We start from the raw sequence: 56224 nt of genomic DNA on the forward strand, positions 1-56224 counted from the left end.
CTGGCGCTCGCGCCGCTGGCCGCGGTGCCGCTCGTGGTCTACCCGTACGGCAAGCGGTTCACCAACTGGCCGCACGCCATCCTCGCGCTGGCCCAGGCGGTCGGCCCGGTCGGCGCGTGGCTGGCGGTCACCGGCACCCTGGACGGCTCCGGCCCGGCCTGGCTGCTCGGCGCGGCGGTCGGGCTGTGGATCGGCGGCTTCGACCTGATCTACGCCTGCCAGGACTCGGAGATCGACCGGGAGATCGGCGTGCACAGCGTCCCGGCCCGGTACGGCCGCCGCTTCGCGCTGCACGCCTCCACCGTCGCGCACGTGGTGACGTTCGCGCTGTTCATCTGGTTCGGCGCGCTCGTCGGCTTCGGCTGGCTCTGGTGGATCGGGCTGGCCCTCACCGCGGTCGCGTTCGGCTACCAGCACCTGGTGGTCAGTCCCACCGACCTGAGCAAGGTCAACCGGGCGTTCTTCACCGCCAACGGGTTCGTCGGCATCGCGTTGTTCGTGTTCGCCCTGCTGGACCTGGTGATCCGGCTCGACCTGCGCCCCTGAGCGGGCCGGGCCCCGTTACGGCGCGGCGGCCACCGGGTAGCGGGCGCTCTCCAACGTCCAGTCGACGGTGCCCCGGACGGCGGCGGCCACCCCGTCGAGGTGGGCGGTGACCGCCTCGTCCAGCGCCGGACCGAACGACGGCACGGCCGCGCGCAACGTCATGAAGCGGCTCATCTCGGCCCGCCAGTGCCCGGCCACCAGGTCGACCGCGGCCGGCACCGGCACGCCCCGCTCGCCGGCCACCGCGAGCACCAGGTTGTGCCCGCCGCCGACGGCCCGGTCGCGTTCCAGCGAGGCGATGTCGTTGAACCAGGAGAGCAGGTCGTTGCCGAGGTCGGCATACCGGCGCAGCACGGGATGGTGGTAGACCGCGTCGGGCAGCGGTCGCCGGGACGCGAACTCGATCAGCGGGTACGACACGTACGCCGCCGAGGTGGCCCGGCGCAGCCGGATGTACTCGGCGACGCCGGGCGGGCGGCCGGTCGAGGTGGCCGCCGCCTCCCGCGAGACGCCGTCGAGATGGTCGGCGACGGCGTCGGCGAACCGCAGCCGCCACCGCGCCGGCATCCGGCGGCGGGGCTCCCGCCACGCCTGCACCAGCAGCCGGCGCAGCGGGCCGGCGAAGCCGGGGTGGCGGGCCCGGGGACCGTCGCGGAGCAGCGCGAGGGTGCCGTCGCGCAGCGCGCGGATCTGCGCCGGGGCCAGCCGGTCCGGGCCGTCGCAGGCGTCGTCGACCAGGAAGAACCAGGTGAACAGCGCGGTCAGCACGCGTAGGTCGGCCTCGCTGGCGTCCGGGTAGAGCCGGCCGGCATACCTGGCGAAGCCGGCCCGGGCGAGCCGCCGCCGGGTGGCCGGGTCGAGTGGCAGGCCGAGCCGGTCCAGCCGGGTGGCCAGCCAGCCCTGCACCTCGTCGGCGTACGGGGAGAGCCGGGGCGGAACGGGGCAGTCGGAGCGCAGCGCCCGTAGCACCGCAGCCGTCATCACCGGGCCTTCCCATGAGAGGTGGATTGCCGGTCAGAGAATCCCATGCCACGGGAAGCCCCGTCGACCCGGTTGACGTTCGGCCTGGCAGGCTTGACGGCATGCGCGAACCATGGGTGGTGGGCGTCTCGGGCGCCTCCGGCACACCGTACGCGGCGGCGGTCGTCCGGGGCCTGCTCGACGCCGGTCAGGCGGTGGACCTGATCGTCTCCCGGGCCGCCCGGCTGACCGTCCTCGACGAGACCGGCCGGCCGTTCCGGGACGCGCACTGGGCCGACGACCTGGCCGGCTGGCTCGACCGGGACCTCGCCGGGGCGGACCTGCGGCACTGGCCCGCCGGCGACCTGGCGGCCGGGCCGAGCAGCGGCTCCTACCGGGTACGCGGCATGGCCGTGGTGCCGGCCAGCACCGCCGCCTGCGCCGGCATCGCGATCGGGCTCTCGAAGGACCTGCTCCAGCGCGCCGCCGAGGTGAATCTGAAGGAACGGCGGCCGGTCGTGGTGGTGCCCCGGGAGACGCCGGTGACCCGCAGCCACCTGGAGCACCTCATCGCGTTGCACGACGCCGGCGCCGTGGTGCTGCCGGCCAGCCCGGGCTTCTACGGCGCCGGGGCGTCGGCCTCCGCCCAGCAGTTGGTCGACTTCGTGGCCGGCAAGGTGCTCGACGCGCTCGGCGTCCCGCACACGTTGTTCCGGCGCTGGTCCGGGGAGTTGGCCGCCGATCGCCGGGACGCGAACCCGGCCTGACCGGTCGGGGCGCGGCCCGCCTCACCGGTCGGACCGCGCCCCGCTCGCTTCAGTACATGCCGGCGTTCGCCGGGCCGGGGCCGGTCGAGGCGGTCGGGCCCATGTTGCGTGGCTTGCCCATGTCCTCCGCCTCGTCCAGCATGCCCTCCCCCTCCAGCAGGGCCCGCACCTCGGATTCCCGAAACCGGCGATGCCCGCCTGGAGTCCGGATGCTGCCGATCCGGCCGGCCGCTGCCCATCTGGTCACGGTCTTCGGGTCAACCCGAAACAGCGCAGCGACCTCACCCGGTGTCAGCAGGCGATCTCCAGTGTCCACAGCCCCCTCCTCGCGTCGACGAAGCCCCCGGCTGAACACACTGCCCCCGGCCGGTGCGAGCCCAGAGCCGTCATGAGGGACGTACGGTAATTACAGCACCAGCGGCCGGGCGTGTCCGCCAAACGCGAAAAACGCACACAGTGAGAAAGTTAGTAAATGGTACTGGCGTAGACCCCCTGTGAGCGGGCGTTTGTGAATGGATAGGGTCACTCTCCGTGGATGCGATCGACCTGAGCCTTGTGGAGCTGCTGCGCGGCAACGCCCGCCTCTCGTACGCCGAACTGGCCCGGCAGGTCGGTCTCTCCGCCCCGGCCGTGCACGAACGGGTCGGCAAGCTGGAATCCGGCGGCGTGATCCGCGCCTATCGGGCCGAGGTCGAGCCGGAGTCCGTCGGGCTCGGGGTCACCGCCCTGATCGGCATCGTGGAAGACTCCGACGCGGACACCGACGACGTGCTTGAGGCGTTCCGCCAGATCCCCGAGATCGAGTCCTGCTACTTCATGGCCGGCGTGGAATCGTTCCTGCTCAAGGCGCGGGTGGGCACCATCGCCGAGCTGGAACAGTTGATCGTCCGGCTGAACCGCACGCCCGGCGTCGCCTCCACCCGCACCGGCATCGCCCTGTCGACCAAGTGGGAGAACCGTCCCCAACCACTCGTGCCCCCCACCCCCTGACCACCGATCGGGGGTCGGGCCCGGCGGCGCGGGGGTGCCTTCGCGTTGCCGAGAAACGTGATGACGTAAACGAGTCACGTGCGCCTGCTTCGCCGTCGGCAGCGCTTCGCCGAACCTGGCGGTTCCGCTGATCCACCTACGCCATCAAGTTTCTAGGCAACGCGAAGCCACCCCTCCGGGGGCCTCCTCGCCGTGCCGGCTCTGGCCCGGTGATCGGTTTGGCCGCGCGTCCGGCCGAGACCGGGCCGGCGGGTCGGGTCGGGGTCCGGGTCGTTACGTCCGTGTCCGGCGGTCCGGTCGGGTCCGGGTCGTTACGTCCGTTTCCGGCGGTCCGGTCGGATCCGGGTTCGGTCAGGTCGGCGTTTGGCGGGTCCGGTCGGGTCCGGGTTCGGTTGGTGCCGAAGGGCGGGTGAGGGGCTGGCCGGCGGGCCGGGCGGGCGGTTAGCGTGCGGCGATGACGACCTCGGAGCAAGGTGCAGCCGTGGTGACCGGGGCGGCCGGCGGGCTCGGCCGCGCGCTCGCCGCCGCGCTGCACGCCGACGGCTGGCGGGTGCTCGTGACAGACGTCGACGGCAGCGCGGCGGCCGTGGTCGCCGGGCCGCTGGGCGGCTGGTCCCGCCCCCTCGACGTACGCGACGAGGATGCCTGCGCGGCGGTCGCCGCCGAGGCGGCCGGCACGCCGGGCGGACTCGGGCTGTGGGTGAACAACGCCGGCATCCTGGTCACCGGCCCCTCCTGGGGGCACGGCGCGCAGGCCCGACGCCGGGTGGTCGAAGTCAACGCGCTCGGCGCGATGAACGGCACCCTGGCCGCGCTCGCCGTCATGCGGGCACAGGGCCACGGGCACGTGCTCAACGTGGTGTCGCTGGCCGGGCTGATCGCGGCGCCCGGGGAGACCGTCTACGCCGCCAGCAAGCACGCCCTGCTGGCGTTCAGCCTCGGCACCCTGAGCGACCTGCGGATGGCGGGCGTCCGGGGCGTACACGTGTCGTGCCTGTGCCCGGACGGGATCTGGACGCCGATGCTGCACGACAAGCTCGACGACCCCGGGGCGCTCGCCTCCTTCACCGGGTCGCTGCTGACGCCGGAGCGGGTGGCCGCCCGGGCGGTACGGCTGGCCCGCCGGCCCCGCCCGGTGGTCAGCCTGCCCCGCTGGCGTGGCGCGCAGGTGCGGCTGCTCGACGCGTACCCCCGGCTCACCCTGGCCCTGACCCCGGTGGTGCGGGCCGCCGGCCGGGCCGGGCAGCGCCGGCAGGCGCGCCGGGTCCGGGCGGATCCGAGCCCACCTCGCTTGTAACGTTGCCGGCGTGACTCATCTCGACCGCTGCGACGAGGCCGGCCGGCGCTGGTTGACCGAGGCCATCGCCACGGTCGAGGCGGACGCCAACCGCTCCGCCGACACCCACCTGCTGCCCTTCCCGCTGCCCCGGGCGTGGGGGATCGACCTCTATCTCAAGGACGAGTCGGTGCACCCGACCGGTTCGCTCAAGCACCGGCTGGCCCGCTCGCTGTTCCTCTACGGGCTGTGCAACGGCTGGATCGGCCGGGACACCACGGTCGTCGAGGCGTCCTCCGGGTCGACCGCGGTCTCCGAGGCATACTTCGCGCGCATGCTCGGGCTGCCGTTCATCGCGGTCATGCCCGCCTCCACCTCCCCGGAGAAGATCGCTCAGATCGAGTTCCAGGGCGGGCGCTGCCACCTGGTCGACGACCCGGCCAAAGTGGTGATCGAGGCGCGTTGGCTGGCCGAGGACACCGGCGGGCACTACATGGACCAGTTCACCTACGCCGAACGGGCCACCGACTGGCGGGGCAACAACAACATCGCCGAGTCGATCTACGCCCAGCTCGCGCTGGAACGGCACCCGATACCGGCCTGGATCGTGGTGGGCGCCGGCACCGGCGGCACCAGCGCCACCATCGGCCGGTACGCCCGCTACCGCCGGCTGCCCACCAAGCTGTGCGTGGTGGACCCGGAGAACTCCGCGTTCTATCCGGCCTGGCAGACCGGCGACTGGTCGCTGCGCACCGGCCGCGGCTCCCGGATCGAGGGCATCGGCCGGCCCGGCGTCGAGCCGTCCTTCCTGCCAAGCGTGGTGGACCGGATGGTCCAGGTGCCGGACGCCGCGTCGCTGGCCGCGATGCGGGCCGGCTCGGCCGTGCTCGGCCGTCGGGTGGGCGGCTCCACCGGCACCAACCTGTGGGGCGCGTTCGGGCTGATCGCGGAGATGCTCGCCGCCGGCCGGACCGGCTCGGTGGTCACGCTGATCTGCGATCCGGGCGACCGCTACGCCGACACCTACTACGACGACGGGTGGGTGGCCGCGCAGGGCCTCGACCTCGCCCCGTACCTGGCCGTCGTCGACCGGTTCCGCACCGACGGCGCCTGGCCGGCCTGACCGGTCAGCGCGGGTCGACCCGCTCCGCCAGCCCCGGGTAGCGCGTCACGAAGCCCTCCGGGTCGACCTCCAGGTCGGTGGTGAAGGTGCCACTGGCGTACCGGACCCGGCCCGGACCGAGCGACGTGTAGACCTGCTCGGCCGGCACCACGGCCAGGCCGGGCAGCAGCACCCAGGCGACCGACACGCTGGTGGCCAGGTCGGCGGGGAGCCGGCCCAGCCCGATCCGGCGAATGGGCAGCGTGTTGGTCAGCGGGGAGCCGCCCAGGTCGACGTCGAGCGCGTCGGCCAGCCGGTCCGGTTCGTCCGTGCCGGGCAGGCCCGCCGGCGGATGCCCGGCCGCGCGCAGCGCCGCGTCCAGGTCACCCTCCTCGCCGGTACGCACGCGCCACCCGTCCCGACCCCGCTCCAGGCGTACGCTCCGCGCCCAGCCGGCGCCGTCCGCGTCGACCTCCAGGCGGTTGGTCGACCAGTCCGGCGCGATCGTCAGGCGGTAACGGCAGGTGTAGGGAATCGGATCCACGGCCAGCGCCACGCCCTGCGCGGTCAGCCCTTGGCGGTCGTCGAGCACCACGTGCTCCGAGCCGGCGGTGTCGGTCCGGGTCCAGAAGAGCGACTTCGGCATGGACCGGACGTTACGCGACCCGGGGCGCACCGGCAGTGGATGCGCGAACGCCGCCGTCGAGCGGATGCTCGACGGCGGCGTTCACGGTGTGCCCAGGATCAGTGGGTACGGGCCGGCGGGCGCCCGCCGAAACCGCGCCGCTCGTCACGCGGCCGGTCGTCCCGAGCCCGCCCGTCGGAGCGGAACCCGCCCCGACGCTCGGCCGGCCGGAAGTCACCCCGGTCGCCGAAGCGCCGCTCGGTGCTGCCGTCCCGGTCGCCGAAGCGCCGCTCGCCCTGCGGGCGGTCGTCGTGGCGGCGCTCGCCGAAGCCACGCCCGCCGGTGGGCCGCGTGTCGTGCCGCCGGTCGTCCCGCCGGTCGTTGCCGAACCGCTCGCCGGCCGGCCGGTCGCCGTATCCGCGCTCGCCGAAGCGCCGGTCGCCGGTGGGTCGGTCGCCGTATCCGCGCCCGCCGGTGGGTCGGTCGCCGTATCCGCGCTCGCCGGTGGGTCGGTCGCCGTATCCGCGCTCGCCGGTGGGCCGGTCGCCGAAGCGCCGCTCGCCGCGGCCGTCCCGGTCGCCGTAGCCGCGTCCGCCGCGGTCGAAGCCGCGCGCGCCCCGGTCGCCGTGACCGCGTCCGCCCCGGTCGTAGCCGCGGCCGTCCCGGTCGCCGTAGCCGCGCCCGCCGCGGCGGGGCTCCGGCTCCTCGCGGACCGGCACACCGCTGGGCTCGCGCGCGCCGGTCAGCTCGGCCAGCGCCTCGTCGCCGGCACGCACCCGAGCCTGGGCCGGGTCGACGCCCGCCTTCTCCAGCATGGCGAGCGTGGTCCGGCGTTGCTTGGGCAGGACCAGAGTCGCCACCGCGCCGGACTCGCCGGCCCGGGCGGTGCGGCCGGCCCGGTGCAGGTAGTCCTTCGGGTCCTTCGGCGGGTCCACGTGCAGCACGAGCGAAACCCCGTCGACGTGGATGCCCCGGGCCGCCACGTCGGTGGCGACAAGCACGTTCATCCGACCCTCGCGAAACTCGGCGAGGGTCTTGGTGCGCATCCGCTGGGTCTTGCCGCCGTGCAGGCCACCGGCCCGTACGCCGACCGCCGTGAGCTGCTCGACCAGCCGGTCGACGCCGAGCTGCGTACGGGCGAAGACCATGGTGCGGCCGTCCCGGGCGGCGATGGACGCGGTGACCGCGAACTTGTCGTGCGGCGGGATCAGCAGCATGTGGTGGTCCATGGTGGACACGGCGGCGGTCGCCGGCGCGGTCGAGTGGGTGACCGGGTCGGTCATGAACCGCTTGACGAGCGTGTCGACGTCGTTGTCCAGAGTGGCCGAGAAGAGCAGGCGCTGGGCGTCCGCGGGCGTCTTCGCCAGCAGCTCGGTGACCTCGGGCAGGAAGCCCATGTCGGCCATCTGGTCGGCCTCGTCCAGCACCGTGACCTCGACGTCGTCGAGCCGGCAGACGCCACGCGCGATCAGGTCGCCGAGCCGCCCCGGCGTGGCCACCACGATCTCCACGCCGCGCCGCAGCGCGTCGATCTGCCGGTCGTACGGCACGCCGCCGACCGCGGTCTTCAGGAAGATGCCGATCGACTTGCCGAGCGGCACCAGCGCGTCGTTGACCTGCATGGCCAGCTCGCGGGTGGGAACGAGGATCAGGGCACGGGGGTGTAGCGAACGGGCCCGGTTGCGCTCGGCGAGCCGGGCGATCACCGGCAGGCCGAAGGCGAGCGTCTTGCCCGAGCCGGTCTGACCCCGGCCGAGCACGTCACGGCCGGCGAGCGCGTCCGGGACGGTGGCCCGCTGGATCTCGAACGGGGTGGTGATGCCCTGGCGGGCGAGCGCCTCGACCAGCCGCCGGGGCAGGCCCAGCGAGGCGAAGTCGGGGGCGTCGGTCGCCGGCTCGATGGCCGGGTCGGTGGACGGGGACGTGCCGGAGGCAGCGAACGTGGTCAAGAAAAGCCTTTCGAGCGAGCGGGGGCGCATCTTCGCGATGGCCCGCCGCAGCACAGTCACGCCGCCGAATCGCCCGCAAGATCGCCCATGGGCGCGCGCAGTCGGCGCGCCAGGTCAGTGATCCCGACAAGTGTACGGCGATCCACCGACACGGCCACCGCAGCGCGCGGCGGTAGTGGGCGGGCTCACCCCGTCAGCCGCCGGTCAGCCCGCTCAATGCGTCGTTGGCCAGGAAGACCACGAGCAGACTGATCGCGATCAACACGGCAAGCGCCACGGCCAGCACAATGATGACCTTGGTGTTGCTGGACCGGGCGGTCGGCGCGTCCTCCGACCAGCCCTGGGCCAGGATGTGCCCGGTCAGCGAACCGGAGTTCTCCGACGGGCTGCCCTGCGGAAAAGAGATCGTGGCGAAGCCGGGACCCTCGGTGCCGCCGTACGCGGTTCCGGCCAGGTCCTGAGCGCCCGACTGCGGGCGTACCGGACGGGCCGCCGAGGCGTCCCGCGCGGGGGCGGCCGGCGGCGGCCAGGTCGGCAGCGCCGGTGCCGGCACCACCGGCGGCGGGGGCGCGGCGGGCGGGGGTGTGGTCGACGTGTACGTGGCGACCCACGCCGGCTGCGCTCCGGACGGCGACCCGGGCGCGTCGGCCATCGCCGGCGGCGGCGGGAACGGCGGCGCGGGCATCGGACCGGGAGGCGGCGGCGCCGGCGGCACCAGCGGCCCCGGTGGCGGTACGGGCGGCCCGGGCACCGGCGGGATCGGCCCGGGCGGATTCGGCGCCGGCGTGGGCGCGGGCGGATTCGGTGCCGGCGTGGGCGCCGGCGGCCCGGGCGGCGGGGGCGTCGGGCGCAGCGGGGGCTCCGGCTCGGAGGGAGCCGGCGACGGGGGCGTGGGCCCCGGGACCGGGGTCGGCTCCGGCTCGGGCTCCGGGCCGCGCGGTGTCGGCGGCTGCGCGGGCTCCGGCGGCTGGGCGGGCTCCGGCGGCTCCGGACTGACCGGGCCGGCCCGGTAGACCTTCGCGGCGGCGGGAGTGGCTGGCACCGAGGCGGCGACCTCCTCGGCGGACACCCGGCTCAGGCCGGGCACCGAGGCGCTGGCCCGGGCCGGCGAGGTCTCCGCCTCCGCGCGCGGCGTGGGTACCCGGACGGAACCGGACACCCGGGACGCCGCCGCGGCGTCGCCACCGGTCGTACCCACCGCGGCGTCGCCACCGGTCGTACCCGCCGCCCGGTCGCCACCCGCCGTGCCCGCCACGGCGTCGCCGGGGGCGGGCGCCGGGCTGGCGGCGTCGCCGGGCCCCGAGGAGTCGGCGTCGCCGAGGGCGGCGGCCGGGTGGTCGGTGTGGCCGGGGGCGGGCGCCGGAGCCTCGGCGGACGACTCCGACGCCGACGCGGCGGGGACCGGTCGTTCCGAGATCCCGGTGGCCTGGCTGGACGCGGGTGCCGGGCTACCGGCGTCACCGTCGTCGGGTGGGGACACGGCGGCGGGGCGCTCGGCCGCCGCGAAGGCGGACCAACTGGTGGGCGGGACGGTCGCACCGGGACGGCGCCGGTCCAGCGGCGGCGCGCTCGCCGCCGGAGCACCGGCCCGGTAGGTGGTGGCGGTGGCCGGCGGACCGGGGTGTTCCCCGCCGGACGGCGGCGGCACCGCCGAGCCGGCCACGCTCACCCGAGCCCGCGCCACGGCCACCGGTGCCGGCTGCTCGTCGGCGTCACCCGCGGGGTCGGCTGCGGGTCCCGGGTGGACCGTCTCCGCCGGAACCTCGTGCTCGCCCATCTCGCCCTCCGCACCCACGCTCGCCCCCGACCGTGCCGCCGGCCGGAAGTGCCTGGATCTCACCGTGCCACATTCCGGCCCGGGAGCACAGCCGGAGCGGACGGTTGGGTCAGCCGGCGCTGCTCGGGCTCGCGGAGTGGCTGCCGGTCGCGCTCCGGGTCGGCTTGGCGGCGCTGCTCGACGGCGCGGCGGCGCTCTCGGTCGGCTTCGCCGCGCTCTCGGTCGGCTTCGCGGCGCTGGTGGTCGGCGCGGCGGCGCTCTCGGTCGGTTTCGCCGAGCTGGTGGTCGGCGCGGCGGTGGCGGTGCGGCTCGGCGTCGGGCTCGGCGTGTCGGACGGGCTGGGCGTCGGGGTCGGCGTGGCGCTCGTCGACGGGGTGGGCGACGGGCTCGACGTGGTCGGCGTCGGCTTCGGGGTGCCCGAGGGCTTCGGCGTCGCGGTCTTCGTCGGCGTCGGCGTCGGCTTGGGCTTCGGCGGGTTGGTCGGCACGGTCGGCGCCGGCACGGGCGTGGCCGGGGCGGGGATGGCACCGACCACCCGGGTCGCGGCGTAGAGCCGAGACCAGCGGACCACGGAGATCTTCACGACGTCGCCGGTCCGTGGCGCCTCGACCATCTTGCCGTTGCCGATGTACATCGCCACGTGGTGGATGCTGGTCCAACTGCTGCTCGACGCGAAGAAGAGCAGGTCGCCCGGGAGCAGCGCGTTGGGGTTGACGGTGCGGGAGCGGGTCGCGAAGTACTGGTCGCGGGAGACCCGCGGCAGGCCCCGGTAGCCGGCCGACCGGTAGGAGGCGAGCATCAGGCCCGAGCAGTCGAACCGGTCCGGGCCTTCCGCCGCCCAGAGGTAGGGATCGCCGAGCTGGGCCAGGGCGTAGCGCACGGCGTCGAGCGCCCGCGGATCGGCGACCAGGCCGTTGATGCTCTGGTTGATGACGTACGGGTTGCCGAGCCGCTGCTCGGCGGCGTCCTCCCGACGCTCGATGTCGAGCAGCTTCGCGGCATTGTCCCGGCGCAGCTTGAGCAGTGCGGCTTCCTGCTTGTGCAGATCCGTCTCGACGCGGGTGAACTCCGCGGTCTTCTCGGTGACCCGCCGCTGCACCGAGGCGTGCGCCTCGCGGGCGACCCGCTCGTCGCTGCTGGCGCGGAGCAGCTCACCGGTCACCGACGTGGTGGCCCGCTCGGCCTTGTCGCCCCGGGTGATTCGTTGCAGGTCGGCGAACTCGCGCAGGCTGGAGCCGAAGTTGCCGGTCGGCAGCGCGGCATCGGCCTTGACCGCGTCGGTGGCGGCGCTCTTGGCGTTCTCCTGGGCTCGGGCGAGCGCGTCCTGGGCCTCCTTGAGCCGGCCGGCGGCGACGACCAGCTCGGCCTGGGCCGCGTCCCGCTCGCCCTTGATCCGGAGGAGGTCGTCGCCGAGCTGCGCGACCCGGCCGTCGACCTGGTTGATCTGCGCGATCAGCGGCCCGTCGGCCGGGTTCCCGACGCCGGCCGTGGCACCCGGCACGGCACCGGGGACGGTGGCGCCGGGGAGGCCCAGGACGGTGCCGGGGCGGCCGGCGACGGCGCCAGGCGCGACGGGCAGTTGCAGGGTGCCGGTGACCTGCGGCCGGGAGCCGGTGCGGGGAACGGTGTCGGGCAGTGGATCGGCCCAGGCGGGAGTGGCGAGCGCCGCGGCCACGACCGCCCCGAGCAGGGCGGACCAGAGCGCCGGTCGGAGCACCGGTGAGATCACCGGGGCCCGTCGCCGTCGCCGTCGGGCCTTGGTGCTGTGGACCATTCCGCTCCCCGTCCGGTCTGGTACGCGCCACGTGTCGTGGGCGTGATGGGACAGAGAGACAAAGGTGGTGTGTTCCGCCCCACCTTTGTCTTACCTCACCGACGCAGCGATGTCGATGTGCGGAGGGTGACGGCCGGTGAACTGCGTCGCTGCGGCCCGACCGCGTCGGCGGTCCGTCCGAGCCGCGACGTACGCTCGATCCGGACCCCAGGTGGAAGGACGTGGCTGTCGGATGGACGCCGGACTCAAGCGCGAGCTCGAAGCGAAGGTCTACGCGGGGGAGCGGCTGACCCGCGAAGACGGCATCGCCCTCTATGACAGCGATGACCTGACCTGGTTGGGCCGGCTGGCCCACCACAGGCGGACCGAGCTGAACGGCGACCGGGTGATGTTCAACGTCAACCGGCACCTCAACCTGACGAACGTCTGCTCCGCGTCGTGCGCCTACTGCTCGTTCCAGCGCAAGCCGGGCGAGAAGGACGCCTACACGATGCGGATCGACGAGGCGGTCCGCAAGGCCAAGGAGATGGAGGACGAGCAGCTCACCGAGCTGCACATCGTCAACGGACTGCATCCGACGCTGCCCTGGCGCTACTACCCGAAGGTGCTGCGCGAGCTGAAGGCCGCGTTGCCGAAGGTCAACCTGAAGGCGTTCACCGCGACCGAGGTGCAGTGGTTCGAGAAGATCAGCGGGCTCACCGCCGACGAGATCCTCGACGAGCTGATGGACGCCGGGCTGGAGTCGCTGACCGGCGGCGGCGCGGAGATCTTCGACTGGGAGGTCCGCCAGCACATCGTCGACCACGCCTGCCACTGGGAGGACTGGTCGCGCATCCACCGGCTGGCCCACTCGAAGGGCATGAAGACGCCGTCGACCATGCTCTACGGCCACATCGAGGAGCCCCGGCACCGCGTCGACCACGTGCTGCGGCTGCGTGAGCTGCAGGACGAGACCGGCGGTTTCCAGGTCTTCATCCCGCTGCGCTACCAGCACGACTTCGTCGACTCGGCGGACGGCAAGGTCCGCAACCGGATCCAGGCGCGCACCACGATGGCTTCGCCGGCCGAGTCGCTCAAGACGTTCGCGGTCTCCCGGCTGCTGTTCGACAACGTCCCGCACGTGAAGTGTTTCTGGGTCATGCACGGGCTCTCGGTGGCTCAGCTCTCGCTGAACTTCGGCGTGGACGACCTGGACGGCTCGGTCGTGGAATACAAGATCACTCACGACGCCGACTCGTACGGCACGCCGAACACCATGCACCGGGACGACCTGCTCCACCTGATCTGGGACGCCGGCTTCCGCCCGGTGGAGCGGAACACCCGCTACGACACCGTCCGCGAGTACGCTGCCGCCCCGTCGATGGCCGAGCGCCGCTCCGAGCCGCAGCAGGTCTGGGCCTGACCCCGGGGATGAGCACCGACGGGCAGCAGCGCGCGTTTCCCCGGCGCGACGCCGAGGGGCGCATCCTCACCCTCGGTGACCTGCTCGGCGTGACGCTCGCCGGCCTGGTGATCGGGGTGCTGGCGCTGCTGCTCTTCGAGTGGGCGTTCGCCGCCGTGGGCGCCGGCGGGTTCGGGCGGACCAACGGCTGGCTGGCCGTGATCCTGCCGCTCTGGTTGTTCTGGGACGACTTCCGGGCCTGGGAGTTCGGGGCCGCCCGGGTGGTGGCCGCGCTGGTCGGGATCGCGGTCGGCGTCCTCGCCGGCCTGCTGGCGGCCGGGCTGGCCGCGGGGCTGCCGGCGCTGTTCACCGGCGCGCTGGCCGCGGCGGTGTTCACCGTGGTCTACGCGGTCATCTGGTTTCATGGCGTGCACTGGCTGGCCCGGCGGACGGGCTGAGGCGCGGAGAGTGGGAATGCTGGCATGAGCGCGGCCGTCAAGTACACGCTGGGCCGGATCGGGCTGTTCGTCGCCGTGCTGGCGGCCCTCTGGTTCGTCGACATGAACGTTTTCCTCCGGCTGATGCTGGCGCTCGTGTTCTCCGCCGCGCTGTCGTTCTTCCTGCTCAAGGGTTGGCGGGACGAGATGGCCGGGGAGATGGCGGAGGCGTCGGAGCGTCGTCGCGCGGAGAAGGACCGGCTGCGCTCCGCGCTCGCCGGTGACGACCAGCCCACCGAGCCCCCGAACCCGAACTAGCTGCGCGGTGGTGAGAAGGGGCCCCTTCTCTACGCCAGGCGTTAAGAGGGGCCCCCTCCTTTCACAGGTGCGGCCAGGGGCGGCTGGTGGGTTTGATCAGGTAGGCGATGCCGCCGGAGCCGGAGGCCACCGTGCCGTTGGCGCGGTAGCGCTTGGTGCGCAGCCAGATCTGCTCGAACTGCTCGCGCTTGTAGACGTTGCGGACCGCCTCGTTGGACGACGACGCGGGATCGTTGACGATGACGTCACCGTCGGCGGTGAAGCCGACGATCACGAACAGGTGCCCGGAGGTGCCGTAGTTGGCCCCGTCCAGTTCCTCGGACAGGAACGACTGCGACGTGACCACCGGGATCCCGGCCTTGATGTACCGTTCCGCCTCGTCCAGCGAGTGCAGCCGGGTGACCCGTGCCTCCAGGCCGGGGAAGCCGGCCGCGTACGCGGTGTTGAACGGCCAGTTGCCGGCGCCCTCGTACTCGTAGTCGTAGGTCATCCGCGCGGCGTGGTCGACGGTCGGGTCCGCGTAGGCCGGGTCGACCCAGGCGGTGTCCTCGGCCGAGGGCTTGCGCCCCCAGTACTCGACCACCATCTCGGTGGAGGTGGGGGAGCACCATGCCTCGCCGCCGCCGTCGTACTCCGGGTATTCGCCGACGTGGACGTTCTGCGAGTAGCGGGGCACGGCCAGCTCGGTGCCCCAGGCGATGCCGCCCCGGCTCGGCGTGACGGTGAACCGGTCCGGCACGTTCGAGGCCATCGCGCCGAGCATCCGGACCCGCGGCGCGGCGGCCTGGCCGGGCGCGCGGTAGAGCGTCAGCCGGAGCTGGTACGACCGCAGCAGCACCCCGGCCGCGGCGTCGTCGATGGAGAACGTGTCGGTCCAGATGCTCGACCAGGGGTCACCCTGGCCGTCCAGGGTGGCCCGCTTGATGTCCTGGTCGCCGGAGGCCCAGCGGCCCATGACGTACCACGGGGTGTGTTCCCCGGTGGTGTACGTGCCGTGCAGCTCGACCTGGATCCAGGTGCCGGCCGGGGTGCTGGCGTTCCACGACGCGACCAGCTCGGTGGCGTCGAACCCGATCCGCCGCTCGGGCGAGGTCCAGGTGGCGTACTCCCAGGTGCGGGTGGTCCCGGTGTGCTCGTCGGTGAACTCGGTGGTGCCGGCGGCGCGGCCGATGGTCAGCGCGGGGTCCCGGCCCGGTAGGGCGCGGGTGCCCCGGTGCGAGCCGCTCCGCCAGTCGGGATAGCGGGAGAACTCCTGGAAGGTGATCTGTTCGTCGTGGGTGACGCCCGGTCGGTGGCCGTGCGCGTGGGCGGGTGCGGTGGTGCCGAGGAGGGTGAGCGCGGTCAGGCCGGCGAGGGCGACCGTGCGCAGGGATCTTCCGAACATGACAGCTCCACTCCGGAGGCGGCATCGTCGCCGTTCACTGTCGCGCCTGGCGGGAAGTTTCGCCAGATGTTCGGCCATGGAAAATCATTGCCGATGTGAGGACCCGGCCGGGATGGACCTAGATAAAGATGAATGTTGATATGACCATGTAACTGCTGGTGGAGTGTGCGGACAACGGGATCTCCCGTACCCCGAGGAGGTTGTCGATGGCCTTCCATGCGCTCCCGCTCCGCCGCCGGCTGGCGCTCGCCGCCGCCGTCGGCCTGACCCTCGTCACCGCCGTCGCCGGGCCGGCCGCCGCCCGCCCCGCCCCGGAGCGGCCCGGTGAGCAACCGGCCGCCGTCGCCTACCGGGTGCTCGGCCCGCGGACCGTCGCCGACCGCACCGCGGTCGCCCGCACCGGCGCCGCGATCGACTACTCCGAACACGGTGTGCTGCACGTCACGGCCACCACCGCCGAGGCCGCCGCGATCACCCGGCTCGGCTTCCGGCTGGAGAAGGACGTCGCCCCGGCGCCTGCCGGCGGCGCGACCACGTACGCCTTCCCGCCCGCCGACTCGAACTACCACGACTACGCCGAGCTGACCGCGGTGGTGAACCAGGTCGTCGCCGACCACCCGAGCATCGCCCGCAAGCTCAGCATCGGCACGTCCTACCAGGGCCGGGACCTGATGGCCGTGAAGATCTCCGACAACGTCGGCACCGACGAGAACGAACCGGAGATCCTGTTCAACGCGCAGCAGCACGCCCGCGAGCACCTGACCGTCGAGATGGCGATCTACCTGCTCAACCTCTTCACCGACAACTACGGCAGCGACTCCCGGATCACGAACATCGTCAACTCCCGGGAGATCTGGATCGTGCCCACGGTCAACCCGGACGGCAGCGAGTACGACATCGCCACCGGCTCCTACCGCTCGTGGCGCAAGAACCGCCAACCCAACAGCGGCTCCTCGTACGTCGGCACCGACCTGAACCGCAACTGGAGCTACCAGTGGGGCTGCTGCGGCGGCTCGTCCCGCGTGAAGTCGTCGGAGACCTACCGCGGCCCGTCCGCCTTCTCCGCCCCGGAGACCGCCGCGCTGCGCGACTTCGTCAACAGCCGGGTCGTCGGCGGGGTGCAGCAGATCAAAGCGAACATCGACTTCCACACCTATTCCCAGCTGGTGCTCTGGCCGTACGGCTACACCTACAGCAACACCGCCACCGGAATGACCGCCGACCAGTACAACACCTTCGCCACCATCGGCCAGCAGATGGCGGCGACGAACGGCTACACCCCGGAACAGTCGAGCGACCTCTACATCGCCGACGGCACCAGCATCGACTGGATGTGGGGCAGCCACAAGATCTGGGCGTACACCTTCGAGATGTACCCCGGCTCGGCCTCCGGCGGCGGCTTCTACCCGCCCGACGAGGTGATCCCGGCGCAGACCGCCCGCAACCGGGACGCCGTGCTGATGCTGTCCGAGTACGCCGACTGCCCCTACCGGGCGATCGGCAAGCAGAGCCAGTACTGCTGACCTCACCACCCGTGGTGGGGACCCCGGTTCCACCCCCGCCGGGGTCCCCACCCACCCCCTCCCGTCCGGGTGATCTCCGCTGGTCATGCGCTACCGTGACACCGACCGTGCCACAGCGAAGCCGGTGCGAAACCGGCGCTGTCCCGCAACTGTGATGCCCCGTACGCGCGGCGTCGGCCTTCTCCGCCGGCGCCGACGGACGTGGGACGAGCCAGGTCGCCTGCGGCCCGGTCGCGACACGCGCTCTCGAGGAAGGGCGCCTCGCGGACGGGCCTTTCCACCTGTCGGCGAAGCACCACGCTCCTCGACCGACAGGAGGACCATGACCCGACGTACCCCTCGGCTCTTCGCCGCCGCGCTCGCGGCCGGCGCGATGCTGCTCGCCGGCTGTGCCGAGAAGACCTCGACCGACACCCCCGCCACCGGCGCGTCCGGCGGCGCCTTCCCCGCCAGCGTCGGCAACCTGACGCTGTCCACGCGCCCCGAGAAGATCGTCTCGCTGTCGCCGACCTCGACCGAGATACTCTTCGCCATCGGCGCCGGAAAGCAGGTCACCGCCGTCGACGACCAGTCGAACTACCCGGCCGATGCACCGAAGACCGACCTCTCCGGCTACCAGCCGAACGCCGAGGCGATCGCCGCGAAGAGCCCCGACCTGGTGGTGCTCGCCAACGACACCAACAAGATCGTCAGCCAGCTCGTGGCGCTGAAGATCCCGGTCCTGCTCGCGCCGGCCGCGACCACGCTCGACGACACCTACCGGCAGCTCACCGACCTGGGCACGCTCACCGGCCACCCGGCCGAGGCGGAGGCCGTGGTGCGGAAGATGAAGGACGACATCACGGCGCTCACCAAGGACCTGCCCACGCGCGCCGAGAAGCTGACCTACTACCACGAGCTGGGTCCGGAGCTGTACAGCGCGACGAGCAAGACCTTCATCGGCACCATCTACGCGCTCGCCGGGCTGGAGAACATCGCCGACCCGGCCGACGCCGGCGGCAAGAGCGGCGGCTACCCGCAGCTCTCCCAGGAGTTCATCGTCAAGGCCAACCCCGACTTCGTCTTCCTGGCCGACACCAAGTGCTGCCAGCAGAGCGCGGACACGGTCAAGGCGCGCAGCGGCTGGGGCGGCGTCACCGCGGTGAAGAACAACCAGATCGTGGCGCTCGACGACGACATCGCCTCCCGCTGGGGCCCGCGCGTCGTCGACCTGCTCCGGACGATCGTCGACGCCACCGCCAAGGTCCCGGCCTGACCGTGGCCGTACGACCGGTGGACCCCGTGCCGGCCGGGACGCCCGACGGGCCCCGGCCGGCCGGCCGGCTTCCCCGCCCACGTCGCGCAGCCCGGGCCGACACCCCGGCCCGGCCGGCCGGGCTGCGCAAACGCTGGCTGCTCGCCGGCCTGGCGGCGGTGCTCGTCGCGCTGGTGGCCGGCGTGTCGTTCGGCCCGGTCAGCCTGCCGCCCGGCAGCGTCGCCGCCGAACTGCTCAACCTGCTGCCCGGGGTGCACCTGGACAGTGGGCTCACCGAGCGGGAGATCGCCATCGTCACCAAGCTGCGGCTGCCCCGGGTCGTGCTCGGCCTGCTCGTCGGCGCGCTGCTCGCCCTGGCCGGCGGCTGCTACCAGGGCGTCTTCCGCAACCCGCTGGCCGACCCGTACCTGCTCGGGGTGGCCGCCGGGGCCGGGTTCGCGGTCACCGTGGCGATCGTGCTCGGGGCCGGGGCAGGCGGGGCGCTCACCGGGCTGCCGGTCACCATCCCGCTCGCCGCGTTCGTCGGCTCGCTCGGCGCGGTCGCGATGACGTACCTGCTCGGCATCGCCGGCGGGCGGGACCGCTCCCCGGCCGTACTGATCCTGGCCGGGGTGGCGGTCTCGGCGTTCTTCTCCGCCGGGCAGACCTACCTGCTGCAACAGCACTCCGACAACATCCAGCAGGTCTACTCCTGGCTGCTTGGCCGGCTGGCCACCGCCGGTTGGCACGACGTGTGGCTGGTCCTGCCCTACTTCGTGTTCACCGCCGTGGTGGTGCTGGCGCACCGGCGGGAGCTGGACGTGCTCTCGGTCGGCGACGACGAGGCCACCAGCCTCGGGCTGCATCCGCAGCGCTCCCGCTACCTGCTGATCGTCGCCGCCTCGCTTGGTACCGCCGCCGCGGTCTCCGCGTCCGGCCTGATCGGCTTCGTCGGCATCATCGTGCCGCACACCGTACGACTGCTCGCCGGTTCCAGCCACCGGGTGATCCTGCCGCTGTCGATGCTCTTCGGCGGCGCGTTCCTGGCGTTGACCGACGTGGTCGCCCGGACCGCCGCCGCGCCCGCCGAGATCCCGATCGGCGTGGTAACCGCGCTGCTCGGCGGCCCGTTCTTCGTGCTGATCCTGCGTACCTCCCGCCGGGTCGGGCAATGAGCGCGGCGGCGCTCGAGGTCCGGGGCCTGCGGATCGAGCTGGGTGGAGCCCCGGTCCTGGCCGGCATCGACCTGACCGTCGCGGTCGGCGAATGGGTCACCGTCATCGGACCCAACGGCGCCGGCAAGTCGACCCTGTTGCGCGCCGTCGGCGGCCTGCTGCCCGCGCCGGACGCCGTCACCCTCTTCGGTACGCCGATCCGTGCGCTGCGCCGCCGCGACCGGGCCCGGGTGGTGGCCACCGTGACGCAGTCCCCGGTGGTGCCGGCCGGCATGGCGGTCTTCGACTACGTCCTGCTGGGGCGCACTCCCTACATGCCGCCGCTGGGTCGGGAGTCCGCCGCCGACCTGGCCGCCGTGCACGAGGTGCTGGACCGGCTCGACCTGGGCGGGTTCGGCCGCCGCGAGTTGGCCACGCTCTCCGGTGGGGAGCGGCAGCGGGTGTTCCTGGCCCGGGCGCTGGCCCAGGGCGCCACGCTGCTGCTGCTCGACGAGCCGACGAGCGCGCTTGACATCGGGCACCAGCAGGAGGTGCTGGAGCTGGTCGACCAGCTCCGCCGCGAGCACGACCTGACCGTGCTCGCCACCATGCACGACCTCTCCATCGCGGGCGAGTACGCCGACCGTCTGGTGCTGCTCGCCGACGGCCGGGTGGCTGCCGCCGGTCCACCGTCGGAGGTGCTCACCGAGCAGCTCCTGGCCCGCCACTACCGCGCCCACGTCCGGGTGATCCCTGGCCCGCACGGCCCCCACGTGGTCCCCCTCCGCCGGAGGTGAAAGGCGGGGGCCCCTTTTAACAGGTGGTGTTAAGAGGGGCCCCCGCCTCTACCGAATGCGTTAAAAGGGGCCCCCTCCTTACACCTCAGCGGAGGGTGGAGATGGAGAAGAGGGCGCCCTGGGGGTCGCGCAGGGCGGCGGCGCGGCCGGCCGGATTGTCCCGGGGCGGGACGAGGATGGTGCCGCCCAGCTCGGCGGCCCGGGCCGCGGTCGCGTCGGTGTCCTCCACCGCGAAGTAGACCGTCCAGTACGCCGGCAGGTCCGCGGGCAGGGGCTCGGCCGGCGGCAGCATGCCGGCGACGATGCGGGCGCCGCAGCGCCACCCGACGTAGGGGATCGGCCCGGCCGTTCGCTCCTCGGCGTGCCAGCCGAAGACCAGCGCGTAGAACTCCCTGGCCCCGTCCGGGTCGGGCGTGACCAGCTCGTTCCAGCACATCGCGCCGGGCGCGTTGAACAACTCCGCGCCGCGCATCGCCATCGGCTGCCAGACGCTGAACACCGCGCCGGCCGGGTCGGCGAGCACCGCCATCCGCCCCTGCCCGCTGACGTCGAACGGCGACACCAGCACCTGCCCGCCGGCGGCCTCCACCCGGGTGGCGACCAGGTCGGTGTCGTCGGTCGCCACGTACGTCGACCAGATCGGCACCTGGTCCGGCGTGGCCGGTGGGCCGGCACCGGCGACGGCCCGGCCGTCCTTGAGGAAGACGGTGTAGCCCTCCGCGTCGGGCACGGTGGAGATCCGTCCGGTCCAGCCGAACAGCTTCGGATAGAACCGTCTCGCGTCCTCCAGGCCGGGCGTGGCCAGGTCGGTCCAGCAGGGTGTGCCGGGCTCGACGCCGTTCACGGTGACCCCTCTCGCCGGGAGCGGTCCCGCTGGCCCGCCCTGCCGGCATCGTGGCACCGCCGGCTCGGCCGCCGGGCCGGAACCGGACAAAACGTCGGCTGAAGGTGGGCCCGACCGGCGACCGCGACGAGCAGGGGCACCCGGGGCGCGGCGGCCGGGGCCGGGATCGTGGACCCTGCCCACGTCACCCGCACCGCCCCCTGTGGAGGGGGGTGCATCCCCTAGTCTGGGGGCGCCGTCGACGGCGGCGGTGTTGTCCGACCGGACACTGGGGAGGGTCCGTGACCAGTCCGAGCAGGGATCTCGACGTCCAGCCGGAGGCGTTGACGGCGTTCGCCGCCGCCTCCCGGGACCGGGCCACCCGGTTCCGCGAGCTGCACCGGGCATTCCGCGACGGGCACGTGGCCCGGCACTCCTTCGGTGTGATGCCCGCGTCGTTCAGCCTCGCCGCCGCGTACGCCGAGCAGTTCGAGGCGTGCCTTCAGGGGCTCGACGAGGGCGCCGAGGTGATGGCCGACATCGCCGAGGGGCTGACCGACACCGCCGACGCCTACACCGGCACGGACGTGGCGACCACCGACATGTTCACGCCGGGCGCCTGAGGGGGCGGGATGAGCACCGAGGCGCTTGCGCGCAACAAGACCTACTTCGAGCAGATCGTGTCGGGCACGCCCGACCCGTTCAAGCCGCTCTCCAACGCCGTGCTGTGGCCGTTCGAGCAGTTGTTGGAGCTGGTCGCCGGCGAGCCGGACGACCTCATGCAGGCTGCCCAGCTCGCGCTGACCACCGGCGAGGCGGTGCGGCGGATCGCCGGCGACCAGGTCGCCGACCGGGCCCGGCTGCGCGGCGCCTGGGACGGCGACGCGGCGGAGAAGTTCCACGCCTCGATGGAGTCCGTCGAGGAGGCGATCGAGGAGCTGGCCAAGGGGCTGGACGGCACCAAGGAGGTGCTCGTCGACGCCGCGAACGCGGCGGTGGAGGCGTTCAACCTGCTGGTCGAGCTGATCCTGGAGTTCCTGCTCTGGTTCCTGACCGAGGTGATCATCGCGGCGGTGGCGGCGGCGCTCAGCGCCGGGGTTACGCTCGCCGCGACCGTGGTGCGGGTGCTGGCCCGGCTGGCCACCACGGTCGGTCGCATGGTCAAGATCGTGGCCCGGTTCGCGGAGATCCTCACCAAGCTCGTCACCAAGCTGGAGAAGGTCGCCGAGCTGCTCACCCGCTACCGCAAGCTGGTGATGGAGCTGCGTAAGGCCAAGAAGGCGTACAAGGCGTGGAACAAGTCCGGCTACACGAAGGAGGCGTTCGCGTTCAAGATGAAACGCGCCGCCATCCTGTTCCCGGGCAAGTTCGCCATCAACCAGGCGTCCCCGGTGAACATCCCGGGCATCGGCGGCGCCCTGCTCGACACCGGGGTGGGCCTGCACGACGTCTCCGACGGCCACAAGGATCGCAACTACCTGGTGGACGGCACCTACCGCGAGGACCTGGGCCCATACACCAAGGGCGTGCAGAACGTGTTCGACTCGATCGTGAACTGAGAGGCAGCCATGACGTTCCCGGCCCTGGACCGGATCGAGGCGTTGGCCCGCAACCTGGACGGGTGGCAGCGTGAGCTCGGCGCGCGGATGGCCGAGCTGGAGCAGAGCAACGCCGCGGGCGCGAGCGACTCCGGTCTGGTCACGGTCGTGGCCGCCGCCGACGGCCGGATCCTCTCCACCGACATCAACGCGCGGGCCATGCGGTTCGACTCCTACACGCTGGCCGAGGAGTTCACCGCCGCGGCGAACCGGGCGCAGGAGGCCGCCGCCGCCCGGGTGCGGGAGATCGTCGGCGAGGTGATGGGCGCCGCCCCGGCCGCGGAACGCCGCGCCGACGACGGCTACGGCCACGATCGATACTGAGCCGATGGACGAGACCAGATACCGCGAGGCGATCGGCCGGCTCGTCGAGCCGGGTGAGCGCGTGCTGGCCCTGGCCAAGGCGGACGTCGGCGGCGGTCTCACCCCGCCACCGCCGCCCGAGCCGTCGTCGACCGCCGCGCCGGGCCGGCGGACCGTCGGATCGGTGCTGCTCAACGTGCTCGTGCCGCTTGCCACCTGGGACCGCGGCGACCGCCTGGTCGACCTGGTCGGCTGGGGGATCGCCGGCCGCGGCGCGCCCGGTTCGGCGGCGTCCCGGCTGCACCGGGCGCTCAACCCGCCCCGGCCGGACGGCGCGGTCCGGGAAACCGTGTTGGTGGCCACCGACCGGCGGCTGCTGGTCTGCCGCACCGGCCCGGTCAAGCTCCTGGCCGGGCGTGACGACGAGGAGCGGGCGTTGGCCGAGACCGAGGTGGTCTGGTCGGCGGCGCGCACCGAGGTGGCCTCCGCCCGGGTGGGCTGGCACCGGCTCAACCCCAAGCGCCTGCGGTTCGACTTCGCCGACGGCTCCTGGCTCGCCTTCACCGTCCCGATCGCCGAGTCGGGCCGGCCGCTGCGCGTCGTCGCCGACGCCCTTTCCGACTGAAGAATGCCTCCGTCATCCGACGAGGAATGACGAGAGCAAGTTGAGCAGGAAGCCGAGGACAGCGCCGAGTGTGAAGGTCAGCCAGGTGCTCTTGCTGTTCGATCGCTTCAGCCCCTCGATCTGCTTTTCGTGAGCGACGGTCAGTCTTTCGATCTCCTCCTTCAGCTTCTCTTCGCTGCGCGTGGTGAGCAACATGGCGATCTTGCTGGCTTGAGCCTCGTTCAGTTGTGCGGTGGCCTGTGCCGCATCCGCACGCCTCACCAGATCCCGCACCTCGGTTTCGAACGCCTGAGCCTTGGCGCTGATGTCCCGGAGCCGGCCGACGGTGTCGGAGAGCGTCGCCGAAACCTCGGCGATCTCCTCTTCGAGCGCGGGTGGAGGTGTGTCCGGTTGCAATTGCTCGACGGCATTCAGGACCTGGGCGTGCACGCTGCGATACTGCTCGGCGAGCAGGCGCTCGCGTGATTGTTCTCGAAATGATCCGACGACCGCGATGATGATCACAAAGGCGAAGAAAGCGATGCTGGAGAATGTGATGGATGCGATCACAGCGCGTGCCATCGAGTCGGACATTGACACAGGTTATGGTCGAGGTGCTGGTGCCGGCCAGTGACGTCCGGTGGTGTTTCGCAGAGCCGACAGGTGCCGCCGAGTGCCCGTTCGGTTAGCCGGCCAGCGGCGCGGGCAGCGGCTCCCGGTGCAGCACCGCCAGCCCGGAGACCGCCCGGGTCAGCGCCACGTAGAGGCGGTTCAGGCCACGCGGCTCGGCGGCCACGATCGCGGCCGGCTCGACGACCACCACATGGTCGTACTCCAGGCCCTTGACCAGCGTCGCCGGGACCACCGTGACGCGCGCCGCGGCCTCGACGTCGTCGGCGGTCGCGGTCTCGACGCCCGCCGCGGCGAGGGCCGCGCGGAGCCGGTCCACCGTGTCGTCGGCCGCGATCACACCAACCGAGCCGTCGTGCGCCAGCGCCGCCCGCACCTCGGCCACCGTCGCCGCCGTCAGGTCCTCGGCGGTACGCACACCGAGCGCGCCGTCGTTGCGTAGTGACCGGGCCGGGGGTACGTCGACGGCGAGCACGGGCAGCAGCCGGTTGGCGAACGCCACCACGGCGGCGGGCACCCGGAAGCCGACGCTCAGCGGCACCACCGCGGCGTCCGGCTTGCCCAGGTGGGCGAGGGACTCCCGCCAGTCGGTCGCGGCCCAGGGCGCGGTGCCCTGGGCCAGGTCGCCGAGGAGCGTGATCGAGCCGTGCTCGCTGCGGCGGGCGATGGCCCGGCACTGCATCGGGGAGAGGTCCTGCGCCTCGTCGACCACCACGTGGCCGAAGCCGGCGGGCCGTTCCAGGAGCCCGGCCACCTCGTCGAGGAGCACCGTGTCGGCGGCGGTCCACCGGGTCGCCTTCGCGGTGCGTCCGACCTTGCCGGCGCGGAACAGTTCCTGCTCCTCGGCGGTGAGCAGCCCGTCGGCGGCGGCGGCGAGCGCCTCGGCGTCGGTGCGTAGCCGGTGCAGCAGGCCGTCCGGGGTGAGCGCCGGCCAGACCGCGTCGAGCAGGTCGGTGACCGGTTTGCTCCGGCTCATCCGGCGCAGCCAGGCGTCCGAGGGCGACTCGGCCCGGCGGGCCTCGGCCTGGCGTTGCAGCAGGCCGACCAGCCGGGCCCGGACCCGTTCCCGACCGGTGGCGTACGGCAGGCCCTCCGCGCGGGTCTCGGCGACCAGGCGGTGCAGCGGGTCGAGCCCGATCCGCCAGCGGAACGAGCCGTCCGACACCATGATCGGCTCGGTCGGCGTACCGATGTGGGCCTCGACCGCGCGGCGCAGCACCTCGGCCATCCGGATGTCGTGCTTGAGCGCGGCGGCGGCCGGCTCGTCGACCGCGCGGACCGGCACCCGGGCGACCAGATCCTCGACCGTGGCCTGCTCGACCTCCACCTCGCCGAGCGCGGGCAGCACGGCCGCGATGTAGGACAGGAACGCCCGGTTCGGTCCGACGATCAGCACCCCGGAGCGGCGCAGCCGTTCCCGGTGCAGGTAGAGCAGGTACGCGGCGCGGTGCAGCCCGACCGCCGTCTTGCCGGTGCCCGGCGCGCCCTGCACGCAGATCGAGTCGGCCAGGTCGGCGCGGACCAACTCGTCCTGCTCGGGTTGGATGGTGGCGACGATGTCCCGCATCGGGCCGACGCGGGGGCGCTCGATCTCGGCGGTGAGGATCCGGCTGGCCGTCCCGAGTTCCTCGCCCCGGTCGAGGCGCTCGTCCTCGAAGCTGGTCAGGACGCCGTTGTGGAACCCGAACCGGCGGCGCACCGCGACGCCCTGCGGGTCGCGGGCGCTGGCCCGGTAGAACGACCGGGAGACCGGGGCGCGCCAGTCCAGCACCAGCGGCTCGCCCCGCTCGTCGGTGACGTGCCGCCGCCCGACGTGGTAGTCCCGCCCGGCGTGGTCCGGGTCGTCCGGCCCGAAGTCCAGCCGGCCGAAGAAGAGCGGGGTGGTCGGGTCGTCGGCCAGCTCCTTGACCCGCCGGGCCATGTGCCGGCCGAGCTGTTCGGCGGTGTACGCGTCGCCGGCCACCTTGTCGCCGGTGGCGAAGAGCGACTCGGCGCGTTCCCGCATCCGGCGCAGCGCGGAGCGGGAGGTGTCCAGGTGGGCGCGCTCGGTGGCGAGTTCGTCGTCGAGGGTGGTGGCGTCGCTTTGCGGTGCGGGCACGGTGAACTCCCAGGCTCAACATGATGCTCGCTCGCGTGTCCGGGGCGGTTGGCCTGCTCCCGGCGCGGGGACGTCCGCTGCGGTGCATGCTCACCGCGGCCGTCGGGCGGTCAACCACTATACGGAGGCGCCGATCGACCCCGCCACCGAATTGACTTGGCGCGTTGCCTGGAAGGGAACCGAACTTAACAATATTCTTAAGTCGGAGGTGGGTGGATGGAGTGGGAGATCCTGATGACGGTGCAGGTCGGGGAGTTTCTTGAGGATCTCTACGCTGTCGATCGTGAGTCGCATCGTCTCGTCAACCAGGCCATCCTGGTGTTGGAGCGCAACGGGCCCGCCGAAGGGAGACCCCTGGTCGACAGCATCACGGCCTCTCGTCTCAGCAACCTGAAGGAGTTGAGACCCCCGTCCGCGGGGCGCACGGAGATTAGGCTGCTCTTCGTCTTCGATCCATGGCGATCGGCGGTCCTTCTGGTGGCTGGCGACAAGTCCGGCCAGTGGAAGCGGTGGTATAGGGAAGCGATACCTGAGGCGGAGCAGCTCTACGACACGTACCTCAAGGAACGGCAGGAGGAGAGCCGATGAGCGGGGTGAAGCGCTGGCGCGACACCACACACCTGGAGCGTGCCGTGGAAACGGCCGGCGGTGAGCGTGCGTTCGAGGCCGAGGTCGGCGAGATGCTCGACCATGCTCGCGGTTGGCGTCTCGCCGAGTTGCGTAAGCGCCGCGAGATGACCCAGGAGCAGGTCGCGTCCCGGATGGGCGTGTCGGTGGCCCGGGTGTCGCAGATTGAGGCGGGCAACGTGGCAACCCAGGAAGTGTTGGCGCGCTACATCGCGGCGCTCGGCGGCACGCTCAAGGTGATCGCGGACTTCGGCGACGAGCAACTCAAGGTGGCCTGAGCCGCTGCGGGTGTCCGTCGCCCGTCGACGCGGGATCATGGAGGCATGACCGAGGCGCGTCCCGAACAGCACCGGGTGACGATTACCGATCCGCAGGTGATGCGGGCGTTGGCCCATCCGGCCCGGATGGCGATCGTGGAGCATCTCAGCGCGTTGGAGGGCGGCGCGACCGCCACCGAGTGCGCCGAGATCGCCGGCCTCTCGCCCAGCGCCACCAGCTACCACCTGCGGGAATTGGCGAAGTTCGGCCTGGTGCGGCAGGCGGCCGGTCGGGGGGACGCGCGGGAGCGGGTGTGGGAGGCGGTGAACCCGTCGTACTCCGTGGAGGCGGGGCCGGACGCCGACCCGGAGACGCACGCCGCCGAGGCGGCCCTGGTGGAGGCGCACCTGGTCCGGGACGCGCAGCGGGTCCGGGACTGGCTGCGCCGCGTGCCGGACGAGTCGCCCGAGTGGTACGAGGCGTTCTGGTTCAGTGACAGCGTGCTGCTGCTGACCGCCGAGGAGTTGGCCGAGCTGAACGAGTCGGTCCGGGCGCTGACGTCGCCGTACCGGCAGCGGAGCCGGACGGATCCGCCGGCCGGGGCGCGGAAGGTGGCGGTGCAGTACCGGGCGATGCCGATCGACTGAGGCGGGTTGCGCGACCCAGGTGTGAAGGATTATTTTCGAAGTATGTCCTTCGCGCCTGGGTCGTCGCGCTGGTCGGACGTGTGGCTGGCCACCACCGCCCGGGGCGTTTCCAGTTGCGGCGACTTCCTCGCCGCCACCGCGCTGACGCTCGCGCTCCAGTCCGCCGGTGCCGGTGGGCTCGCCGTGTCCGGGCTGCTGCTCGCCGCGACGCTGCCGCTTGTCGCGCTCGCCCCGCTCACCGGTCGCCTCGCCGACCGGGTGGACAGCCGCGTGCTGCTGGTCGCCGCCGGCCTCGTCCAGGCCGGGATATGCGTGGCCCTGGCGTACGCGAAGGATCCGGTCCTGGTCGTCGCGCTCGTGGCGCTGCTCGCGACCGGTCTCGCGGTCACCCAGCCGGTGCTCGCCGCGCTGGTGCCGGTGATGGTCCGCGCCGCGGACCTGCCCCGGGCCGGCGCGCTCAACCAGACCGCCGGCACCCTGGGCGCGCTCGCCGGGCCCGCGTTGGCCGGGCTGCTCGTCGGGCAGTTCGGCACCCGCGTGCCGCTGCTCGTGGATGCGGTCAGCTACCTGGCGTTGGTGGTGGCCGCGCTGCTCATCCGTACCCGCCGGGGTGGCCGTGGGGTGGCGGCCGGCGGCGTCGTGGCGGCCACGCCCGGGTGGCGGTTGCGGCGCGACCCGCTGCTGCTGGTCATGGTCGGCAGCGTGGCCGCGGTGGTCGGCGCGGTCGGGGCGATCAACGTGGTCGAGGTCTTCTTCATCCGGGAGACCCTGGACAGCTCCACCACCGTGTACGGGCTGGTCACCGGCTCCTGGACGCTCGGCATCGTGCTCGGGGCCTGGCTGTTCGCCCGGGTCGCCCGCCGGCTCGCCGACGACGGCGCGCTGCTCGGGGCCGGGCTGGTGCTCCTCGGCGGCTGCTGCCTGGCGGTGCTCGCCTCGGCGGCGGTGCCGTCGGCGTGGCTGCTGGTGCCGATCTGGCTGCTGGGTGGCGTGGGCAACGGCGGCAACAACGTCTTCGACCAGTTGCTGCTGGCCCGCCGGGTGCCGGAGGCGGCCCGGGGGCGCGCGTTCGCGGCCTTCGGCGCGGCGGTGCAGGGCGCCGGGATGGGTGGCTACCTGGTCGGCGGACTGTTACTGGAGGTGGCGGACCCCCGGTCGCTGGTCGCCGGTTGCGGGGTGGTCGGCCTGCTCGTGGTGGTGGCGCTGGCCTGGCCCGTCCGCCGCGCGGTACGCGCCGAGCGTGCCGCCGCCACCCCCGCGCCGCACCCCGCCGCGCCCTCCCCGGTGGGGGTGGGTGGTTAGGAGGGGCCCCTTCCTCTACCGAATGCGTTAATAAGGGCCCCCTCCTTTCATCCGGTGCGGGATGGACCACTTCCGCGCCGGCCTGCGGGGCGGCGCGGGGGTGGCGGGGATACGGTCAGGCCATGGCCGAACGCATCGCCCGCCCCCGCGTGGGGCACATCCAGTTCCTCAACTGCCTGCCCATCTACTGGGGGCTGATGCGATCCGGCGCGCTGCTCGACGTCGACCTGCACAAGGACTCGCCGGACCGGTTGAGCGCCGACCTGGTCCGCGGCGACCTCGACATCGGCCCGATCACGCTCGTGGAGTTCCTGAAGCACGCCGACGAGCTGCTGCTCCTGCCCGACCTCGCGGTGGGCAGCGACGGCCCGGTGCTCTCGGTCAACATGGTCTCGACCCGGCCGCTGGCCGAGCTGGACGGCGCGAAGGTCGCGTTGGGGTCCACGTCGCGCACCGGCGTGCTGCTGGCCGAGCTGCTGCTCGCCGAGCGGTACGGGGTACGCCCGGAATACTTCCGCTGCCCGCCCGACCTGACCCAGATGCTGCTGGAGGCCGACGCCGGGGTGCTGATCGGGGACGTGGCGCTGCGCGCGCTCTACGAGGCGCCCGGCAAGGGTCTCGCGGTGACGGACCTCGGGCAGGCCTGGCACGACTGGACCGGGTTGCCGATGGTGTTCGCCGTCTGGGCGGTACGCCGGGACTTCGCCGCCGCCCACCCGGGGCTGGTGAAGGAGGTGCACGAGGCGTTCCTGCGCTCGCGTGACCTGTGCCTGGCCGAGCTGGACCAGGTGGCCGAGGCGGCGGCCCGCTGGGAGCCGTTCGACGCGACCACCCTGGCCACCTATTTCCGCACGCTCGACTTCTCGCTGGGCGAGCGGCAGGTGGCCGGGCTGCGCGAGTTCGCCCGGCGGGCGGCCTCGTACGGGGAGGTGCCGGCGTTGCCGGAGGACGGGCCGCGGTTCTTCCCGGGCTGAGCGTGGCTCAGTTCGCCGGGCGCAGCAACGCCTCGGTGATCTGCTCGCAGGCCTTCATGCCGTAGTCCCAGCTACCGACGCTGAACGGGCTGCGGACCATCACGCCCATGGTCCAGGTGTCGCCGACGGCCAGGCAGTTGACGTGGTATTCCTCTTCCTTCTGCCGGTCGATCCAGCCGTTCTTGATGGCGATCTTCTTCCGCTCGGCCGCCGGGAACGCCATGCGGATGCCGAAGTCGCCGGCGCCACGGACCAGGCGCATCTCGTTGAGCAGCCACTTCGTCCACTTCGGGCCGGCGGCCCGGCCGTCGTCGATGCAGAGGCCGAGCCGCGCGGTGTCGCGCGGGGACAGCAGCGTCCGGCTCCAGCCGCCGTCGGCGGCGACCTTGCTGTCGGTCAGCTTGCAGATCGAGATCAGCCGCTTGATCGAGGCCGCGCTGCCGACGCTCTCGTAGAACTGCTGGGCGCGGGTGTTGTCGCTGTCGCGGATGATCCGCGTGGCGTCGGCGAGCTTGGCGTCGCTCGGGGTCTTGCCGGCCTCGGCGCTGCGGCGCAGGTAGTCGGCGACCACCCAGGACTTGATCAGGGACGCGGTGGTGCTGGTCTCGCCCATGTTCTTCGAGCCGATGATCTCGCCGGTGCGCTTGTCCAGCACCGACCAGGCGTACCAGCCTTTGAGGTTGAGGGAGTCGAGGTTCCTGGCCTCGAACGGCAGCGGCTCCAGCGACGGCGACGGCGACGGCCGGGGCCGGGCGTTGCGATCGGTGGGTTGCGCGGTGGACCGCTCGCCGGCCGGGTCGGGATGCGACGCGGCGGTCGGTGGCAGCGGTGAGCCGGGGACCAGCCGGAGCGAGAGCACCAGCAGGCCGACCAGGGCCACGGCCACCGCGGTGAACGCCAGCGGACGGTGGTGGCTGCCGGGCCGTCGCCGGGCGCCGGCCATCAGAGCTTTCCGACCGGCTGCTGCGGCACCTTGAGCGCGGCCCCGGGCTGCGGGGTGACGAGCTGGGTGGCGACGCTTGCGCACACCTTGGACCCGTAGGACAGGCCGGCTTCGCGCGGGTAGCGCATCATCACCGCGAGACTCCACTTGTCGGTGACGGCCAGGCAGTTGACGTGCCAGTTGCGGTCGTACACGAGTTGGGTCCAGCCGTTCTTGATGCTCACCGGGCCCTGGGACTTGATCGAGGCGGGCAGGCCGTCGACGATCCCCCACTTGCCGCCGCCGGACCTCGTCTGCTGGCTCTTGATGCTGCCCCGGACGTTCGCCATCTCGTTCAAAACCCACGTCGTCCACTTGGGCCCGGCGGCCTTGCCGTCGGCGATGCAGTCGCCGAGCCGGACCGCGTCCCGGGGGGACATCCGGGTGAAGCTCCACCAGCCCTCGAACGAGGGCACGTTGCCGGGCTTGGTGTCGGTGAGGCCGCAGATCTTGACCGCGCGCTGGAGCACCGGGTTGAGCTTGCCGCCGGGCTGCGGCTTGTAGGACCCGCCGGCCGCCCGGTAGACCCTGTTCGCGCCGTCGTCGTCGCTGTCCCGGATGGCCACGCTCGCCGCCTTCTTCAATTCGGCGGTGGGCTGCTTGTCGCCGAGCTGGCGCAGGTAGTCCGAGACGATCCAGGTCTTCAGCATCGACTCGGTGGAGCTGGTCTGGCTCATGTTCTTCGCGCCGGCGACGACTCCGGTCTTGCGGTCCATCAGCGCCCAGGAGAAGAACTCACCCTTGAAGTTCACCGAGACCGGGGCGGCGGCGAGCGTGGGGGGTGGCGGCGCGCTCGGGGCGGGCGCGGGCACCTGCTCGGCGCCGGCGCCGACGCCGCCGAGGCTGCCCAGGCCGTCTCCGTCGGAGAGTTTCGCGTACGCGGCGGGCACCAGCATGCCGCCGCCGACGAGGACCGCCACGACGGCGAGCACCAGGGTCACGCGAGGTCGCATGAGTGGGTGGACTCCAGATCTATGGCCGGGGGGACCGGCGCTTGCGCATGTGTTCGGGCCTGATCACCACTGGGCCGGGGGACGATGGCCTGGGTGGTGGCGATCAACGGCAGCCGATCGGTGTGCCGGGGGAAGTCTACTTCCGGACTGGCCATCCGCCAGATCCCGACACCCGGCGACTCGCCGGGTGGACGGGATATTGAACCGCGATGCCGCTCTTGGGGGCTTTCGTCGGCGGCAAGTGGTCGAGGTCACAGCTGTTTTCCCAGCTCAGGTCAGCTCACGGTGAGTATTTGGCCAGTCACTCAAGGTCGCCCGGGAATCCTGTTACACCCTCTGGTGTCATTCGTCGCGAGCTGTAACACTGGCTTCATGTATGGCAACGACTTCGCCCCGCCCGAGGACGCTCCGGGCGGCGGCCTGCTCGGCGAGGTGGAAGCCGCGGAGGCGGCGCTGCGCGAGGCGGCGGCGCGGGCCCGGCGGGGCGGTCCGGCGCCGGACCAGGACTTCGAGGCCTACTTCGCCGACGTCATCGACGCGGATCAGAAGATCGAACCTCGGGACTGGATGCCGGAGGCGTACCGGAGGACCCTGATCCGGCAGATCGCCCAGCACGCCCACTCCGAGATCATCGGCATGCAGCCGGAGGGCAACTGGATCAGCCGGGCCCCCTCACTCAAGCGCAAGGCCATCCTGCTGGCCAAGGTGCAGGACGAGGCCGGCCACGGCCTCTATCTCTACGCCGCCGCCGAGACGCTCGGCATCACCCGGGACGAGTTGGTGGAGCTGCTGCTCAACGGCCGGCAGAAATACAGCTCGATCTTCAACTATCCGACCCTGACCTGGGCCGACGTCGGTGCCATCGGCTGGCTGGTGGACGGGGCGGCGATCGTCAACCAGGTGCCGCTGTGCCGCTGCTCCTACGGCCCGTACGCCCGGGCCATGATCCGGGTCTGCAAGGAGGAGTCGTTCCACCAGCGCCAGGGCTACGAGATCCTGCACACGCTGGCACACGGCACCCCGGGCCAGAAGGCGATGGCCCAGGACGCGGTCGACCGCTGGTGGTATCCGTCGCTGGCCATGTTCGGCCCGCCGGACGGCGACTCCACACACAGCGCGCAGTCCATGGTCTGGAAGATCAAGCGCTTCTCCAACGACGAGCTGCGCCAGCGTTTCGTCGACATGTGCGTCGGCCAGGCGGAGGTGCTCGGCCTGAGCATCCCCGACCCGGACCTGCGCTGGAACGACGAGCGCCAGGCGTACGACTACACCGAGCCCGACTACGCCGAGCTGATGCGCGTCATCAAGGGCGACGGCCCGTGCAACCGGGAGCGGATGTCGCATCGCCAGCGGGCCCACGCCGACGGCGCCTGGGTGCGGGAGGCCGCCGCCGCGTACGCCGCGAAGCGGGCGGGCCGCAAGGAAGCGGTGCCGGCATGAGCGAACGCACCGAGCGGAGCGAGGGCCGTGAGGGCATGCCCGGTCGGCTCGGCATGAGCGAACGCACCGAGCGGAGCGAGGGCCGTGAGGGCATGCCCGGCCAGCACCGCATGAGCGGCCAGTCCTCTCCCCTGTGGGAGGTCTTCGTGCGGGCCCGGCGCGGCCTGTCCCACACCCACGTCGGCAGCCTGCACGCCGCCGACGCGGAGCTGGCGCTGCGCAACGCCCGTGACCTCTACACCCGCCGCCAGGAGGGGGTCTCCATCTGGGTGGTGCCGGCCGGCGCGATCACCGCGTCCAGCCCGGACGAGAAGGACGCCTTCTTCGACCCGGCGGCCGACAAGGTCTACCGCCACCCGACGTTCTACGAGGTGCCGGACGGGGTGTCGCACCTGTGAGCGGCGTCTTCGACTTCACGCTCGGTCTCGGCGACGACGCGCTGATCGCGGCGCAGCGGCTCGGCGAGTGGGCCGCCCGCGCGCCGGAGATGGAGGAGGACATCGCGCTCGCCAACATCGCCCTCGACCAGCTCGGCGCGGCCCGGCTGCTGCTCACGTACGCGGGCGAGCTGGAGGGCGCCGGTCGCGACGAGGACGCCCTGGCCTACCTGCGCGACGACCGGGAGTTCCGCAACTGCCTGCTGGTCGAGCTGCCCAACGGTGACTTCGGCATGACCGTGGCGAAGCTGTTCTTCCTGGCCGCCTGGCAGGTGCCGCTCTACACCGCGCTGGCCGGCTGCCCCGACGACCGGCTCGCGGCGGTCGGCGCGAAGGCGCGCAAGGAGTCGGCCTACCACCTGGACCACGCCTCGCTCTGGGTGCGGCGGCTCGGCGACGGCACCGACGAGTCGCACCGCCGCATGCAGGACGCGGTCGACCAGGTGTGGCCGTACGTCCATGAACTGTTCGTGGCGGATCCGGCCGCGCCGGTCGACCCGGCCACCCTGCGGGCCGACTTCGACACCACCGTGACCGCCGTGCTCGACCAGGCCACGCTCACCCGCCCGGAGACGGACTGGAAGCCGGGCGGGGGTCGGGACGGCCTGCACACCGAACACCTCTCCTACCTGCTGGCCGAGATGCAGGTGCTGCACCGCGCCCACCCCGGGGCGCAGTGGTGAGCGCGAGGAGCGCAGCGCAGCGGAGCCCCGCAGCCGCGAACGGAAGGTGGCTCTGGTGAGTGACGCCAGGGCGGCCGTGGCGGCGGTGGTGGACCCGGAGATCCGGGTGATCACCATCGACGAGCTGGGCATCCTGCGCGCGGTGGAGGAGGAGCCGGACACCGGCCGGGTCGTCGTCACCATCACCCCCACCTACACCGGCTGCCCGGCCATGGACGTGATCCGCGCGGACATCCGCCGTGCGCTCGCCGCCGCCGGGCACCCGGACGCCGAGGTCCGCACGGTCTACGCGCCGGCCTGGAGCACCGACTGGATCTCCGAGCGGGGCCGGGCCAAGCTGGCCGACGCCGGCATCGCCCCGCCCGCCCCGCGCGGCGACGACGCGGTGGTGCCGTTGACCCTGGCGGTCCGCTGCCCGCACTGTGGCTCACCGGAGACCACGCAGGTCAGCCGGTTCGGTTCGACCGCCTGCAAGGCGCTGTGGCGCTGCCGCTCCTGCGCCGAACCCTTCGACCACCTGAAGGCGCTGTGACTGTCACCATCACCCGACCGGTCCGCCGTCGGCCGGTTTTCCATCCGCTTCCCGTCGCCGCCGTCGACCGGCTCACCGACGACTCGGTGTCGATCACCTTCGCGGTGCCCGACGAGCTGCGCGAGACGTTCGCGTTCTCCGCCGGGCAGCACCTCACGGTCCGCCGCCCGGCCGTCGCGGACGATCCGGAGCAGGCGGAGGCCCGCCGGTCGTACTCGATCTGCTCCACCCCGGACGAGCTGGCCCGGCACGGCCGGTTGCGGATCGGGGTGCGCGAGGTCCCGGGCGGGGCCTTCTCCGCGTACGCGTGCGGCGCGCTGCGCGACGGCGACACCGTCGAGGTGCTGCCGCCGCTGGGGCAGTTCACCTCCGCGTTCACCCCGGACCGGGTCCGGCGGTACGGCGCGGTGGTCGCCGGCTCCGGCATCACGCCGGTGCTCGGACTGGCCGCGACCGCGCTGGCCGTCGAACCCGACAGCACCTTCACCCTGGTGTACGGCAACCGCACGGCGAACACGGTCATGTTCGCCGAGGAGTTGGCCGACCTGAAGGACCGCTATCCGACCCGGCTGCACCTGGTGCACGTGTTGTCCCGCGAGATGGGTGATTCGGCGCTGCTCTCCGGGCGGATCGACGCCGACCGGCTGGCCCGGCTGCTCGACACCGTGGTGCCCGGTGACGAGATCGAGGAGTGGTTCCTCTGCGGCCCGTACGGGATGGTGGTGGACGCCAGGGCGGTGCTGGCCGGGCGCGGGGTGCCGGACGCGGCGGTGCACACCGAGCTGTTCCACGTGGACGCCCCGCCGGAGCCGGTACGCCGACCCACCGCCGACGCCGACGAGACCGGCGCGGAGGTGACGATCGTGCTGGACGGGCGTTCGTCGAGCTTCACCATGGGCCGGGACGAGCGGGTGCTCGACGCGGCCCTGCGGGTGCGGGGCGAGCTGCCGTACGCGTGCAAGGGCGGGGTCTGCTCGACCTGCCGGGCGCGGGTCACCTCCGGTGCGGTGACGATGGCGCGCAACTATGCCCTGGAGCCGGACGAGGTGGCCGCCGGATACGTGTTGACCTGCCAGTCCAGCCCGACCACCGACACCTTGACGGTCGACTACGACGCCTAGCTGCGCGAAACCCGGCTCACCCACCGTCCGGGGACGGTGACGGCCCGCCAGTTCCGGCGCGACCTGGCGCAAGCTCATCCGCAGCGGCTCCGACTCCCGCACGGACATGCCGGCGCACACACCCCTGGCGTTCCACTCGTGGGCTGAGCGGGGCGTGGGTGGAGCGCTAGGGGTGTCTCGGGCGTGCTGAGGCACCTCTGGTGTTCCACTCGTGGGCTGGGCGGGGTGTGAGTGGAACGCCAGGGGTGCCTGAAGCGCCGGCGTGCCGACCGGACGGCCGCCGCCAGAGTTGACTACGACGTGTGACGGGGCAGTGCCGCAGCCGCTGATCCTCTATATTGCCAACCGTCATCGCCCGTTGCCGGAGCGTCGCGTTCGTCGCGCGCCCCTGGCGGCGGGCGTTCCGCGCATCGGGCCGAGTGGTCGCCCGCAGCGCCGTATCGACGGGGGAGCACCATGACGGGACACCATCGACGACGACAACGCCGCCGCGCGCTGCTGGCCGGGGTCGTGACACTTGCCGGCGCGGGGCTGGTGGCGGGCGCGCCGGCGCGGGCCGTGAGCGGCGGCACGCCGGTCACGGACCCGGCGTACGCGTTCGCGGCCAAGGTGGTCTTCGGCGACGTGCACGGCTGTTCGGGGGCGCTCGTGGCGCCGCAGTGGGTGCTCACCACCCGGTCCTGCGTGACCGACGGCGCGTCGGCCCCGGCGACCGGTGCGCCGAGCCGGGCGACCACGGTGACCGTGGGCCGGCTCGACCTGGCCGCCACCGGAGGCCACGTCCGGCGGGTCTCCTGGGTGGTTCCCCACCCCGACCGGAACGTGGCGTTGCTGCGGCTGGCCGTCCCGGCGGTCGGAGTCGCCCCGGTGGCGCTCGGCACCGCCGCCCCGGCGCAGGGCGAGCAGTTCCAGGCGCTCGGCTTCGGCCGGACGGCCACCGAGTGGGCGCCCGGCGAGCTGCACGGCGTGGGCGTCACCGCGGCGGCGGTGACCGACACCACTGTCGACATCACCAACCCGGACAGCGGCGGCCCGACGACCTGCAAGGGTGATGCCGGCGGGCCGACCGTCCGGGTGGCCGGCGGGGTGCCGCAACTGGTCGCCCTGCACGACAGGTCCTGGCAGGGCGGGTGCCTGGCCGAGACGGAGACGCGCCGCGACGCGGTCGAGGTGCGCACCGACGACCTGGCCGCCTGGATCAGGGCGAACAGCGTCTCCACCTGCAACGCGGGCGGCGGCACGGTGGTGCCGGGAGACCAGTCGAGCCTGGCGATGCTCGGGGACTGGACCGGCGACTGCCGCGCCGACGTGCTCGCGCAGACGGCCGACAACCGGCTGCGCCTCTACCCGTCCAGCGGCGACATGTCGGGCACGGCGCCGTTGTTCCCCGGGCCGTACCCGTACGTCGGCACCAACTGGTCGGCGTCGAACCGCCCCCGGGTGCTTGTCGGCGACTTCAACGGGGACGGTCGCTCCGACATCATCGGGGGGACCTCCGACGGCACGCTCACCGCGTGGGCGTCGACAGGTGACGTCTCCGCCGACTACCGGCTCTTCCCCACCCCGGTCAAGGTCGGCACCGCCTTCACGATCGGGTCGATCCCGCGTCTCCACGTCGGTGACTTCGACGGGGACGGGCGGACCGACCTGCTCGGCCAACTGCTCAACGGCACGTTGAAGGTGTGGACCTCCAGCGGCGACCTCTCCGCCGACGCCCGCCTGTTCTCGGCGCCGGCGCGGGTGGTCGGGGACGGTTTCACCACGTCGGCGGTGCCGCGGATGCTGACCGGTGACTTCGACGGCGACGGCCGTACCGACCTGATCGCCCAGTACGCGGACGGCAGCATGAAGGGCTTCCCGTCCAGCGGCGACCTCTCCGCCGACGGAAAGCTGTTCCCGTCGACCGCGCAGGCGAAGGTGGTCGGCAGCGGCTGGAGGAGCAGTTCGATCCCGCGCGTCCTGGTCGGTGACGTGGACGGCGACACCGTCGCCGACCTGGTGGCCCAGTTGGCCGACGGCACGCTGCGGGTCTACCGGTCGTCAGGTGACCTGACCGGCAGCGCCCTCACCTTCCCGGGCCCGTACCTGAACGTGGGCACGAACTGGACGGCGGCGAACCGGCCCCGGATCCTGGTCGGTGACCTCTCCGGGGACGGCCGGACCGACCTGGTCGGGCAGCAGGCGGACGGGAAGCTGCTCGGCTTCCGCGCCACCGGTGACCTCTCCGCCGACTTCAAGCTCTACGTCACGAGTGAGAACCCGGTCGGAACCGGCTGGGGAACGACGTCGATCCCGCGCATCTTCTAGGCGGGCACGGCGGGCGGCGGCCCCGTCCCGGTCATCCGGGGCGGGGCCACCGGCATCCGGGGTGAGCTGCGCCACTGCCCTCCGGGGCCGGGTCAGCGCCCCCGGGATGGCCGCCGCGTCCGGGGCGTACGCTCGATGGCGTGACGGTGAGCCGGGAGATCGACGACATCCTGCAGCGCGGCGCGGACGGCGGGCGGATCACGCCCGAGGAGGCCCTGCTGCTCTACACCGAGGCGCCCTTCCACGCGCTGGGCGAGGCGGCCGACGCGGTACGGCGTCGCCGCTACCCGGACAACATCGTCACCTACCTGATCGACCGCAACATCAACTACACGAACGTCTGCGTGACGGCGTGCAAGTTCTGCGCGTTCTACCGGGCCCCCAAGCACGCCGAGGGCTGGACCCACCCGACCGAGGAGATCCTGCGCCGCTGCGGCGAGGCGGTCGAGCTGGGCGCGACCCAGGTCATGCTCCAGGGCGGGCACCACCCGGACTACGGCGTGGACTACTACGAGGAGCTGTTCTCCTCGGTCAAGCGGGCCTACCCGCAGCTCGCCATCCACTCGATCGGCCCGAGCGAGATCCTGCACATGGCGAAGGTGTCCGGGGTGAGCCTGGACGAGGCCATCGCCCGGATCAAGGCCGCCGGCCTGGACTCGATCGCGGGCGCCGGCGCGGAGATGCTGCCGGACCGGCCGCGTAAGGCGATCGCGCCGCTGAAGGAGTCCGGCGCGCGCTGGCTCGAGGTGATGGAGCTGGCGCACCGGCAGGGCCTGGAGTCGACCGCCACCATGATGATGGGCACCGGCGAGACCAACGCCGAGCGGATCGAGCACCTGCGGATGATCCGCGACGTGCAGGACCGCACCGGCGGGTTCCGGGCGTTCATCCCGTGGACGTACCAGCCGGAGAACAACCACCTGAAGGGTCGGACCCAGGCCACCACGCTGGAATACCTGCGCCTGATCGCGGTCGCCCGCCTGTTCTTCGAGACGGTGCCGCACCTCCAGGCGTCCTGGCTGACCACGGGGAAGGACGCCGGGCAGCTCGCGCTGCACATGGGGGTGGACGACCTCGGCTCGATCATGCTGGAGGAGAACGTCATCTCCTCGGCGGGCGCCCGGCACCGGTCCAACCTGCACGAGCTGATCGGCATGATCCGGTCGGCCGACCGGATCCCGGCCCAGCGGGACACGCTCTACCGCCGGCTCGCGGTGCACCGCACTCCGGCGGACGACCCGAGCGACGACCGCGTGGTCTCGCACTTCTCGTCGATCGCCCTGCCGGGCGGCGGGGCCGGGAAGTCGCTGCCGCTGGTCGAGGTCAACTGACACCGCTCGCGCGTGTCTCCGCACCGTGGGTGACGGTCACCGTTCGGTCGAACGGGCGATGGTTGCTGAGCGAATGGATCCTTCCGGCGGGCCGGTCGACCGGCCTCCGGCAGGGGCGCACGGGAGCAAGAGCGATCAATTCGGGCGATCCTTAAGCGATACTTAGGCGCGCAGGTGAAGAACGTGCCCCGCCCGGGGATGGCGAGGAAGATCGCGGACCGCTAATGTCCCCGGCCATGCGCTTTCCTGCGCCGCCGCCCGGGGTCATCCTGGTGACATCGGGTGACGAGAAGCCGACCGCCTGACGGTCGTCCTCCATCGGCCCATGAGGGCCGTCCACATAACGCACCGCGGCCGGGGCGGGATGGGTGACCATCCCGCCCCTGCTGTCGGTCGAGGTAGGTGGGAATTTCCACCCGCGCATCGGCTGGCGCACCGCCGCGTCGCTCCGGTACCGTCCGTTCGTTCCGTGCGTGATCTGCGCTTCCCTACCCCCCGGGGGAACCATGACCTTCCGTTACCACTCCACACTGGCGCGTGCCGGTGTGGTGGCTCTGCTCTCCACCGCCGGCCTCGGCGCCGTCACCGGACCGGCGCACGCCGCCGGCGAGGCCGATCTCAGCCTCATCCCGCTCAGCTACCAGCTGGCCAAGGGTGTCGACGAGGCCAAGGCCAAGCCGTTCAAGTTCCAGGTGAACAACACCATCGGCACCGTCGACGCGAAGGGCGTCCGGGTCACGGTGGAGACGAAGGGCCTCAAGACCGAAAAGGTCGGCGTGCTGGTCCCGGACGGCTGCACGGTGACGGGGACGGCCTTCTCCTGCCTGCTCGGTGACCTGGCCGCCGGCACCACCGAGGACTTCGGCCTCCCGCTCTTCTCCACCGGCGGCAGGGGCGCGGCGGGCACGCTCACGGTCTCGATCAGCGCGGCCAACGGCGACGGGATCCTGGACTCCGTCGACCACGACATCACCGTCACCGCCCCCGGCTACGACCTCACCACCTGGGTGCAGGACGTGTACGCCGACGTGGACGTGGACGGCGACGAGGCGGGGGAGGCGGACCTCCGCCCGGTCCGGCCGGGCGAGACCGCGCCGCTGGACTGGGCCGTCTTCAACGACGGCAGCAAGAAGGCCACCGGCGTCGGGTACGGGATCACGCTGCCGGCCGGCGTCACCTTCGCCGAGCTGCCCGAGGGGTGCGAGGAGCAGGATCTGGGCGGCGTCGCGCACGCGTACTGCGCGGACCGGGGCGCGGTGCTGAAGCCCGGCCAGTTCTACACCGCCGGCGTGCGGGTGAAGGTCGGCGCGGACGTCACCGAGAAGCTGCTCCGCCCGGGCATCATCTTCGCCTCCGGATTGGACTCCGCCGCCGGGGAACCCGAGGAGGCCCCGCGCGTGGCCAGTTCCGCCCAGCGTCGCGCCTTCTCCGAGGTCGACGACGGCGACAACACCGCCCAGTTCGACGTCTTCGTCGACCCGAGCGCGGAGCCGAGCCCGAGCCCGACGGTCACCCCGACCGCCGAGCCGACCGCGGAGCCGACCCCGAGCGGCAGCGTGACCCCGGTCCCGACCCCGACCACCGGCGGTGGCACCGGCGGCGGTTCCGGTGACGGCGGCCTGCCGGTGACCGGTATGCAGGTGGGCCTGATCGGTGGGATCGGCGCGGTGGTGCTCGCCGCCGGCGCGGCGCTGCTGATGCTGTCCCGGCGTCGCAAGGTCGTCCTGGTCGCGCCGAACGAGGAGCGCACCGAGGACTGACCGCGGACGGGCACGACGGGGGCGGGGTGGGCGACCACCCCGCCCCCGCGCGTACCCGGGTGGCGTGGCTGGCAGAGTGGAGGGGTGAGTAGTCGTTCCCCGCAGGGCCGGCGCGCCAGCCTGGAGAAGCAGCCGCACGAGGTCGCCGCCATGTTCGACGGGGTGGCGGCCCGCTACGACCTGACCAACACCGTGCTCTCGTTCGGGCAGGACCGGTCCTGGCGGCGGGCCACCCGGGCGGCGCTCGGGCTGCGCCCCGGCGAGCGGGTGCTCGACGTGGGCGCCGGCACCGGCGTCTCGACCGAGGAGCTGGCCCACTCCGGGGCGTACGCGGTCGGCGCCGACCTGTCGCTCGGCATGCTGCACGCCGGCAAGCGCACCCGCCCGGCGGTGCCGCTGCTGGCCGGGGACGCGTTGCGACTGCCGTTCGCCGACGCCAGCTTCGACGCGGTGACCATCTCCTTCGCGCTGCGCAACGTGAACGACACCGATGCCGCGCTGCGCGAGCTGGCCCGGGTGACCCGGCCGGGCGGGCGGCTCGTGGTGTGCGAGTTCAGCACCCCGGTCAACCCGGCGTTCCGCACGGTCTACCTGTCGTACCTGATGCGGTCGTTGCCGGCGGTGGCCCGGACGGTGTCCAGCAACCCCGACGCCTACGTCTATCTCGCCGAGTCGATCCGGGCCTGGCCGGACCAGGCCGCCCTGGCGGCGCGGGTCGGCGCGGCCGGCTGGGGCCGGGTGGCGTGGCGCAACCTGACCGGCGGTGTCGTCGCCCTGCACCGTGCGGTCCGGAGCTGACAGTTCGGTCCCATCCGCCTTCTATTTCGTGAATATCGGACTTATCCGCCACGGTCGCCGTAGGCTCGCGGCCATGACGCGATCCGACCACGCCACCGCCACCGACGACGACGCCGCCGAGTTGGTCGCGCAGTTGACGGAGTTGGCCGGCGCGGATCCGGTGGCGGTGCGCCAGGTGGTCGCCGAGGTGCTGGCCGCGCTCGACCGCGCGGCCGGCGGCGCGCTCCGCGACCACCTGCCCGAGACGATCCGCCTCGACGCCGGTCTCGGCCCGGTCGCGCCGGCCCGCCCGTGACCGATCGTCACCCGCTTACCGAACCGTTTCCGGGAAGTTAGGACCCCCTCAGCGCGAAGTGGTGTAACGCCGGTCATAGACTCCAACCCGATCGGCTTGTGAAGCATTTCACGAGCATGCGGGAGGAGGCGCGGATGACCGCGGTGGAGAACGACGCCGACGTCATCGTCGTGGGCGCCGGTCCCGGAGGATCGGCCACGGCATACCACCTGGCACGGCACGGCGTACGGGTGCTGCTGCTGGAGAAGACGGAGTTCCCCCGGGAGAAGGTCTGCGGCGACGGGCTCACCCCCCGCGCCGTGCGGCAGCTCATCCGGATGGGCGTGGACACGTCCCCCGAGGCCGGTTGGTTGCAGAACAAGGGCCTGCGGGTGATCGGCGGCGGGGTGCGCCTGGAGCTGGACTGGCCCGACCTGGCCAGCTTCCCCAACTACGGCCTGGTCCGGACCCGACTCGACTTCGACGACCTGCTCGCCCGGCGAGCCGTCGACGCCGGAGCGACGCTGCGCACCGGCGTCAACGTGCTCGGTCCGGTGCTCGACGCCGACGACCGGGTGACGGGCGTGCAGGCCGAGGTCGGCCCCGGCAAGGAGCCGGCCACCTTCCGCGCGCCGCTCGTGGTCGCCGCGGACGGCGTATCCGGCCGCTTCCCGCTCGCCCTCGGCATGGCCAAGCGGGAGGACCGGCCGATCGGCGTGGCGGTCCGCCGCTACTACCGCTCGCCCGCCAAGCACGACGACGACTACCTGGAGTCGTGGCTCGAGCTGCGGTCCAAGGGCAACGAGGCGCTGCTGCCCGGCTACGGCTGGATCTTCGGCCTCGGCGACGGCCGGGTGAACGTCGGCCTGGGCGTGCTCAACTCCTCGTCGGCCTTCGGCAAGACCAACTACCGGCGGCTGCTCACCGACTGGCTGGCCAACACCCCGGAGGACTGGGGGATGACCGACGAGGCCAACGCGGAGGGGCCGATCCTCGGCGCCGCGCTGCCGATGGGCTTCAACCGGGTCCCGCACTACAGCCGGGGCGTGCTGCTCGTCGGCGACTCCGGCGGCATGGTCAACCCGTTCAACGGCGAGGGCATCGCGTACGCGATGGAGTCCGGTGAGCTGGCCGCGGAGGTCGCCGTGCAGGCGCTCGCCCGCCCGGCCGGCGCCGAGCGGGAGCGGGCGCTGATGGCGTACCCGCAGGAGCTGAAGGCCCGCTTCGGCGGCTACTACCGGCTCGGCGGGATCTTCGTGAAGCTGATCGGCCGCCCCGAGGTGATGCGGATGGCCACGAAGCACGGCATGCCGCACCCGATGCTCATGCGCTTCGTGCTCAAGCTGCTGGCGAACCTGACCGACCCGCGCGGCGGGGACGCGATGGACCGGGTCATCAACGCCATGACGAGGGTGGCGCCGGCCGTGTAGGAGACCACCGGCCCGGGGCCACCGGCCCACGGAGCGGACCGGGATCGACCCCCGCCGACCGCGGTCGGCAGGGACGTGAATAGTGTGATTTTGGCCAACCACCGAGGTCAGGGAAGGACGAGCAGGGGACAACGATGACGCTCTCGCCTTATGCACCCATCATCGGGCTGTTCGCCCTCGCCGCGGGGTTCGCGCTGTTCTCCGTGGCCGCCGCCCGATTCGCCGGCCCCCGGCGTCTGAACAAGGCCAAGCTCGAGGCGTACGAGTGTGGCATCGAGCCGAGCCCGCAGCCGGTCGGCGGCGGCCGGTTCCCGATCAAGTTCTACCTGACGGCGATGCTCTTCATCGTCTTCGACATCGAGATCATCTTCCTCTACCCCTGGGCGGTCTCCTTCGACGCCCTGCCGATCTTCGGCTTCGTGGAGATGGTCATGTTCATCGTCGCGGTCTTCGTCGCCTACGCCTACGTGTGGCGGCGCGGCGGCCTGGACTGGGACTGAGGAGGTAGCAGATGGGCATCGAGGAGAAGCTTCCCTCCGGCGTCCTGCTCACCAGCGTCGAGAAGCTGGTCAACTGGTCGCGGAAGTCGTCCGTCTGGGGCGCCACCTTCGGCCTGGCCTGCTGCGCCATCGAGATGATGGCCGCGGGTGGCCCGCACTACGACATGGGCCGGTGGGGCATGGAGGTCTTCCGCGCCTCGCCCCGGCAGGCCGACCTGATGATCGTGGCCGGCCGGGTCAGCCAGAAGATGGCCCCGGTGCTGCGGCAGATCTACGACCAGATGGCCGAGCCCCGCTGGGTCATCTCGATGGGCGTCTGCGCCAGCAGCGGCGGCATGTTCAACAACTACGCCATCGTGCAGGGCGTGGACCACGTCGTCCCGGTCGACATGTACCTCCCCGGCTGCCCGCCCCGGCCGGAGATGCTCATCGACGCGGTGCTCAAGCTCCGCGAGAAGATCATGTACGAGCCGCTGGGCCCCAACGGCCGCAAGATGCTCGAGGCCCGCAAGGCGCGCGGTGACGTGCCGGTCGTGCCGTACGGCTCGATGCCCTCGTCGTACCGCAACGACAAGGCCCGGCGCGCCGAGTGGACGAAGGCGGTCCGCGAGGGGCGCGAGGAGCAACTGCGGATCGAGAACTGGATGAACGCGCAGAACCACCTCCAGACGCAGGGGGGACCGAAATGACGTCGCCGAACGACAGGAACAACGACGGCGGGGTTCCGGTACCCACCACCCCGGTCGGCGCCAGCGGCACCGCGCCCGCGGAATACCCGCCGGCCAGCCCCGCCGGGCGCGGGATGTTCGGCAACCAGGGCACCGGCGACGTCTCCGGCTACGGCGGCCTGGTCCGCCCGCGCCGGCCGATCGAGGAGGCCGCCCGGCCGTACGGGAGCTACTTCGACGAGGTGCGGGACGCGCTGGAGGAGGCGTACCCGCAGTTCGGTGACGCGATCGAGAAGGTCGTGGTCGACCGGGGCGAGCTGACCCTGCACGTGCGACCGGAGCGGATCGCCGAGGTCTGCCAGGTGATGCGCGACGACCTGTCGCTGCGCTTCGAGCTGTGTTCGTCGGTGTCCGGGGTGGACTACCTGGGCGCCGACGGTCGTCGGTTGCACGTGGTCTACCAGCTCACCTCGATGACCTACCGGCGGCTGGTCCGGTTGGAGGCCGCGGTCTCCGCCGAGGACCCGCACCTGCCGAGCGTCACCGCCGTCTACCCGACCGCCGACTGGCAGGAGCGGGAGACGTACGACATGTTCGGCATCGTCTTCGACGGCCACCCCAACCTGACCCGGATCCTCATGCCGGACGACTGGGAGGGGCACCCGCAGCGCAAGGACTACCCGCTGGGCGGCATCCCGGTGGAGTACAAGGGCGCGGAAATTCCCCCGCCGGACCGGAGGAGGTCGTACCAGTGACGACGTCGAACTACGCGACCGAGCGCGAGACCACCGAGGGCAAGGTCTTCACCGTCACCGGTGGCGACTGGGACCAGGTCGTCTCCGGCACCGACCCGATCAACGACGAGCGGATCGTCGTCAACATGGGCCCCCAGCACCCGTCCACACACGGCGTGCTCCGGCTGATCCTGGAGTTGGAGGGCGAGACGGTCCGCGAGGCCCGCTCGGTCGTCGGCTACCTGCACACCGGCATCGAGAAGAACCTGGAATTCCGCAACTGGGTCCAGGGCTCGACGTTCGTGACCCGGATGGACTACCTCTCGCCGATCTTCAACGAGACGGCGTACGCGCTCGCGGTGGAGAAGCTGCTCGGCGTCACCGACGACATCACCGAGCGGGCCACCACCATCCGGGTGCTGATGATGGAGCTCAACCGGATCTCCTCGCACCTGGTCTGGCTGGCCACCACCGGCATGGAACTGGGCGCGATCAACATGATGTTGTACGGCTTCCGCGAGCGGGAGTACATCCTCGACATCTTCGAGACCATCACCGGCCTGCGGATGAACCACGCCTACGTGCGGCCGGGCGGCGTGGCGCAGGACGTGCCGGACGACGCGATCCGCAAGATCCGCGACTTCCTGGCGTTGATGCCGAAGAAGCTCAAGGAGTACGAGAACCTGCTCTCCGGGCAGCCGATCTGGATCGAGCGCACCACGAACGTCGCGGTGCTCGACACCACCGCCTGCGTGGCGCTCGGCATCACCGGCCCGGTGCTCCGCTCGGCCGGGCTCGCCTGGGACCTGCGCAAGACCATGCCGTACTGCGGCTACGAGACGTACGAGTTCGACGTGCCGACCCACACCGACGGTGACGTGTGGGGCCGCTACCTGGTCCGGCTGGCCGAGATGCGCGAGTCGCTGAAGCTTGTCGAGCAGGCGCTGGACCGGTTGAAGCCGGGCCCGGTGATGGTCTCCGACAAGAAGATCGCCTGGCCGGCGCAGCTCGCCATCGGTGTCGACGGCATGGGCAACTCGCTCGAGCACGTCGCCAAGATCATGGGTCAGTCGATGGAGTCGCTGATCCACCACTTCAAGCTCGTCACCGAGGGTTTCCGGGTCCCGCCGGGCCAGGTGTACGTCGGCATCGAGTCGCCCCGCGGCGAGCTGGGCGTGCACGCGGTGTCCGACGGCGGCACCCGGCCCTACCGGGTGCACTACCGGGAGCCGAGCTTCGTCAACCTCCAGGCCCTGCCGGCGATGGCCGAGGGCGGCCTGATCGCCGACGTGATCGCCGGCGGCGCCTCGCTGGACCCCGTGATGGGTGGTTGTGACCGATGAGCTTTTCCGAAACGACTCGCACCCGGGCGCGGGAGATCATCGCCCGGTACCCGGCGGACCGGTCCCGCTCGGCGCTGCTGCCGCTGCTGCACCTGGTCCAGTCCGAGGAGGGCTACGTCTCCCCGGCCGGCGTCGAGTTCTGCGCCGAGGTGCTCGGGCTGAACAAGGCGCAGGTCGGCGCGGTCGCCACCTTCTACACCATGTACAAGCGCAAGCCCACCGGCGACTACCTGGTCAGCGTCTGCACCAACACCATGTGCGACGTGCTCGGCGGGCAGGTGGTCTACGACACGCTCGCCGAGCACCTGGGCGTCGGGCACGAGGAGACCACCGCCGACGGGAAGATCACCCTGGAGCACGCCGAGTGCCTGGCGGCGTGCGACTACGGCCCGGTGATGACCGTCAACTACGACTTCTTCGACAACGTCGAGCCGCAGGGCGCGCTCGGCGTGGTGCAGGAGTTGCAGGCCGGCGGCCGGCCGATGCCGACCCGGGGCGCCCGGCTCTGCACGCTGAAGGAGATGGCGGTCCAGCTCGCCGGGTTCGCCGACGAGCGGGACGGCGCGGTGGCCGACGGCGGGCCGGGCGAGCCGAGCCTGCGCGGCCTGCGCCTGGCCGAGCAGCACGGCGTCGCGGTGCCGGGCTACGACCCGAAGACGCCGATCCGCAGCAAGGCCGAGGCCGACCGGGCCGCCGCCGAGGCGAAGGCAAAGGCCGAGGCCGAGAAGGAGAAGCCGGCCCCCGCCCCGGAGCCCCGCGACGCGCGGGCGGCGGAGGCGGCCGGCGTGGCGGCCAACCGGCCGGCCGGCGACGGCAAGCCCGCCGGCGACGACGCCGACGCGCAGAAGCGCAACCTCAAGGACGCCGAGGCCGGTACGGACGCGGACGGCGCCGAACCGGCGGAAGCGAACGGAACGGGGGTCCGCAAGTGACCACGCCTCGACCGGAGACGCTGGCCAAGCTCACGCCGGTGCTCACGAAGCGCTGGCTGTCGCCGGACGCCTGGCGGCTCGGCACCTACGAGAAGCTGGACGGCTACGCCGCCCTGCGCAAGGCGCTCAAGGCGCACCCGGACGACCTGATCCAGTTGATCAAGGATTCGGGGCTGCGCGGCCGGGGTGGCGCGGGCTTCCCCACCGGTCTGAAGTGGGGCTTCATCCCGCAGGGCGACGGCAAGCCGCACTACCTGGTGGTGAACGCCGACGAGGGCGAGCCGGGCACCTGTAAGGACCTGCCGCTGATGACCCACGACCCGCACTCGCTCGTCGAGGGCGTCATCATCGCCTCGTACGCGATCCGGGCCAACCGGGCGTACATCTACATCCGGGGCGAGGCCGTGCACGCCGCCCGCCGGCTGCGCAGCGCGGTCGCCGAGGCGTACGCCAAGGGTTATCTCGGCCGCAACATCCTCGGCTCGAAGTTCGACCTGGAGCTGGTGGTGCACTCCGGCGCCGGGGCGTACATCTGCGGTGAGGAGACCGCGCTGCTGGACTCGCTGGAGGGCTTCCGCGGCCAGCCCCGGCTGCGCCCGCCGTTCCCGGCGACCCACGGCCTGTACGCCAGCCCGACCGTGGTGAACAACGTCGGCACCATCGCCAGCGTGCCGTACATCGTGCTGGGTGGCGCGGACTGGTGGAAGACCATGGGCACGGAGAAGTCGTCCGGTCCGATGATCTACTCGCTGTCCGGCCGGATCGCCGAGCCGGGCCAGTACGAGGCGTCGATGGGCATCACGCTGCGCGAGCTGATCGAGCTGGCCGGCGGGATGAAGCCCGGGCACGAGCTGAAGTTCTGGACCCCGGGCGGCTCCTCGACGCCGCTGCTCACCGCCGAGCACCTGGACGTGCCGCTGGACTTCGAGGGGGTGGCGGCGGCCGGCTCGATCCTGGGCACCACGGCCACCCAGATCTTCTCCGACCAGGACTGCCCGGTGTACGCGACCTACCGGTGGCTGGAGTTCTATCACCACGAGTCGTGCGGCAAGTGCACCCCGTGCCGTGAGGGCAACTACTGGATGGTCCGGGTCTACCGGCGCATCCTCGCCGGCCAGGGCACCCACGAGGACCTGGACACCCTGCTCGACACCTGCGACAACATCCTCGGCCGCTCGTTCTGCGGCCTGGGTGACGGTGCGACCAGCTCGGTGACCTCGTCGCTGAAGTACTTCAAGCAGGACTACCTCGACTACATCGAGGGACGTACCGCACCGAAGCTGTCGGACAAGCAGCTGGTGGGAGCCCACTCATGACGGACGTAGCCAAGCAGACCGAGACCGTCACGCTGACCATCGACGGGGTCGAGGTCACCGCGCCCAAGGGAACGCTGCTGATCCGGGTCGCCGAGCAGATGGGCACCGAGATCCCGCGCTTCTGCGACCACCCGCTGCTGGCCCCGGCCGGCGCCTGCCGGCAGTGCCTGGTGGAGGTGGAGGGCCAGCGCAAGCCGGTCGCCTCCTGCACCCAGACGGTCGCCGACGGGATGGTGGTGCGGACCCAGCTCACCTCGCCGGTCGCGAAGAAGGCCCAGGAGGGGGTGATGGAGCTGCTGCTCCTCAACCACCCCCTGGACTGCCCGATGTGCGACAAGGGCGGCGAGTGCCCGCTCCAGAACCAGGCGATGTCCACCGGCCGGACGGACTCGCGGTTCCACGAGCACAAGCGGGAGTACCCGAAGCCGCTGCCGATCAGCACCCAGGTGCTGCTCGACCGCGAGCGGTGCGTGCTCTGCCAGCGGTGCACCCGGTTCTCCGAGGAGATCGCCGGCGACAAGTTCATCGACCTGATGGGACGCTCCTCGCACGAGGAGATCAACATCTACCGGGACGACGCCTACGGGGAGGAGGGCGACGAGGGGGATGTGCCCTTCAACTCGTACTTCTCCGGCAACACCGTGCAGATCTGCCCGGTCGGCGCGCTGACCGGCTCGCAGTACCGGTTCCGGTCCCGCCCGTTCGACCTGGTCTCCTCGCCGAGCGTCTGCGAGCACTGCTCGGCCGGCTGTGCCCAGCGCACCGACTGGCGGCGGGGCAAGGTGCTGCGCCGGCTGGCCGGCGACGACCCGGCGGTCAACGAGGAGTGGAACTGCGACAAGGGCCGCTGGGGCTTCCAGTACGCTCGCGCGTTCGACCGGCTCACCACCCCGCTGGTGCGGGACGAGAAGACCGGTGAGCTGCGCGAGGCGTCCTGGAGCGAGGCGTTCACCCGGGCCGCCGAGGGGCTGCGTGCGGCCCGCGACGGCGCGACCGGCACGGCGGTGCTCACCGGCGGCCGGCTCACCGTCGAGGACGCCTACGCCTACGCGAAGTTCGCCCGGGTCGCCCTGCACACCAACGACATCGACTTCCGGGCCCGCCCGGTCTCCCGCGAGGAGGCCGACTTCCTGGCCAGCAACGTCGCCGGGGTCACCGACGTGACCTACGCGGACGTGGAGGACGCGCCCGCGGTGGTGCTCGTCGGCCTGGAGCCGGAGGAGGAGTGCCCGATCCTCTTCCTGCGGCTGCGCAAGGCGTACCTGAAGAACAAGCTCACGGTGTACGCGATCGCGCCGTTCGCCACCCGCGGCCTGGAGAAGCTCGGGGCGAAGCTGGCCCGGGTGGTGCCGGGCGAGGAGGCGAGCGTGCTGGCCGAGCACGCCACCGTCGCCGAGGCGCTGGGCCAGCCCGGCGCGATCCTGATCGTCGGCGAGCGGCTGGGCGCGGTGCCCGGCGGCCTGTCCGCCGCGGCGGACGTGGCCCGGCGTACCGGCGCCCGGCTGGCCTGGGTGCCGCGGCGCGCGGGTGACCGCGGCGCGGTCGACGCGGGCTGCCTGCCCAACCTGCTGCCCGGCGGCCGGGTGGTCACCGAGCCGGCGGCCCGCGCGGAGCTGGGCGAGGCGTGGGACCTGCCGGCCGGGGTGATCCCGAGCCAGGCCGGCCGCGACACCGACGGCATCCTCGCCGCGGCGGCCGACGGCAAGCTCGGCGCCCTGGTGGTGGCCGGGGTGGACCCGGCCGACCTGGCCGACCCGCGCCGGGCCGAGGCGGCCCTGGACGCGGTGCCGTTCCTGGTCAGCCTGGAGCTGCGGATGAGCGCGGTGGCGCGGCGCGCCGACGTGGTCTTCCCGGTCGCCCCGGTGGTCGAGAAGGCCGGCAGCTTCCTCGACTGGGAGGGCCGGCTGCGCACGTTCGAGCGGGTGCTGGAGACCGGCGCGATGACCGACAGCCGGGTGCTCGACGCGATCGCCGCGCAGCTCGACGTGCGGCTCGGCGCCGGGGACGTGACGAGCGTGCGCCGGGAGCTGGGCGCGTTGCCGCGTACCCGGATGGACCGGCCGTCCGCGCCCTCGGTCGAGCCGGCGGCCGTGCCGCAGCCCGGCCCGGGCGAGGCCGTGCTGGCGACCTGGCACCAGCTCGTCGACCTGGGCAGCCTCACCGACGGCGACGAGCACCTCGCCGGCACCGCCCGCCCGCCGGTGGTCCGGCTGGGCAAGGGCACCGCCGAGGCGCTCGGCGTGGCCGACGGCGACCCGGTCACGGTCGGCACCGACCGCGGCGCGGTCACCCTGCCGGCGGCGATCACCGAGATGCCGGACGGCGTCGTCTGGCTGCCGACCAACTCACCCGGCTCGACCGTGCGGCGCAGCCTCGGCGCGACGTCCGGTCATGTCGTGACGGTGACCGCGGCGCCTGTCGCCGCGGACGCCGCCGCGCGGCCGGGTCCGCTCCTCAACGCAGGGGGTGCAACCCAGTGAACGCGGTCTACCTCGCGGCGCAGGACCCGACGCTTGCGGACTTCGGCAAGGACCCGTGGTGGCTGGTCCTCGGGAAGATCGTTTTCGCGTTCGCCTTCGGCCTGCTGGCCACGCTGCTCGGCGTCTGGTTCGAGCGGCGGGTGGTCGGCCGGATGGCGGTCCGGCCCGGCCCGAACCAGGTCGGCCCGTTCGGCCTGCTCCAGACGCTCGCCGACGGCCTGAAGATGGCGTTCAAGGAGGACATCCTCCCGCGCGCCGCCGACAAGGTGGTCTTCTTCTTCGCGCCGACCATCTCGGTGATCTCCGCGGTCACCGCGCTGTCGGTGATCCCGTTCGGCCCGAGCGTGAGCATCTTCGGACACTGGACGCCGCTCCAGGTCACCGACGTGCCGGTGGCGGTGCTGGTGATCCTGGCCTGCTCGTCGATGGGCGTCTACGGCGTCGTGCTCGGCGGCTGGGCCTCCGGCTCGACGTACCCGCTGCTCGGCGGCCTCCGCTCCAGCGCCCAGATGATCTCCTACGAGGTCGCCATGGGGCTCAGCATCGTGGCGGTGTTCATGACCGCCGGCACGATGTCGACGAGCGGGATCGTCGCCGCGCAGGGTGACGGCACCCGGTTGAGCCTCGGCGGGTTCGAGCTGCCCACCCCGGGCTGGTACGCGATCCTGCTGCTGCCCAGCTTCATCATCTTCTTCATCGCCATGGTCGGCGAGACCAACCGGGCGCCGTTCGACCTGCCGGAGGCGGAGTCGGAGCTGGTCGCCGGCTTCATGACCGAATACAGCTCGCTGAAGTTCGCGCTCTTCATGCTCTCCGAGTACGTGGCCATGGTGAGCATGTCCGCGGTCACCACCACGCTGTTCCTCGGCGGCTGGCGGGCCCCCTGGCCGATCACGCTGTGGGCGGGCGCCAACGACGGTTGGTGGCCGATGCTGTGGTTCTTCGGCAAGGTGATCCTGCTGGTCTTCGTGTTCGTCTGGTTGCGGGGCACGCTGCCCCGACTCCGGTACGACCAGTTCATGCGCTTCGGCTGGAAGGTGCTGCTGCCGATCAACCTGGTCTGGATCCTGGTGCTCGCCGGGCTCCGCTCGATCGAGGACTGGCAGACGAACGACCGGCTGCTCGTCACCGCCATCGGCGCGGGCGTGCTGCTGCTGGCCACGCTCTTCTGGCCGAGCCGGAAGAAGCAGCCGAAGCCGTCGCTCCAGGAGCAGGCGGACAGCCGGCCGTACGGCAGCTTCCCGCTGCCACCGATGGATCTTCAGGTTCCGCCGAGCCCGCGCACCAGGCGTGTGGTCGCCGAGCGGGAGCCGGCGAACGTCGTCGCCGGCTCCGAGTCCAGGGAGGTGTGACGTGGGCGCGATCACCGGAACGTTCAAGGGCTTCGGGGTCACCTTCTCGCACATGTTCAAGAAGGTCGTCACCACCGACTACCCGTTCAAGCCGCCGGTCTCGGCGCCGCGCTACCACGGGCGGCACATCCTCAACCGGCACCCGGACGGGCTGGAGAAGTGCATCGGCTGCGAGCTGTGCGCCTGGGCCTGCCCGGCCGACGCGATCTACGTGGAGGGCGGCGACAACACCGAGGAGCAGCGCTTCTCCCCGGGTGAGCGGTACGCCAGCAACTACCAGATCAACTACGCCCGGTGCATCTTCTGCGGGCTCTGCATCGAGGCCTGCCCGACCCGTTCGCTGACCATGAGCAACGAGTACGAGCTGGCCCGGGACAACCGGCAGGACCTGATCTTCACGAAGGAGCAGTTGCTCGCGCCGCTGCTCGAAGGCATGGAGCAGCCGCCGCACCCGATGCGGCTGGGCGACAGCGAGAAGGACTACTACGTCGGCGCGCTCACCAACCCGGGCACCTCGGCCGGCGCCGAGCACTCGCCGATGGGCCCGGGCCGGTACCAGGTGGAGGAGCACCCCGGCGTGACCTTCCCCGGCGCCGAGCAGGCCGCGCAGCGGTCCGAGGCGGGCAAGGGAGCAGGGGCATGACCAGTTCTACGGTGCTCGCCGCGGCGGGCCAGGTGTCCGGGGGTGAGGAGGTCACCTTCTGGATCCTCGCCCCGCTGGCCCTGATCGGGGCGCTCGGCATGGTGTGGGCCCGCAACGCGGTGCACTCCGCGCTCTGGCTGGTGCTGACCATGCTCTGCCTGGGCGTGTTCTACGTGCTCCAGGCCGGGCCGTTCATCGGCATGGTGCAGATCATCGTCTACACCGGCGCGATCATGATGCTCTTCCTGTTCGTGCTGATGCTCGTCGGGCGGGACGCGTCCGACTCGCTGATCGAGACGCTGCGCGGCCAGCGGGTCGCCGCGGTGGTGCTCGGGCTCGGCTTCGCCGGCCTGGTCGGCACGGGGCTCTACCGCGCGCTGAACGGCGTGCCGGCGGTCGGGCTCGACCAGGCGAACGCCGAGGGCAACGTGCAGGGCATCGCCCGGCTGCTCTTCACCAAGTACGTCTTCGCCTTCGAGCTGACCTCGGCGTTGCTGATCACGGCCGCGGTCGGCGCGATGGTGCTGGCGCACGTGGAGCGGCGCAAGGAGGACCGGATGGACCAGGTCGCCACCATGAAGGCGCGGTTCCGGCCGGGCAACTACCCCGGCCCGAAGCCCGGCCCGGGCGTCTTCGCCACCTCCTCCTCGGTGTCGACGCCGGCCCGCCTGCCGGACGGCCGGCTGACCGACCGCGGCATCTCGGAGGTCATGCCGGTGCGCGAGCTGACGGCCGAGGAGACCGCACTGAAGGGTACGGACAAATGACGCCGGACTACTACCTGATCCTCGCGGCGGTGCTGTTCACCATCGGCGCCGTCGGCGTGCTGGTCCGGCGCAACGCGATCGTGCTGTTCATGTGCGTCGAGCTGATGCTCAACGCGGCCAACCTGACCCTGGTCACGTTCAGCCGGATCAACGGCGACCTGAACGGCCAGATCATGGCGTTCTTCGTGATGGTGGTGGCGGCGGCCGAGGTCGTGGTCGGGCTCGCGATCATCATGGCGATCTTCCGGACCCGGCGCTCGGCCAGCGTCGACGACGCCAACCTGCTGAAGTACTGAGGGGTCTGCGGTGGAACAGACTGTGGAATTCGCTACTGCGGATGGCCTGCTGGGCAGCGTCTGGCTGCTGGTGGCGATCCCGCTGGTCAGCGCGGCGGTCCTGCTGCTGCTCGGCAGGCGGGCCGACCGCTGGGGCCACTGGCTGGGCGTGGCCGCCATCGGCGCCGCGTTCGTGCTCGGGCTGACCTACTTCTTCCAGCTTCGCGGCCTGGAGAACAAGCAGGTCCAGTCGAGCCTCTGGCAGTTCATCACGGTCGGCGACCTGAAGGTGGACTTCGGTCTGCTCTTCGACCCGCTGGCCGCGGTGTTCGTCCTGCTGATCACCGGGGTGGGCTTCCTGATCCACCTCTACGCCGTGGAGTACATGGCGCACGACGAGGGCCGGCGGCGGTTCTTCGGCTACTTCAACCTGTTCGTCGCCGCGATGCTGCTGCTGGTGCTCGGCAACAACTACGTGATGCTCTACTTCGGCTGGGAGGGCGTCGGCCTGGCGTCGTACCTGCTGATCTCCTTCTGGTACGGGCGGCCGAGCGCGGCCACCGCCGGCAAGAAGGCGTTCCTGATGAACCGGTTCGGCGACGCCGGCCTGGCCATCGGCATCTTCGTCATGTTCGCCATGCTCGGCACCACGCAGTACGACGAGGTGTTCAACGGGGTCGGCTCGCTGACCTCCACCACGGTGCTGGTGCTCGGTCTGCTGCTGCTCCTGGGCGCCGCCGGCAAGTCCGGCCAGTTCCCGCTCCAGGCGTGGCTGCCGGACGCGATGGAGGGCCCGACCCCGGTCTCCGCGCTCATCCACGCGGCCACCATGGTCACCGCGGGCGTCTACCTGATCGCCCGCTCCAACCCGATCTTCTCGGCCAACGAGACGCTCCAGCTCGTGGTGGTCAGCGTCGGCGCGCTCACCCTGCTGATGGGTTGCGTCATCGGCGCCGCCAAGGACGACATCAAGCGGGTGCTGGCCTGGTCCACGGTCAGCCAGATCGGCTACATGTTCCTCGGCGTCGGGCTCGGCGGGGCGGCGTACGCGCTCGCCATCGTGCACCTGCTGGCGCACGGCTTCTTCAAGGCCAACATGTTCCTCGGCGCCGGCTCGGTCATGCACGGCATGAACGACCAGGTGGACATCCGCCGCTTCGGCAACCTGTCGAAGTACATGAAGGTCACCTGGCTGACGTTCATGATGGGTTGGCTGGCCATCATCGGCATGTTCCCCTTCTCCGGCTTCTTCTCCAAGGAGCCGATCATCGTGGCCGCCTTCGAGCGGGAGGGCTGGACGGCCTGGCT

At 72.2% G+C, this 56224-nt stretch carries 55 protein-coding genes, 1 pseudogene and 1 riboswitch (2 of these 57 cut by a window edge); of the genes and pseudogenes, 44 read left to right on the forward strand and 12 right to left on the reverse strand.

Going from position 1 to position 56224, the window contains the following annotated elements; all coding sequences use genetic code 11:
* Positions 1-546, forward strand: partial view of a menaquinone biosynthesis prenyltransferase MqnP gene (mqnP, locus tag O7619_RS05430; protein ID WP_282286086.1) — the 3' portion only. 357 nt of this gene lie to the left of the window's left edge; 546 of the gene's 903 nt are visible here — the last part of the coding sequence; its start codon lies off the left edge, out of view; the stop codon is at positions 544-546.
* 15 nt (positions 547-561) lie between these two features.
* On the opposite strand, the gene O7619_RS05435 is transcribed toward mqnP, so the two are convergent.
* Entirely contained in the window at positions 562-1527 is a 966-nt protein-coding gene (locus O7619_RS05435; protein WP_282286087.1) for a terpene synthase, read from the reverse strand.
* Positions 1528-1628: 101 nt separating this feature from the next.
* Between O7619_RS05435 and O7619_RS05440 the strand changes: the two genes are divergently transcribed.
* Positions 1629-2273 carry a UbiX family flavin prenyltransferase gene (locus O7619_RS05440; protein WP_282286088.1) on the forward strand — a complete coding sequence of 215 codons (645 nt, stop codon included), beginning with the start codon at positions 1629-1631 and terminating at the stop codon, positions 2271-2273.
* 49 nt (positions 2274-2322) lie between these two features.
* On the opposite strand, the gene O7619_RS05445 is transcribed toward O7619_RS05440, so the two are convergent.
* Entirely contained in the window at positions 2323-2589 is a 267-nt protein-coding gene (locus tag O7619_RS05445) for a BldC family transcriptional regulator (RefSeq protein WP_130330775.1), read from the reverse strand.
* A gap of 215 nt (positions 2590-2804) precedes the next feature.
* Here O7619_RS05445 and O7619_RS05450 point away from each other — a divergent pair, with 215 nt between their 5' ends.
* The 3 genes from O7619_RS05450 to O7619_RS05460 all read left to right on the forward strand — a co-directional run bounded on the left by O7619_RS05450 (position 2805) and on the right by O7619_RS05460 (position 5662).
* Positions 2805-3263: an Lrp/AsnC family transcriptional regulator gene (locus O7619_RS05450; protein ID WP_282286096.1), complete on the forward strand. Its 459-nt coding sequence runs from the start codon at positions 2805-2807 to the stop codon at positions 3261-3263.
* Positions 3264-3717: 454 nt separating this feature from the next.
* Entirely contained in the window at positions 3718-4560 is an 843-nt protein-coding gene (locus O7619_RS05455) for an SDR family oxidoreductase (RefSeq protein ID WP_282286097.1), read from the forward strand.
* A gap of 10 nt (positions 4561-4570) precedes the next feature.
* Positions 4571-5662, forward strand: a complete 1092-nt coding sequence (locus tag O7619_RS05460) for a PLP-dependent cysteine synthase family protein (RefSeq protein WP_282286098.1) — start codon at positions 4571-4573, stop codon at positions 5660-5662.
* A 4-nt stretch (positions 5663-5666) separates the two neighbouring features.
* Here the strand turns inward: O7619_RS05460 and O7619_RS05465 are convergent, their stop codons facing one another.
* From O7619_RS05465 to O7619_RS05480, 4 genes are all read right to left on the reverse strand, one after another.
* Positions 5667-6287, reverse strand: a complete 621-nt coding sequence (locus O7619_RS05465; RefSeq protein WP_282286099.1) for a putative glycolipid-binding domain-containing protein — start codon at positions 6285-6287, stop codon at positions 5667-5669.
* A 98-nt stretch (positions 6288-6385) separates the two neighbouring features.
* Entirely contained in the window at positions 6386-8215 is a 1830-nt protein-coding gene (locus O7619_RS05470; protein WP_282286100.1) for a DEAD/DEAH box helicase, read from the reverse strand.
* Positions 8216-8408: 193 nt separating this feature from the next.
* Entirely contained in the window at positions 8409-9992 is a 1584-nt protein-coding gene (locus tag O7619_RS05475) for a hypothetical protein (protein WP_282286101.1), read from the reverse strand.
* A gap of 109 nt (positions 9993-10101) precedes the next feature.
* A complete protein-coding gene (locus O7619_RS05480) occupies positions 10102-11766 on the reverse strand; it encodes a C40 family peptidase (protein WP_282286103.1) in 1665 nt (554 codons plus the stop codon).
* Between the two features lie 232 nt (positions 11767-11998).
* On the opposite strand from O7619_RS05480, the gene mqnE reads away from it, so the two are divergent.
* The 3 genes from mqnE to O7619_RS05495 are packed head-to-tail and all read left to right on the forward strand — an operon-like array spanning position 11999 to position 13902.
* Positions 11999-13168, forward strand: coding sequence for an aminofutalosine synthase MqnE (mqnE, locus tag O7619_RS05485; protein WP_282286105.1), 1170 nt, complete (start codon positions 11999-12001; stop codon positions 13166-13168).
* An 8-nt stretch (positions 13169-13176) separates the two neighbouring features.
* Positions 13177-13605 carry a hypothetical protein gene (locus O7619_RS05490; RefSeq protein WP_282286106.1) on the forward strand — a complete coding sequence of 143 codons (429 nt, stop codon included), beginning with the start codon at positions 13177-13179 and terminating at the stop codon, positions 13603-13605.
* A 24-nt stretch (positions 13606-13629) separates the two neighbouring features.
* Positions 13630-13902, forward strand: a complete 273-nt coding sequence (locus O7619_RS05495) for a DUF4229 domain-containing protein (RefSeq protein ID WP_282286107.1) — start codon at positions 13630-13632, stop codon at positions 13900-13902.
* Positions 13903-13963: 61 nt separating this feature from the next.
* Here the strand turns inward: O7619_RS05495 and O7619_RS05500 are convergent, their stop codons facing one another.
* Positions 13964-15286 carry a C39 family peptidase gene (locus O7619_RS05500; RefSeq protein WP_282286108.1) on the reverse strand — a complete coding sequence of 441 codons (1323 nt, stop codon included), beginning with the start codon at positions 15284-15286 and terminating at the stop codon, positions 13964-13966.
* Positions 15287-15492: 206 nt separating this feature from the next.
* On the opposite strand from O7619_RS05500, the pseudogene O7619_RS05505 reads away from it, so the two are divergent.
* The 4 genes and pseudogenes from O7619_RS05505 to O7619_RS05520 form a co-directional block, all read left to right on the forward strand.
* Positions 15493-16806, forward strand: a pseudogene (locus tag O7619_RS05505) (M14 family metallopeptidase); the annotation flags it as partial.
* 123 nt (positions 16807-16929) lie between these two features.
* Positions 16930-17025, forward strand: a riboswitch (cobalamin riboswitch).
* A gap of 106 nt (positions 17026-17131) precedes the next feature.
* On the forward strand, positions 17132-18064 hold the full coding sequence (locus O7619_RS05510; protein ID WP_282286109.1) for an ABC transporter substrate-binding protein: 933 nt from the start codon (positions 17132-17134) through the stop codon (positions 18062-18064).
* A gap of 122 nt (positions 18065-18186) precedes the next feature.
* Positions 18187-19218: an iron ABC transporter permease gene (locus O7619_RS05515; RefSeq protein ID WP_282288689.1), complete on the forward strand. Its 1032-nt coding sequence runs from the start codon at positions 18187-18189 to the stop codon at positions 19216-19218.
* The gene (locus tag O7619_RS05520) at positions 19215-19994 is read left to right on the forward strand and encodes an ABC transporter ATP-binding protein (protein ID WP_282286110.1); all 780 of its coding nucleotides are present in this window, start codon (positions 19215-19217) and stop codon (positions 19992-19994) included. Before O7619_RS05515 ends, O7619_RS05520 begins: the two co-directional genes overlap by 4 nt.
* An 85-nt stretch (positions 19995-20079) precedes the next feature.
* Here O7619_RS05520 and O7619_RS05525 read toward each other — a convergent pair whose 3' ends face one another.
* Positions 20080-20838, reverse strand: a complete 759-nt coding sequence (locus O7619_RS05525; RefSeq protein WP_282286112.1) for a VOC family protein — start codon at positions 20836-20838, stop codon at positions 20080-20082.
* A 281-nt stretch (positions 20839-21119) separates the two neighbouring features.
* Between O7619_RS05525 and O7619_RS05530 the strand changes: the two genes are divergently transcribed.
* Genes O7619_RS05530 through O7619_RS05545 form a run of 4 tightly spaced genes read left to right on the forward strand, consistent with a single transcriptional unit; the run spans position 21120 to position 23343 of the window.
* Positions 21120-21440: a type VII secretion target gene (locus O7619_RS05530; protein ID WP_282286114.1), complete on the forward strand. Its 321-nt coding sequence runs from the start codon at positions 21120-21122 to the stop codon at positions 21438-21440.
* Between the two features lie 9 nt (positions 21441-21449).
* Positions 21450-22376 carry a WXG100 family type VII secretion target gene (locus O7619_RS05535; protein ID WP_282286115.1) on the forward strand — a complete coding sequence of 309 codons (927 nt, stop codon included), beginning with the start codon at positions 21450-21452 and terminating at the stop codon, positions 22374-22376.
* Positions 22377-22385: 9 nt separating this feature from the next.
* On the forward strand, positions 22386-22739 hold the full coding sequence (locus O7619_RS05540) for a YbaB/EbfC family nucleoid-associated protein (RefSeq protein WP_282286116.1): 354 nt from the start codon (positions 22386-22388) through the stop codon (positions 22737-22739).
* A gap of 4 nt (positions 22740-22743) precedes the next feature.
* Positions 22744-23343, forward strand: coding sequence for a hypothetical protein (locus O7619_RS05545; protein WP_282286117.1), 600 nt, complete (start codon positions 22744-22746; stop codon positions 23341-23343).
* Between the two features lie 12 nt (positions 23344-23355).
* Here O7619_RS05545 and O7619_RS05550 read toward each other — a convergent pair whose 3' ends face one another.
* Together O7619_RS05550 and O7619_RS05555 are read right to left on the reverse strand one after the other, a co-directional pair.
* Positions 23356-23916: a hypothetical protein gene (locus tag O7619_RS05550; protein WP_282286118.1), complete on the reverse strand. Its 561-nt coding sequence runs from the start codon at positions 23914-23916 to the stop codon at positions 23356-23358.
* A gap of 91 nt (positions 23917-24007) precedes the next feature.
* Entirely contained in the window at positions 24008-26050 is a 2043-nt protein-coding gene (locus tag O7619_RS05555; protein ID WP_282286119.1) for an ATP-binding domain-containing protein, read from the reverse strand.
* A 216-nt stretch (positions 26051-26266) separates the two neighbouring features.
* Between O7619_RS05555 and O7619_RS05560 the strand changes: the two genes are divergently transcribed.
* The 5 genes from O7619_RS05560 (at position 26267) to O7619_RS05580 (ending at position 29858) form a co-directional block, all read left to right on the forward strand.
* On the forward strand, positions 26267-26638 hold the full coding sequence (locus tag O7619_RS05560) for a type II toxin-antitoxin system RelE/ParE family toxin (protein WP_282286121.1): 372 nt from the start codon (positions 26267-26269) through the stop codon (positions 26636-26638).
* Positions 26635-26955 carry a helix-turn-helix transcriptional regulator gene (locus O7619_RS05565; protein WP_282286123.1) on the forward strand — a complete coding sequence of 107 codons (321 nt, stop codon included), beginning with the start codon at positions 26635-26637 and terminating at the stop codon, positions 26953-26955. The genes O7619_RS05560 and O7619_RS05565 overlap by 4 nt, the downstream gene beginning before the upstream one ends.
* 45 nt (positions 26956-27000) lie before the next feature.
* Positions 27001-27582: a metalloregulator ArsR/SmtB family transcription factor gene (locus O7619_RS05570; protein WP_282286125.1), complete on the forward strand. Its 582-nt coding sequence runs from the start codon at positions 27001-27003 to the stop codon at positions 27580-27582.
* A gap of 42 nt (positions 27583-27624) precedes the next feature.
* Complete coding sequence (locus tag O7619_RS05575; protein WP_282286127.1) at positions 27625-28884, forward strand: MFS transporter; 1260 nt, start codon at positions 27625-27627, stop codon at positions 28882-28884.
* Positions 28885-29006: 122 nt separating this feature from the next.
* On the forward strand, positions 29007-29858 hold the full coding sequence (locus tag O7619_RS05580; protein ID WP_282286129.1) for a menaquinone biosynthesis protein: 852 nt from the start codon (positions 29007-29009) through the stop codon (positions 29856-29858).
* A gap of 7 nt (positions 29859-29865) precedes the next feature.
* Here the strand turns inward: O7619_RS05580 and O7619_RS05585 are convergent, their stop codons facing one another.
* Positions 29866-30801, reverse strand: coding sequence for a hypothetical protein (locus O7619_RS05585; protein WP_282286130.1), 936 nt, complete (start codon positions 30799-30801; stop codon positions 29866-29868).
* Positions 30801-31793, reverse strand: a complete 993-nt coding sequence (locus O7619_RS05590) for a hypothetical protein (protein WP_282286132.1) — start codon at positions 31791-31793, stop codon at positions 30801-30803. Before O7619_RS05590 ends, O7619_RS05585 begins: the two co-directional genes overlap by 1 nt.
* Positions 31794-32165: 372 nt before the next feature.
* Between O7619_RS05590 and paaA the strand changes: the two genes are divergently transcribed.
* The 23 genes from paaA to nuoL all read left to right on the forward strand — a co-directional run.
* On the forward strand, positions 32166-33233 hold the full coding sequence (gene paaA / locus O7619_RS05595) for a 1,2-phenylacetyl-CoA epoxidase subunit PaaA (protein WP_282286134.1): 1068 nt from the start codon (positions 32166-32168) through the stop codon (positions 33231-33233).
* Positions 33234-33343: 110 nt separating this feature from the next.
* A complete protein-coding gene (gene paaB / locus O7619_RS05600) occupies positions 33344-33631 on the forward strand; it encodes a 1,2-phenylacetyl-CoA epoxidase subunit PaaB (RefSeq protein WP_281590565.1) in 288 nt (95 codons plus the stop codon).
* A complete protein-coding gene (gene paaC, locus O7619_RS05605; protein WP_282286135.1) occupies positions 33628-34353 on the forward strand; it encodes a 1,2-phenylacetyl-CoA epoxidase subunit PaaC in 726 nt (241 codons plus the stop codon). Before paaB ends, paaC begins: the two co-directional genes overlap by 4 nt.
* Before the next feature lie 55 nt (positions 34354-34408).
* The gene (gene paaD / locus O7619_RS05610; RefSeq protein WP_282286137.1) at positions 34409-34885 is read left to right on the forward strand and encodes a 1,2-phenylacetyl-CoA epoxidase subunit PaaD; all 477 of its coding nucleotides are present in this window, start codon (positions 34409-34411) and stop codon (positions 34883-34885) included.
* Positions 34882-36006, forward strand: coding sequence for a 1,2-phenylacetyl-CoA epoxidase subunit PaaE (paaE, locus tag O7619_RS05615; RefSeq protein WP_282286139.1), 1125 nt, complete (start codon positions 34882-34884; stop codon positions 36004-36006). Before paaD ends, paaE begins: the two co-directional genes overlap by 4 nt.
* Before the next feature lie 456 nt (positions 36007-36462).
* Positions 36463-38313 (forward strand): FG-GAP-like repeat-containing protein, encoded by a 1851-nt coding sequence (locus tag O7619_RS05620; protein ID WP_282286141.1) that lies wholly within the window; start codon positions 36463-36465, stop codon positions 38311-38313.
* A 140-nt stretch (positions 38314-38453) separates the two neighbouring features.
* The gene (gene mqnC, locus O7619_RS05625; protein ID WP_282286143.1) at positions 38454-39644 is read left to right on the forward strand and encodes a cyclic dehypoxanthinyl futalosine synthase; all 1191 of its coding nucleotides are present in this window, start codon (positions 38454-38456) and stop codon (positions 39642-39644) included.
* A 506-nt stretch (positions 39645-40150) separates the two neighbouring features.
* Entirely contained in the window at positions 40151-41404 is a 1254-nt protein-coding gene (locus O7619_RS05630) for a PT domain-containing protein (protein WP_282286145.1), read from the forward strand.
* 84 nt (positions 41405-41488) lie between these two features.
* Entirely contained in the window at positions 41489-42202 is a 714-nt protein-coding gene (locus O7619_RS05635; protein ID WP_282286147.1) for a demethylmenaquinone methyltransferase, read from the forward strand.
* A gap of 73 nt (positions 42203-42275) precedes the next feature.
* The gene (locus O7619_RS05640) at positions 42276-42497 is read left to right on the forward strand and encodes a hypothetical protein (RefSeq protein WP_282286148.1); all 222 of its coding nucleotides are present in this window, start codon (positions 42276-42278) and stop codon (positions 42495-42497) included.
* Between the two features lie 134 nt (positions 42498-42631).
* Positions 42632-43906 carry a geranylgeranyl reductase family protein gene (locus O7619_RS05645; RefSeq protein ID WP_282286150.1) on the forward strand — a complete coding sequence of 425 codons (1275 nt, stop codon included), beginning with the start codon at positions 42632-42634 and terminating at the stop codon, positions 43904-43906.
* Between the two features lie 134 nt (positions 43907-44040).
* Positions 44041-44406, forward strand: coding sequence for an NADH-quinone oxidoreductase subunit A (locus O7619_RS05650; RefSeq protein ID WP_089154551.1), 366 nt, complete (start codon positions 44041-44043; stop codon positions 44404-44406).
* An 11-nt stretch (positions 44407-44417) separates the two neighbouring features.
* Positions 44418-45095, forward strand: a complete 678-nt coding sequence (locus O7619_RS05655) for an NADH-quinone oxidoreductase subunit B (RefSeq protein WP_281585439.1) — start codon at positions 44418-44420, stop codon at positions 45093-45095.
* Positions 45092-45829, forward strand: a complete 738-nt coding sequence (locus O7619_RS05660; protein WP_282286151.1) for an NADH-quinone oxidoreductase subunit C — start codon at positions 45092-45094, stop codon at positions 45827-45829. The genes O7619_RS05655 and O7619_RS05660 overlap by 4 nt, the downstream gene beginning before the upstream one ends.
* Positions 45826-47151: an NADH-quinone oxidoreductase subunit D gene (locus tag O7619_RS05665; RefSeq protein WP_282286152.1), complete on the forward strand. Its 1326-nt coding sequence runs from the start codon at positions 45826-45828 to the stop codon at positions 47149-47151. Before O7619_RS05660 ends, O7619_RS05665 begins: the two co-directional genes overlap by 4 nt.
* Positions 47148-48083 (forward strand): NADH-quinone oxidoreductase subunit NuoE, encoded by a 936-nt coding sequence (gene nuoE / locus O7619_RS05670; protein ID WP_282286153.1) that lies wholly within the window; start codon positions 47148-47150, stop codon positions 48081-48083. The genes O7619_RS05665 and nuoE overlap by 4 nt, the downstream gene beginning before the upstream one ends.
* Positions 48080-49399, forward strand: a complete 1320-nt coding sequence (gene nuoF / locus O7619_RS05675) for an NADH-quinone oxidoreductase subunit NuoF (protein ID WP_282286154.1) — start codon at positions 48080-48082, stop codon at positions 49397-49399. The genes nuoE and nuoF overlap by 4 nt, the downstream gene beginning before the upstream one ends.
* Complete coding sequence (locus tag O7619_RS05680; RefSeq protein ID WP_282286155.1) at positions 49396-51879, forward strand: NADH-quinone oxidoreductase subunit G; 2484 nt, start codon at positions 49396-49398, stop codon at positions 51877-51879. Before nuoF ends, O7619_RS05680 begins: the two co-directional genes overlap by 4 nt.
* Positions 51876-53231 carry an NADH-quinone oxidoreductase subunit NuoH gene (nuoH, locus tag O7619_RS05685; protein WP_282286156.1) on the forward strand — a complete coding sequence of 452 codons (1356 nt, stop codon included), beginning with the start codon at positions 51876-51878 and terminating at the stop codon, positions 53229-53231. Before O7619_RS05680 ends, nuoH begins: the two co-directional genes overlap by 4 nt.
* Position 53232: 1 nt before the next feature.
* Positions 53233-53874, forward strand: coding sequence for an NADH-quinone oxidoreductase subunit NuoI (nuoI, locus tag O7619_RS05690; protein WP_282286157.1), 642 nt, complete (start codon positions 53233-53235; stop codon positions 53872-53874).
* Positions 53871-54641 carry an NADH-quinone oxidoreductase subunit J gene (locus O7619_RS05695; RefSeq protein ID WP_282286159.1) on the forward strand — a complete coding sequence of 257 codons (771 nt, stop codon included), beginning with the start codon at positions 53871-53873 and terminating at the stop codon, positions 54639-54641. Before nuoI ends, O7619_RS05695 begins: the two co-directional genes overlap by 4 nt.
* Positions 54638-54937 carry an NADH-quinone oxidoreductase subunit NuoK gene (nuoK, locus tag O7619_RS05700; RefSeq protein WP_089154544.1) on the forward strand — a complete coding sequence of 100 codons (300 nt, stop codon included), beginning with the start codon at positions 54638-54640 and terminating at the stop codon, positions 54935-54937. Before O7619_RS05695 ends, nuoK begins: the two co-directional genes overlap by 4 nt.
* A gap of 10 nt (positions 54938-54947) precedes the next feature.
* Positions 54948-56224, forward strand: the 5' portion of a protein-coding gene (nuoL, locus tag O7619_RS05705; RefSeq protein ID WP_282286161.1) for an NADH-quinone oxidoreductase subunit L. 649 nt of this gene lie beyond the right edge of the window; 1277 of the gene's 1926 nt are visible here — the first part of the coding sequence; the start codon lies at positions 54948-54950; its stop codon lies beyond the right edge, outside the window.

The sequence above is a fragment of the Micromonospora sp. WMMD998 genome (genome assembly GCF_029581235.1).
Lineage (GTDB): Bacteria > Actinomycetota > Actinomycetes > Mycobacteriales > Micromonosporaceae > Micromonospora.

Coding starts and splice junctions, on each gene's coding strand:
- nuoE (WP_282286153.1), top strand. CDS start 47,148: ATGAGCTTTTCCGAAACGACTCGCACCCGGGCGCGGGAGATCATCGCC.
- O7619_RS05570 (WP_282286125.1), top strand. CDS start 27,001: ATGACCGAGGCGCGTCCCGAACAGCACCGGGTGACGATTACCGATCCG.
- O7619_RS05495 (WP_282286107.1), top strand. CDS start 13,630: ATGAGCGCGGCCGTCAAGTACACGCTGGGCCGGATCGGGCTGTTCGTC.
- O7619_RS05630 (WP_282286145.1), top strand. CDS start 40,151: ATGACCTTCCGTTACCACTCCACACTGGCGCGTGCCGGTGTGGTGGCT.
- O7619_RS05640 (WP_282286148.1), top strand. CDS start 42,276: ATGACGCGATCCGACCACGCCACCGCCACCGACGACGACGCCGCCGAG.
- O7619_RS05540 (WP_282286116.1), top strand. CDS start 22,386: ATGACGTTCCCGGCCCTGGACCGGATCGAGGCGTTGGCCCGCAACCTG.
- O7619_RS05575 (WP_282286127.1), top strand. CDS start 27,625: ATGTCCTTCGCGCCTGGGTCGTCGCGCTGGTCGGACGTGTGGCTGGCC.
- O7619_RS05590 (WP_282286132.1), bottom strand. CDS start 31,793: ATGCGACCTCGCGTGACCCTGGTGCTCGCCGTCGTGGCGGTCCTCGTC.
- nuoK (WP_089154544.1), top strand. CDS start 54,638: ATGACGCCGGACTACTACCTGATCCTCGCGGCGGTGCTGTTCACCATC.
- O7619_RS05650 (WP_089154551.1), top strand. CDS start 44,041: ATGACGCTCTCGCCTTATGCACCCATCATCGGGCTGTTCGCCCTCGCC.
- O7619_RS05580 (WP_282286129.1), top strand. CDS start 29,007: ATGGCCGAACGCATCGCCCGCCCCCGCGTGGGGCACATCCAGTTCCTC.
- O7619_RS05500 (WP_282286108.1), bottom strand. CDS start 15,286: ATGTTCGGAAGATCCCTGCGCACGGTCGCCCTCGCCGGCCTGACCGCG.
- O7619_RS05455 (WP_282286097.1), top strand. CDS start 3,718: ATGACGACCTCGGAGCAAGGTGCAGCCGTGGTGACCGGGGCGGCCGGC.
- O7619_RS05645 (WP_282286150.1), top strand. CDS start 42,632: ATGACCGCGGTGGAGAACGACGCCGACGTCATCGTCGTGGGCGCCGGT.
- O7619_RS05680 (WP_282286155.1), top strand. CDS start 49,396: ATGACGGACGTAGCCAAGCAGACCGAGACCGTCACGCTGACCATCGAC.
- O7619_RS05660 (WP_282286151.1), top strand. CDS start 45,092: ATGACGTCGCCGAACGACAGGAACAACGACGGCGGGGTTCCGGTACCC.
- O7619_RS05465 (WP_282286099.1), bottom strand. CDS start 6,287: ATGCCGAAGTCGCTCTTCTGGACCCGGACCGACACCGCCGGCTCGGAG.
- O7619_RS05550 (WP_282286118.1), bottom strand. CDS start 23,916: ATGTCCGACTCGATGGCACGCGCTGTGATCGCATCCATCACATTCTCC.
- O7619_RS05535 (WP_282286115.1), top strand. CDS start 21,450: ATGAGCACCGAGGCGCTTGCGCGCAACAAGACCTACTTCGAGCAGATC.
- paaB (WP_281590565.1), top strand. CDS start 33,344: ATGAGCGGCCAGTCCTCTCCCCTGTGGGAGGTCTTCGTGCGGGCCCGG.
- O7619_RS05620 (WP_282286141.1), top strand. CDS start 36,463: ATGACGGGACACCATCGACGACGACAACGCCGCCGCGCGCTGCTGGCC.
- O7619_RS05565 (WP_282286123.1), top strand. CDS start 26,635: ATGAGCGGGGTGAAGCGCTGGCGCGACACCACACACCTGGAGCGTGCC.
- O7619_RS05520 (WP_282286110.1), top strand. CDS start 19,215: ATGAGCGCGGCGGCGCTCGAGGTCCGGGGCCTGCGGATCGAGCTGGGT.
- O7619_RS05490 (WP_282286106.1), top strand. CDS start 13,177: ATGAGCACCGACGGGCAGCAGCGCGCGTTTCCCCGGCGCGACGCCGAG.
- O7619_RS05585 (WP_282286130.1), bottom strand. CDS start 30,801: ATGGCCGGCGCCCGGCGACGGCCCGGCAGCCACCACCGTCCGCTGGCG.
- O7619_RS05435 (WP_282286087.1), bottom strand. CDS start 1,527: ATGACGGCTGCGGTGCTACGGGCGCTGCGCTCCGACTGCCCCGTTCCG.
- paaA (WP_282286134.1), top strand. CDS start 32,166: ATGTATGGCAACGACTTCGCCCCGCCCGAGGACGCTCCGGGCGGCGGC.
- O7619_RS05560 (WP_282286121.1), top strand. CDS start 26,267: ATGGAGTGGGAGATCCTGATGACGGTGCAGGTCGGGGAGTTTCTTGAG.
- O7619_RS05440 (WP_282286088.1), top strand. CDS start 1,629: ATGCGCGAACCATGGGTGGTGGGCGTCTCGGGCGCCTCCGGCACACCG.
- O7619_RS05510 (WP_282286109.1), top strand. CDS start 17,132: ATGACCCGACGTACCCCTCGGCTCTTCGCCGCCGCGCTCGCGGCCGGC.
- O7619_RS05475 (WP_282286101.1), bottom strand. CDS start 9,992: ATGGGCGAGCACGAGGTTCCGGCGGAGACGGTCCACCCGGGACCCGCA.
- O7619_RS05545 (WP_282286117.1), top strand. CDS start 22,744: ATGGACGAGACCAGATACCGCGAGGCGATCGGCCGGCTCGTCGAGCCG.
- O7619_RS05695 (WP_282286159.1), top strand. CDS start 53,871: ATGACCAGTTCTACGGTGCTCGCCGCGGCGGGCCAGGTGTCCGGGGGT.
- mqnE (WP_282286105.1), top strand. CDS start 11,999: ATGGACGCCGGACTCAAGCGCGAGCTCGAAGCGAAGGTCTACGCGGGG.
- O7619_RS05655 (WP_281585439.1), top strand. CDS start 44,418: ATGGGCATCGAGGAGAAGCTTCCCTCCGGCGTCCTGCTCACCAGCGTC.
- O7619_RS05480 (WP_282286103.1), bottom strand. CDS start 11,766: ATGGTCCACAGCACCAAGGCCCGACGGCGACGGCGACGGGCCCCGGTG.